Annotated in this window: 47 protein-coding genes and 5 pseudogenes; 26 read left to right on the top strand and 26 right to left on the bottom strand. The window is 60.6% G+C overall.

What is annotated here, in order from left to right:
* Window positions 1–107 (top strand): annotated as a pseudogene (locus tag GFM02_RS23325) (IS110 family transposase); the annotation flags it as partial.
* Between the two features lie 224 nt (window positions 108–331).
* Here GFM02_RS23325 and GFM02_RS23320 read toward each other — a convergent pair.
* The 4 genes and pseudogenes from GFM02_RS23320 to GFM02_RS23305 form a co-directional block, all read right to left on the bottom strand.
* Window positions 332–823 (bottom strand): annotated as a pseudogene (locus tag GFM02_RS23320) (endonuclease domain-containing protein); the annotation flags it as partial.
* Window positions 784–3126, bottom strand: coding sequence for a xanthine dehydrogenase molybdopterin binding subunit (gene xdhB / locus GFM02_RS23315; protein WP_168322923.1), 2343 nt, complete (start codon window positions 3124–3126; stop codon window positions 784–786). The gene xdhB and the pseudogene GFM02_RS23320, both read right to left, overlap by 40 nt.
* 253 nt (window positions 3127–3379) lie before the next feature.
* Window positions 3380–4846 (bottom strand): xanthine dehydrogenase small subunit, encoded by a 1467-nt coding sequence (xdhA, locus tag GFM02_RS23310; protein WP_168322922.1) that lies wholly within the window; start codon window positions 4844–4846, stop codon window positions 3380–3382.
* Window positions 4847–4873: 27 nt separating this feature from the next.
* A complete protein-coding gene (locus GFM02_RS23305) occupies window positions 4874–5650 on the bottom strand; it encodes a 3-hydroxybutyrate dehydrogenase (protein ID WP_168322921.1) in 777 nt (258 codons plus the stop codon).
* Window positions 5651–5807: 157 nt separating this feature from the next.
* On the opposite strand from GFM02_RS23305, the gene glpK reads away from it, so the two are divergent.
* The 7 genes from glpK to map all read left to right on the top strand — a co-directional run bounded on the left by glpK (window position 5808) and on the right by map (window position 12393).
* On the top strand, window positions 5808–7301 hold the full coding sequence (gene glpK / locus GFM02_RS23300) for a glycerol kinase GlpK (protein ID WP_168322920.1): 1494 nt from the start codon (window positions 5808–5810) through the stop codon (window positions 7299–7301).
* A gap of 173 nt (window positions 7302–7474) precedes the next feature.
* Window positions 7475–7849 carry a YciI family protein gene (locus GFM02_RS23295; RefSeq protein ID WP_020051182.1) on the top strand — a complete coding sequence of 125 codons (375 nt, stop codon included), beginning with the start codon at window positions 7475–7477 and terminating at the stop codon, window positions 7847–7849.
* Entirely contained in the window at window positions 7846–9105 is a 1260-nt protein-coding gene (locus GFM02_RS23290) for an RNA polymerase sigma factor (RefSeq protein ID WP_168322919.1), read from the top strand. The genes GFM02_RS23295 and GFM02_RS23290 overlap by 4 nt, the downstream gene beginning before the upstream one ends.
* A gap of 99 nt (window positions 9106–9204) precedes the next feature.
* Window positions 9205–9672 (top strand): SRPBCC family protein, encoded by a 468-nt coding sequence (locus tag GFM02_RS23285; RefSeq protein WP_168305373.1) that lies wholly within the window; start codon window positions 9205–9207, stop codon window positions 9670–9672.
* A gap of 178 nt (window positions 9673–9850) precedes the next feature.
* Complete coding sequence (locus GFM02_RS23280) at window positions 9851–10141, top strand: GIY-YIG nuclease family protein (RefSeq protein ID WP_168322918.1); 291 nt, start codon at window positions 9851–9853, stop codon at window positions 10139–10141.
* A gap of 390 nt (window positions 10142–10531) precedes the next feature.
* Window positions 10532–11593 carry an LLM class flavin-dependent oxidoreductase gene (locus GFM02_RS23275; RefSeq protein WP_168322917.1) on the top strand — a complete coding sequence of 354 codons (1062 nt, stop codon included), beginning with the start codon at window positions 10532–10534 and terminating at the stop codon, window positions 11591–11593.
* Between the two features lie 41 nt (window positions 11594–11634).
* Window positions 11635–12393 carry a type I methionyl aminopeptidase gene (gene map, locus GFM02_RS23270; RefSeq protein ID WP_168270618.1) on the top strand — a complete coding sequence of 253 codons (759 nt, stop codon included), beginning with the start codon at window positions 11635–11637 and terminating at the stop codon, window positions 12391–12393.
* A 278-nt stretch (window positions 12394–12671) separates the two neighbouring features.
* Here the strand turns inward: map and GFM02_RS23265 are convergent.
* Window positions 12672–12923 (bottom strand): annotated as a pseudogene (locus tag GFM02_RS23265) (PadR family transcriptional regulator); the annotation flags it as partial.
* An 89-nt stretch (window positions 12924–13012) separates the two neighbouring features.
* Between GFM02_RS23265 and GFM02_RS23260 the strand changes: the two are divergent.
* From GFM02_RS23260 to GFM02_RS35740, 3 genes and pseudogenes are all read left to right on the top strand, one after another.
* On the top strand, window positions 13013–14197 hold the full coding sequence (locus GFM02_RS23260; RefSeq protein ID WP_168270620.1) for a YbfB/YjiJ family MFS transporter: 1185 nt from the start codon (window positions 13013–13015) through the stop codon (window positions 14195–14197).
* 124 nt (window positions 14198–14321) lie between these two features.
* Window positions 14322–15587, top strand: a complete 1266-nt coding sequence (sbmA, locus tag GFM02_RS23255) for a peptide antibiotic transporter SbmA (protein ID WP_168270622.1) — start codon at window positions 14322–14324, stop codon at window positions 15585–15587.
* Between the two features lie 229 nt (window positions 15588–15816).
* A pseudogene (locus GFM02_RS35740) lies at window positions 15817–16113 on the top strand (IS110 family transposase); the annotation flags it as partial.
* A gap of 148 nt (window positions 16114–16261) precedes the next feature.
* On the opposite strand, the gene GFM02_RS23245 reads toward GFM02_RS35740, so the two are convergent.
* The gene (locus GFM02_RS23245) at window positions 16262–17248 is read right to left on the bottom strand and encodes a polysaccharide deacetylase (RefSeq protein ID WP_168322916.1); all 987 of its coding nucleotides are present in this window, start codon (window positions 17246–17248) and stop codon (window positions 16262–16264) included.
* Window positions 17249–17369: 121 nt separating this feature from the next.
* On the opposite strand from GFM02_RS23245, the gene GFM02_RS23240 reads away from it, so the two are divergent.
* The 4 genes and pseudogenes from GFM02_RS23240 to GFM02_RS23225 all read left to right on the top strand — a co-directional run.
* A complete protein-coding gene (locus tag GFM02_RS23240; protein ID WP_168270625.1) occupies window positions 17370–17954 on the top strand; it encodes an NnrU family protein in 585 nt (194 codons plus the stop codon).
* Window positions 17955–18262: 308 nt separating this feature from the next.
* Entirely contained in the window at window positions 18263–18946 is a 684-nt protein-coding gene (locus GFM02_RS23235; protein WP_168270628.1) for a tetratricopeptide repeat protein, read from the top strand.
* Window positions 18947–18964: 18 nt separating this feature from the next.
* Window positions 18965–20386, top strand: a complete 1422-nt coding sequence (gene der / locus GFM02_RS23230; RefSeq protein WP_168270630.1) for a ribosome biogenesis GTPase Der — start codon at window positions 18965–18967, stop codon at window positions 20384–20386.
* A gap of 57 nt (window positions 20387–20443) precedes the next feature.
* Window positions 20444–20754, top strand: a pseudogene (locus tag GFM02_RS23225) (alpha/beta hydrolase fold domain-containing protein); the annotation flags it as partial.
* Window positions 20755–20760: 6 nt separating this feature from the next.
* On the opposite strand, the gene GFM02_RS23220 reads toward GFM02_RS23225, so the two are convergent.
* A complete protein-coding gene (locus GFM02_RS23220) occupies window positions 20761–21942 on the bottom strand; it encodes a glycosyltransferase family 4 protein (RefSeq protein WP_020051170.1) in 1182 nt (393 codons plus the stop codon).
* A 244-nt stretch (window positions 21943–22186) separates the two neighbouring features.
* Entirely contained in the window at window positions 22187–23227 is a 1041-nt protein-coding gene (locus GFM02_RS23215; RefSeq protein WP_018481520.1) for a glutamine synthetase beta-grasp domain-containing protein, read from the bottom strand.
* A gap of 433 nt (window positions 23228–23660) precedes the next feature.
* On the opposite strand from GFM02_RS23215, the gene gstI reads away from it, so the two are divergent.
* Window positions 23661–23852, top strand: a complete 192-nt coding sequence (gene gstI, locus GFM02_RS23210) for a glutamine synthetase translation inhibitor GstI (protein WP_168270633.1) — start codon at window positions 23661–23663, stop codon at window positions 23850–23852.
* 235 nt (window positions 23853–24087) lie between these two features.
* On the opposite strand, the gene GFM02_RS23205 is transcribed toward gstI, so the two are convergent.
* The 7 genes from GFM02_RS23205 to GFM02_RS23175 all read right to left on the bottom strand — a co-directional run bounded on the left by GFM02_RS23205 (window position 24088) and on the right by GFM02_RS23175 (window position 31188).
* Window positions 24088–25008 (bottom strand): sugar kinase, encoded by a 921-nt coding sequence (locus tag GFM02_RS23205; RefSeq protein WP_168270635.1) that lies wholly within the window; start codon window positions 25006–25008, stop codon window positions 24088–24090.
* 218 nt (window positions 25009–25226) lie between these two features.
* The gene (locus GFM02_RS23200; protein ID WP_168270637.1) at window positions 25227–25568 is read right to left on the bottom strand and encodes a hypothetical protein; all 342 of its coding nucleotides are present in this window, start codon (window positions 25566–25568) and stop codon (window positions 25227–25229) included.
* A 164-nt stretch (window positions 25569–25732) separates the two neighbouring features.
* A complete protein-coding gene (locus GFM02_RS23195; protein WP_168270639.1) occupies window positions 25733–26719 on the bottom strand; it encodes an ABC transporter ATP-binding protein in 987 nt (328 codons plus the stop codon).
* On the bottom strand, window positions 26712–27719 hold the full coding sequence (locus tag GFM02_RS23190) for an ABC transporter ATP-binding protein (RefSeq protein WP_168270641.1): 1008 nt from the start codon (window positions 27717–27719) through the stop codon (window positions 26712–26714). The genes GFM02_RS23195 and GFM02_RS23190 overlap by 8 nt, the downstream gene beginning before the upstream one ends.
* Before the next feature lie 2 nt (window positions 27720–27721).
* Entirely contained in the window at window positions 27722–28639 is a 918-nt protein-coding gene (locus GFM02_RS23185; RefSeq protein ID WP_168322915.1) for an ABC transporter permease, read from the bottom strand.
* Window positions 28636–29559: an ABC transporter permease subunit gene (locus GFM02_RS23180; RefSeq protein ID WP_020051165.1), complete on the bottom strand. Its 924-nt coding sequence runs from the start codon at window positions 29557–29559 to the stop codon at window positions 28636–28638. Before GFM02_RS23180 ends, GFM02_RS23185 begins: the two co-directional genes overlap by 4 nt.
* 48 nt (window positions 29560–29607) lie before the next feature.
* Window positions 29608–31188: a peptide ABC transporter substrate-binding protein gene (locus tag GFM02_RS23175; protein WP_168270645.1), complete on the bottom strand. Its 1581-nt coding sequence runs from the start codon at window positions 31186–31188 to the stop codon at window positions 29608–29610.
* A gap of 287 nt (window positions 31189–31475) precedes the next feature.
* Between GFM02_RS23175 and GFM02_RS23170 the strand changes: the two genes are divergently transcribed.
* The 3 genes from GFM02_RS23170 (at window position 31476) to GFM02_RS23160 (ending at window position 33785) form a co-directional block, all read left to right on the top strand.
* A complete protein-coding gene (locus GFM02_RS23170) occupies window positions 31476–33122 on the top strand; it encodes an alpha-glucosidase family protein (RefSeq protein ID WP_168270647.1) in 1647 nt (548 codons plus the stop codon).
* A gap of 74 nt (window positions 33123–33196) precedes the next feature.
* The gene (locus GFM02_RS23165; RefSeq protein WP_168270649.1) at window positions 33197–33502 is read left to right on the top strand and encodes a type II toxin-antitoxin system RelE/ParE family toxin; all 306 of its coding nucleotides are present in this window, start codon (window positions 33197–33199) and stop codon (window positions 33500–33502) included.
* Complete coding sequence (locus GFM02_RS23160; protein WP_168270652.1) at window positions 33495–33785, top strand: addiction module antidote protein; 291 nt, start codon at window positions 33495–33497, stop codon at window positions 33783–33785. The genes GFM02_RS23165 and GFM02_RS23160 overlap by 8 nt, the downstream gene beginning before the upstream one ends.
* Before the next feature lie 28 nt (window positions 33786–33813).
* Here the strand turns inward: GFM02_RS23160 and ade are convergent, their stop codons facing one another.
* Both ade and GFM02_RS23150 read right to left on the bottom strand, forming a co-directional pair.
* Complete coding sequence (gene ade / locus GFM02_RS23155) at window positions 33814–35511, bottom strand: adenine deaminase (protein WP_168322914.1); 1698 nt, start codon at window positions 35509–35511, stop codon at window positions 33814–33816.
* 119 nt (window positions 35512–35630) lie between these two features.
* Window positions 35631–36734: a branched-chain amino acid ABC transporter substrate-binding protein gene (locus GFM02_RS23150; RefSeq protein WP_020051159.1), complete on the bottom strand. Its 1104-nt coding sequence runs from the start codon at window positions 36732–36734 to the stop codon at window positions 35631–35633.
* A 481-nt stretch (window positions 36735–37215) separates the two neighbouring features.
* Here GFM02_RS23150 and GFM02_RS23145 point away from each other — a divergent pair, with 481 nt between their 5' ends.
* Window positions 37216–38130, top strand: a complete 915-nt coding sequence (locus GFM02_RS23145) for an HD-GYP domain-containing protein (RefSeq protein WP_168322913.1) — start codon at window positions 37216–37218, stop codon at window positions 38128–38130.
* 81 nt (window positions 38131–38211) lie between these two features.
* On the opposite strand, the gene GFM02_RS23140 is transcribed toward GFM02_RS23145, so the two are convergent.
* Window positions 38212–39537 (bottom strand): aspartate aminotransferase family protein, encoded by a 1326-nt coding sequence (locus tag GFM02_RS23140; RefSeq protein ID WP_168322912.1) that lies wholly within the window; start codon window positions 39535–39537, stop codon window positions 38212–38214.
* Between the two features lie 289 nt (window positions 39538–39826).
* On the opposite strand from GFM02_RS23140, the gene GFM02_RS23135 reads away from it, so the two are divergent.
* Window positions 39827–41800, top strand: a complete 1974-nt coding sequence (locus tag GFM02_RS23135) for a PhoX family protein (protein WP_168322911.1) — start codon at window positions 39827–39829, stop codon at window positions 41798–41800.
* Window positions 41801–42032: 232 nt separating this feature from the next.
* Here GFM02_RS23135 and GFM02_RS23130 read toward each other — a convergent pair whose 3' ends face one another.
* The 5 genes from GFM02_RS23130 to GFM02_RS23110 form a co-directional block, all read right to left on the bottom strand.
* A complete protein-coding gene (locus tag GFM02_RS23130) occupies window positions 42033–42350 on the bottom strand; it encodes an ArsR/SmtB family transcription factor (RefSeq protein ID WP_168270667.1) in 318 nt (105 codons plus the stop codon).
* A gap of 116 nt (window positions 42351–42466) precedes the next feature.
* A complete protein-coding gene (locus GFM02_RS23125) occupies window positions 42467–43216 on the bottom strand; it encodes a HugZ family protein (protein WP_168322910.1) in 750 nt (249 codons plus the stop codon).
* Window positions 43217–43247: 31 nt separating this feature from the next.
* Window positions 43248–44300, bottom strand: a complete 1053-nt coding sequence (choV, locus tag GFM02_RS23120; RefSeq protein ID WP_020051154.1) for a choline ABC transporter ATP-binding protein — start codon at window positions 44298–44300, stop codon at window positions 43248–43250.
* Complete coding sequence (choW, locus tag GFM02_RS23115) at window positions 44297–45142, bottom strand: choline ABC transporter permease subunit (RefSeq protein WP_017961531.1); 846 nt, start codon at window positions 45140–45142, stop codon at window positions 44297–44299. The genes choV and choW overlap by 4 nt, the downstream gene beginning before the upstream one ends.
* A 72-nt stretch (window positions 45143–45214) precedes the next feature.
* Window positions 45215–46171 (bottom strand): choline ABC transporter substrate-binding protein, encoded by a 957-nt coding sequence (locus tag GFM02_RS23110; RefSeq protein ID WP_020051153.1) that lies wholly within the window; start codon window positions 46169–46171, stop codon window positions 45215–45217.
* 236 nt (window positions 46172–46407) lie between these two features.
* Between GFM02_RS23110 and GFM02_RS23105 the strand changes: the two genes are divergently transcribed.
* The 3 genes from GFM02_RS23105 (at window position 46408) to GFM02_RS23095 (ending at window position 49431) form a co-directional block, all read left to right on the top strand.
* Entirely contained in the window at window positions 46408–47010 is a 603-nt protein-coding gene (locus GFM02_RS23105) for a thymidine kinase (RefSeq protein WP_020051152.1), read from the top strand.
* Window positions 47011–47086: 76 nt separating this feature from the next.
* Window positions 47087–48160 carry a hypothetical protein gene (locus tag GFM02_RS23100; protein WP_168322909.1) on the top strand — a complete coding sequence of 358 codons (1074 nt, stop codon included), beginning with the start codon at window positions 47087–47089 and terminating at the stop codon, window positions 48158–48160.
* A gap of 140 nt (window positions 48161–48300) precedes the next feature.
* Complete coding sequence (locus GFM02_RS23095) at window positions 48301–49431, top strand: DUF2333 family protein (protein WP_020051150.1); 1131 nt, start codon at window positions 48301–48303, stop codon at window positions 49429–49431.
* 11 nt (window positions 49432–49442) lie between these two features.
* On the opposite strand, the gene GFM02_RS23090 is transcribed toward GFM02_RS23095, so the two are convergent.
* Both GFM02_RS23090 and GFM02_RS23085 read right to left on the bottom strand, forming a co-directional pair.
* Window positions 49443–49904 (bottom strand): PAS domain-containing protein, encoded by a 462-nt coding sequence (locus GFM02_RS23090; protein WP_017961526.1) that lies wholly within the window; start codon window positions 49902–49904, stop codon window positions 49443–49445.
* A gap of 46 nt (window positions 49905–49950) precedes the next feature.
* Entirely contained in the window at window positions 49951–50676 is a 726-nt protein-coding gene (locus GFM02_RS23085; RefSeq protein ID WP_168322908.1) for a helix-turn-helix transcriptional regulator, read from the bottom strand.
* A 477-nt stretch (window positions 50677–51153) separates the two neighbouring features.
* On the opposite strand from GFM02_RS23085, the gene GFM02_RS23080 reads away from it, so the two are divergent.
* Window positions 51154–52833, top strand: coding sequence for a hypothetical protein (locus GFM02_RS23080; protein WP_168322907.1), 1680 nt, complete (start codon window positions 51154–51156; stop codon window positions 52831–52833).
* Window positions 52834–53028: 195 nt separating this feature from the next.
* On the top strand, window positions 53029–54708 hold the full coding sequence (locus tag GFM02_RS23075) for a formate--tetrahydrofolate ligase (RefSeq protein WP_168306967.1): 1680 nt from the start codon (window positions 53029–53031) through the stop codon (window positions 54706–54708).
* 89 nt (window positions 54709–54797) lie between these two features.
* On the opposite strand, the gene GFM02_RS23070 is transcribed toward GFM02_RS23075, so the two are convergent.
* On the bottom strand, window positions 54798–55277 hold the full coding sequence (locus GFM02_RS23070) for a GNAT family N-acetyltransferase (RefSeq protein ID WP_168270678.1): 480 nt from the start codon (window positions 55275–55277) through the stop codon (window positions 54798–54800).
* Between the last annotated feature and the right edge of the window lie 208 nt (window positions 55278–55485).

Here is a 55485-nt window from a genome sequence, read left to right as displayed (position 1 = left end):
CCGGCAAACCCAAAATGGTCATCCGCATCGCGCTCGCCCGAAAACTCCTGGTCATTCTCAATGCAAAAGCACGAGATGCGCGAAGAGAATTCGAATATGCAACTTGACAACCCAGATAGTCGCTCATCCGACCCTTCGGGCCACCTTCTCCCCGCTGGGGAGAAGAGGGAGTATGCGGCGCTCTCAACGATCCCATCTGCGCTCTTACGTGTGGTGCCTGCTGGTGCGGTGGCGGACTGCTTTGACAAGGCATACACGTCCCGCTCCCTCTTCTCCCCAGCGGGGAGAAGGTGGCCCGAAGGGTCGGATGAGGGGGTATGGTTCAAGCGCATTACTGTTTCACATCCTCGGGACGAACGATCGCAGGATAGAAGCGAAGAATATCATCTCGCTGGAATATCCGCCTTTCAAGTGCGGCAAGGATCGTCTCAAGGACCGCTCTTCGTTCTTTGGTTATTTCATGGTTCCAAAAACGCAGGACGGAATATCCAGCACCATTCAGCCATACGGTTCGTGCTTCGTCAGGCATGTTTCCAGCATGATGAAACCCATCGATTTCGACAATCAGCCGTTCTTCCCGACACAGAAAATCGACGATGTAGGTCCCGAGTGGGACTTGTCGCGCAAATTTATATCCATTCAGCCGCCGGTCTCGCAGATTCCCCCAGAGCCGATATTCTTCCTCTGTTTCGTTCCTCCGCAGCTTGCGCGCCTGGCCGGTTTTGCCCGGCCGCCTTTTCGTGATGTCAGGTTCATCTTGCTGTGACATCGGGTTGTGTGTCGTTAAGCCTTGGCCTTCATCCGCTCGACCGCCATCAGCACCCGTTCCGGCGTCGCCGGGGCGTCGAGCCTCGGGCAGACCTTGTAGTTGGCCACACTTGCTACCGCCATCGACAGCGCTTCCAGCACCGAGATCGCCAGCATCAAGGGTGGTTCGCCGACGGCCTTGGAGCGGCCGATGGTGGCCTCAGTGTTCTCGGACCATTCGGCAAGGCGCACGTTGAAGATCTTCGGACGGTCGGACGCGAGCGGGATCTTGTAGGTCGAGGGAGCATGGGTGCGCAGCCGGCCCTTGTCGTCCCACCAGAGTTCTTCCGTCGTCAGCCAGCCCAGTCCCTGCACGAAGGCCCCTTCGACCTGGCCCATATCGATCGCCGGATTCAGCGAGCGACCGACATCGTGGAGGATGTCGGTGCGATCGATCAGATATTCGCCGGTCAGCGTGTCGATCGACACCTCGGTGCAGGAGGCGCCGTAGGCGAAATAATAGAAGGGCGTGCCGCGGCCGGCCTTGCGGTCCCAGTGGATTTTCGGCGTCTTGTAGAAGCCGGCGGCGGAAAGCTGGACACGGGCGAAATAGGCCTGCTTGATGAAATCGGGGAAGGGGATCTCGATCTCGCCGACGCGCACGCGGTTCGGTAGGAAGACGACATCGGCGGCCCCAACATCCCATTTCTCGGCGGCAAAGGCGACCAGCCGTTCCTTGATCTGGCGAGCGGCGTCGAAGGCTGCCATGCCGTTCAAGTCCGAGCCGGAGGAGGCGGCGGTGGCCGAGGTGTTCGGCACTTTGGCCGTCGTCGTCGCGGTGATCTTTACCCTGTCGATATCGACCTGGAAGCTGTCGGCCAGCACCTGCGCCACCTTGGTATAGAGGCCCTGGCCCATTTCGGTGCCGCCATGGTTCAGGTGGATCGAGCCGTCCTGGTAGATGTGGACGAGGGCGCCTGCCTGGTTGAAGGCGGTCATGGTGAAAGAGATGCCGAATTTCACCGGCGTCAGCGCGATGCCCTTTCTTATGTAGCGGCTGTCGCGGTTGAAGGCGATGATGGCGTTGCGCCGCGCCCGGTATTCGGCCGTTTCCTCCAGTTCCTCGACGATGCGGGCGATGATGTTGTCCTCGACCTCCTGATGGTAGGGGGTGAGCGTACGCCCGGAGCCCGGCTGACCGTAGAAATTCAGCTTGCGGACATCGAGCGGATCCTTGCCGACGGCATAGGCGATCTCCTCGATGAAGCGTTCGGCGCCGAGCATGCCCTGCGGCCCGCCGAAGCCGCGAAAGGCGGTGTTGGAGACGGTGTGCGTCTTCAGTGGCTTCGAGGTCAGGTGCACATGCGGATAAAAATAGCTGGAATCGGCATGGAAGAGGGCACGGTCGGTCACCGGTCCCGAGAGGTCGGAGGAGAAACCGCAGCGCGCTGCATAGGTGGCGTCGACCGCATGGATGCGGCCTTCGGCGTCGAAGCCGAGTTCGTAATCGACGAGGAAATCGTGGCGCTTGCCGGTGGCGCTCATATCCTCGTCGCGGTCCGGACGGAATTTGATTGCGCGGCCGAGCTTCTTGGCGGCGATCGCTGCAAGTGCTGCGAACTGATTGCCCTGCGTTTCCTTGCCACCGAAGCCGCCGCCCATACGGCGCACGTTGACTGTCACGGCGTTGGAAGGAATATCGAGCACGTGACCGACGATGTGCTGGATCTCGCTTGGATGCTGCGTCGAGGACCAGACGGTGACCTCATCATCCTCGCCGGGGATTGCCACGGCGATATGGCCTTCGAGGTAGAAATGCTCCTGTCCGCCGATGCGCATCTGACCTTTCAGACGCATGGCAGCATTCGTCATTTCCGTTTCCGGCTCGCCGCGGTGCAGCGTCATCGGGGTGATGACGAGCGGGCTGCCATTGGCGAGCGCGCCGTCGATATCGCTCCAGTGCGGCAGGTCGCGATAGTCGATCTTTGCCAGCTGCGCGGCGCGGCGGGCGGCATCACGCGTCTCGGCGATGACGGCAAAGATCGGTTGGCCATGAAACTGAACTAGAGTTTCGGCCAGCAGCGGCTCGTCATGGCTGCCGTTGGAGCTGACGTCGTTGATACCGGGCACGTCCTTGCCGGTGAAAACCCAGACGACGCCGGGATGCGCGGCGACCGCGGAAAGGTCGATGCTGAGGATTTCGGCATGCGCCCGGTCGGAGAGGCCGACGGCGCCATGCAGCAGACCTGCGGGTTCGGGAATATCGTCGATATAATCAGCGGTTCCGGTGACATGCTTATGCGCTGAATCATGCCGCAGCGAGCCGTGCATCGGGCCTGCGATGATGGCCTTGCGGTCTTCGAAGGTGGACTTGTCCATTAGCGGTGTCCTCCGCGAAGGGAGTGACGGGAGGCGGTTACTCCGCACTCCCTCATTCCTGTGCCTGTCACAGGAATCCAGCGACCGCGCGTCTGCGCGGTGAATGACTCATATGACGCGGAGGAAAGGTCTCCCGCGCCCGAAGACTCGGGCGCACTGGATTCCTGTGACAAGCACAGGAATGAGGGAGGGGAGGAGAACGCGACTGTTCCCATCAAAGCTTGCAGTCTGGGAGCAGAGGTCGATCTCTTCATCACGCCACCTCCTCAAACCGCTTCAGCTCCGCCGGCGCTCCAACCGTTTCCAGATAGAACCGCGTCAGTAGGTTCTTCGCCGTCAGTTGCCGGTATTCCGCCGTGGCGCGCCAGTCGGTCAGCGGCTGGTAATCGGCATCGAAGGCGGGTCGGGTCGCCTCGATCGTCGCTTCCGTCCATGGTTTGCCGATCAGTGCCATCTCCACCGTGCGGGCGCGTTTCGGCGTTGCCGCCATGCCGCCGAAGGCGATGCGGATGTCGGTAACGATTTCGGTCTCATCGAGCGTCAGCAGGAAGGCGCCGAGCACGGCGGTGATGTCCTCGTCGCGGCGCTTGGTGATCTTGTAGGCGGCAAAGCGGCTCATTGCTGCCGGATAGGGAACGAAGACGCTCTCGACGAATTCGCCGGGCTTTCGGTCCTGCTTGCCATAGGCGATGAAGAAATCCTCGAGCGGCATTCTGCGCTGGCCTTCCAGGGACCGCAGCGTGAGCGTCGCGCCGAGCGCGATCAGTGGCGGCGGGCTGTCGCCGATCGGCGAGCCGTTGGCGATGTTGCCGCCAATCGTGCCCATGTTGCGCACCTGCTCGCCGCCGACGCGATCGATCAACCGGCCGAGCGCCGGGATTTTCTGAGAGATTGCTTCGAAGGCCTTGGTGTAACTGACGCCGGCGCCGATGGCGACGCCGTCCTCGCCTTCCGTCACCGACTGCAATTCGCTCAAATGATTGATGAAGACAACCGGGCTCAGCCTGCGCATCTGCTTCGTCACCCAGAGGCCGACGTCCGTCGCGCCGGCGACGATAATCGCGTCGGGTTCCTGCGAAAGGACCTCGGCCAGCGCCTGCATCGAAGCCGGCACGATCAGCCGGTCTTCGCCATTCGCGATCCTGATCGTGCCACCCGCCTGCATTGCCCAAAGCCGGGCGACGATTTCCGAACGTCTCCGTTCAAGCGGGTCGAAGAGGGTGCTCGGCCGCATCAAGCTCACCTGCTCGGCGGCCTTGACGATCGGCTCATAGCCCGTGCAGCGACAGAGATTGCCTTGCAGCGCCTTTTCGATTTCCTGGCGGCTCGGCTTTTCCTTGGCGAGCCAGAGACCATAAAGCGACATGACGAAGCCTGGGGTGCAGAAGCCGCATTGCGAGCCATGACAATCGACCAATGCCTGCTGGACGGGATGCAGCGCGCCGTCCCTGCCGGCCAGATGCTCGACCGTCACCACGTGGGTGGCGTGCAGCGAGCCGATGAAACGGATGCAGGCATTGACGGATTCATAGGTGAGCTTGCCGTCCGCCAGCCGGCCGACGAGCACGGTGCAGGCGCCGCAATCGCCCTCGGCGCATCCTTCCTTGGTGCCCGTCAGCCGTCGCTTCAATCGTAAAAAATCGAGAAGCGTCTCGGTTGGCCCGACATCGGTAAGCGTGATGTCCTCGCCATTGAGGATGAAGCGGATGCTGTCGTTCATGATGTTCCCGGTTGTTTTTCCAAATGGTTAAGCCGCTGTCCATCCACCGTCAATCGAGATGTGCGTTCCGGTCACCTGCCGGGCGGCATCGCTGGCAAGGTAGAGCGACAGCGCGCCGATCTCCTCTGCCTTGACGAATTCATGCGTCGGCTGCGCCTTGAGGATGACTTCGCTCTTCACCTGCTCCTCAGTCATGCCGCGGGCCTTGGCGGTATCCGGTATCTGCTTTTCGACGAGCGGCGTCAGCACATAGCCTGGGCAGATGGCGTTCACGGTTACGCCGAACTCGGCAAGCTCGAGTGCTGCCGTCTTGGTAAGACCTAATATACCATGTTTTGCCGCGACATAGGCGGATTTGAAGGCAGAAGCGACGAGCCCGTGGGCCGAGGCAATGTTGATAATGCGGCCATGCTTCTTCGTCTTCATCAGCGGGATTGCGGCGCGCATGGTATGAAACGAACTCGACAGATTGATCGCGATGATCTGATCCCATTTCTCGATCGGGAAATCCTCGATCTTCTCGACGTGCTGGATGCCGGCATTGTTGACCAGGACATCGACGCCGCCGAAGGTCTTCGCTGCCGTTTCGATCAGGTCGGCGATCTCGGCGGGCTTCGTCATGTCGGCCGGATGATAGAGCGCCCGGCCTTTGGACAATGATTCAAGCCGGTCAACGATCGCATTGATTTCATCAGCCTTTCCGAAACCATTGATGACGACGTTGTCGCCCGTTTCGGCGAAGGCAGTGGCGATCGCAAGGCCGATGCCGCTGGTGGAACCGGTGACGACGACTGTTCTGCTCATGCTGTTCTCCCTGAAATCGCGATGCTGCGTTGCAGCGTTGACTGCGAGGTTATGCCCAAAGCCGGCGGGCTGGCAATTCCGCTTTATTCGCTTTTCTCGCCCGCATCCGTGGCCTATTGATTTGTCACGATAATCCACATGTTAAGGGAGGGATTTCATGAGCGGATATGTTCTGGCGATCGATCAGGGAACGACGTCGACGCGGGCGATCGTCTTCGATGGCGACATGCATGTCGCCGGCAAGGGCCAGAAGGAATTCACCCAGATCTATCCGCGCTCCGGCTGGGTCGAGCACGATCCCGAGGAGATCTGGGATTCGGTCGTCTCCACCGTCCACATGGCGCTGCGCGATGCCGGGATCGAGGCTAGGGATCTTGCAGCGCTCGGCATCACCAACCAGCGCGAGACCGTCGTCGTCTGGGAGCGCGAGACGGGCCGGCCGATCCAGAATGCCATCGTCTGGCAGGACCGGCGTACGGCAAGCTATTGCGACAATCTGAAACGACAGGATCTCGAGCGGCTGTTCACGAAGAAGACCGGGCTGATCCTCGATCCCTATTTTTCCGGCACCAAGCTCTCATGGATGCTGGCTAACGTGAAGGGCGCGCGGGCGCGCGCCGCCAGGGGCGATCTCTGCTTCGGCACGATCGACACCTTCCTGATCTGGCGGCTGACGGGTGGCAAGAGCTTCGTCACCGATGCCACCAACGCCTCGCGCACGCTGATGTACAACATTGCCGAAAACACGTGGGACGAGGATCTGCTTGAGATTCTGAGGGTCCCCGCCGCTATGCTGCCGGAGGTCAAGGATTGCGCCGCCGATTTCGGCACGGTCGATCCTGATATTTTCGGTGCTGCTATCCCGATCCTCGGCGTGGCCGGCGACCAGCAGGCAGCGACCATCGGCCAGGCGTGTTTTGCGCCGGGCATGATGAAATCAACCTACGGCACCGGCTGTTTCGCGTTGCTCAATACCGGCGCCGATATGGTGCGGTCCAAAAACCGGCTATTGACCACCATCGCCTACCGCCTGAACGGCGAGACGACCTATGCGCTGGAAGGTTCGATCTTCATCGCCGGCGCCGCGGTGCAATGGCTGCGGGACGGGCTCGGCATCATCGGCAGCGCCGCCGAGACCAATGCCCTTGCCGAAAGGGCCGATCCGACCCAGGAGGTTTATCTCGTGCCCGCCTTTACCGGGCTTGGTGCACCGCACTGGGATGCCAAGGCGCGCGGCGCGATCTTCGGGCTGACGCGCAACAGCGGGCCGGCGGAACTCTCCCGGGCGGCACTGGAAGCCGTCTGCTACCAGACCCGCGACCTGCTCGACGCCATGCAGAAGGACTGGAAGAACGGCGCCGAGGACACGGTGCTGCGCGTCGATGGCGGCATGGTCGCCTCCAACTGGACGATGCAGCGCCTTGCCGACCTGCTCGATGCCCCGGTCGACCGCCCGGTCATTCTCGAGACGACGGCGCTGGGGGCCGCCTGGCTCGCCGGCAGCCGGGCAGGAGTGTGGCCGGACCGGGACGGTTTTTCGGTGACGTGGAAACGCGATCGGCGGTTTGAGCCCGAGATGGACGAGAAAGTGCGGGCGGCAAAGCTCAAGGGTTGGAAGAATGCGGTCAAGCGGACGCTGAGCGAGGGGTAAGGGGGCGGATGTAGCCGCGATAAACTCCGCTCGTTTCTGCGAGATACTCGGCTATTTCTGCAGCCACGGCGTTGCCGTGTTCGAGAAGATTACGAATTTCCCATCAATAATTTTTTGATGCGGCCTGTCGGGTAAGCGGTTACTCCTTCGTCATTCAAAGAGAGGAGTGAGCAATGCTTTATGCAATCCTTTGTTACGCCCATGAGGAAACCGTCTTCGCCTGGAGCAAGGAGGAGGAGGCTGCCGTCATGGAGAAACTCTACGCCGTGCAGGAGCCGCTTGCCGCATCCGGCAGACTGGGCCCCGTCGGCCGGCTGATGCCGACCACGGCTGCGACCACGGTGCGCAAGGGCAAGGACGAGCCCTTGGTCATCGATGGGCCTTTTGCGGAAACGAAAGAGGCGCTTCTCGGCTTCTATGTGGTCGACTTTGAAACGCTCGACGAGGCGATCACCTTCTCGAAGCAGCTTTCATCCGTCAATCCAGGTTCCACCTCTTACGAAATTCGGCCTTTCTACGTCTTCAGGCCCGGAGATGCTTCATCATGACAGACATTGCCTGGATCGACCTCGCGCTTGCATCGGCCCGCCCGAAGGCGCTCGGCGCGCTGCTGCGTTATTTCCGCAATCTCGATACCGCGGAAGAGGCGTTTCAGGAAGCGTGTCTGAGGGCGATCCGGACATGGCCGGAGAAAGGGCCGCCGCGTGATCCCACAGCCTGGCTCATCTTCGTCGGCCGCAACAGCGGCATCGATGCGGTGCGCAAACGGGCGAAGATCCAGGCTCTGCCGGATGAGGACGTCATTTCCGATACCGAGGATGCCGAAAGCGATATTGCCGAGCGGCTGGATGATTCCAATTATCGCGACGATATCCTGCGGCTGCTGTTCATCTGCTGCCATCCCGATCTGCCGGCGACCCAGCAGATTGCGCTGGCGCTGCGCATCGTCTCCGGTCTTTCGGTGCCGCAGATCGCGCGTGCCTTCCTGGTTTCCGAAAGCGCCATGGAACAGCGCATCACCCGGGCCAAGGCGCGCGTCGCCAAGGCTGGGGTGCCTTTCGAAACGCCGAGCCCGCAGGAAAGAGCCGAACGGCTCTCGATCGTCAGCACGATGATCTACCTGATCTTCAACGAGGGCTACAGCCAGGCCGATCCCAGGCATGAGGCGGCTGCCTTCAGCGACGAAGCGATCCGGCTGGCGCGATTGATGCTGCATATCTTCCCATCCGAACCGGAGCTGATGGGGCTGCTTGCGCTCATGCTCCTGCAGATCTCGCGCCGGCCGGCACGCTTCAATGCCGGAGACGAGATCGTGCTGCTCGAAGATCAGGACCGGTCGCTCTGGAACCAACCGTTCATCAATGAGGCGGTCGCGCTGCTCGACAAGGCACTGCGCCATCGTCAGCCCGCTCCTTATCAGATTCAGGCAGCCATCGCCGCTGTTCACTCCCGCGCAAAACGCGCCGAGGATACAGATTGGGTGGAGATCGATCTGCTCTATCGCGCGCTGGAGCGTCTCCAGCCATCGCCTGTCATAACGCTGAACCGGGCCGTCGTCGTCTCCAAGCTCCAGGGTGCGCAGGATGCGCTCGACCTCATCGATCCGCTTGGCGAAAAACTCGGGGGCTATTTCTACTATCACGGCTTACGGGGCGGACTGCTAAAGCAGCTTGGCTTGACCAGCCAGGCGCGCGAAGCCTTCGACCGCGCCATTGCGCTCGCCCATTCGGCGGCCGAGGCAGCCCATATCCGCCGGCAGATCGACAAGATGCAGGAAGAGGCCACGCAGCCGATCGCAAAATAAAATGCGAAAAAGCCGGTGCGTTGTCGGAACGGCGAACCTCGACACGTCCTTGTAATAGCCTGACAGTAAACAGGTTTCATCAAATGGAGAGATGTCGACATGACCGCCAGCACGCAACATGAACTCGTCCTCGTTCGCGAATTCGATGCCTCGCGCGAGAAGATCTACAAGGCATGGACCGATCCCGCCTTACTGAAGCAGTGGTTCGTGCCGCGTCCCTGGGGTGTGACCGAAGCAACGCTCGACGTCCGCCCCGGCGGTTCCAGCGTCGTCGTCATGCATGACCCCGAGGGCAATCAATACCCGAACCGTGGCGTCTATCTCGAAATCGTCGAGAACGAGAAGATCGTCTTCACCGATGCCTATACCAGCGCTTGGGTGCCTTCCGAGAAACCTTTCTTCACCGGCCTCATCCTGCTCGAAGATCTCGGCAACGGTCGCACGAAATATACGGCCAAGGCGCTGCACTGGCGCGCCGAGGACAAGGAAGCACACGAGAAGATGGGTTTCCACGAAGGATGGGGCAAGGCTGCCGACCAACTGGCGGAGCTGCTGGCGAAGATGTGAGCGGCGCGGTGAGACCGCGTCGTCCTGACGCTTCAAGCAAGGTTTGAGGCGGTTCGAAAGATGATTCCGCCGGTGCTTCGAAGTCGTTGAATTCAGATTCGAATTCGCGGTTTTTGGCGTCTCTGACGAAGTAGGATTTCCCTATGCGTTCCACAGCACCATGTGTCATGCTTCTGGCATGAAGGGGTACGTCTACATCCTGGCATCCGCACGCAACGGCACGCTCTATACCGGTGTGACACGGGACCTTGCCGGCCGGCTATACGAACATCAGAACGAGCTGACGCCCGGCTTTACATCGAAATATGGCGTCAAGACGCTTGTGTGGTTTGAGGAGCATGACCTGCTGACGACTGCAATTACGCGTGAGAAGACAATCAAGAAATGGCCACGGCAGTGGAAGCTCAATCTCATTGAGATGGAGAATCCCGACTGGGAGGATATTTCATTTCACCTCTTGGGTCTGTGAAGAGGTGAGTCTCTCGTCGCGCGGACGCGCGACTGCTGGATTCCTGTGACAGGCACAGGAATGAGGGAGCAAGAGGAACGCATCCTGCCACTCATGCCCTTTATCATCAGGTTTTAGACTGGATGAAGTTGTTGTTGTTGAACTCCCGAGTGCCAAGAACTCCCTCATTCCTGTGCCTGTCACAGGAATCCAGCAGCGCCGTGTCCACGGCGCAGAGACTCTTTAACATCCAAATGATCTCCACCCATCCAACCTGGTTGACGGCGGCCATCGACCGCCTGGGACATCACGCCACTTATCGAAATTCTCGAACATTTCGTTCCAGAGTTTGTATTTGCGCTCCATCCCCGGCATCCTTATCTCAGCCGAGAATTCAACAGGATGCCGATGATGGAACTGGGGCTTTACACATTCGCCGACGTCAATCCCAACCCCTCCCGCAGTAAGGGCGCGGAAGGGGCTGAGCGGCTGAAGCATCTTATCGAGGAAATCGAGCTTGCCGATCAGGTGGGGCTCGACGTCTTCGGGCTCGGCGAACATCATCGGCCGGACTATGCAGCGTCTGCTCCGGCGGTCTTGCTGGCGGCGGCTGCCGTCAAGACCAGGAATATCCGGCTGACCAGTGCGGTCACCGTGCTCTCCTCCGATGATCCGGTGCGGGTCTTCCAGCAGTTTTCAACGCTCGATCTGATCTCCAACGGCCGGGCCGAAATCATGGCAGGGCGTGGCTCCTTCATCGAGTCCTTCCCGCTGTTCGGCTACAATCTCGAAGACTACGACCAGCTTTTCGAGGAGAAGCTCGATCTGCTGCTGGCGCTGCGCGACAGCGAGGTTGTGGAGTGGAAGGGCGAGCTTCGCGCGCCGATCAACGGGCGCGGCGTCTATCCAAGGCCGCTGCAGGATACGTTGCCGCTCTGGGTCGCGGTCGGCGGTACGCCTCAGTCGGTGGCGCGCGCCGGCGCGCTCGGCCTGCCGGTGGCGCTGGCGATCATCGGCGGCGAACCGCGCCGTTTTGCGCCGCTCTTCGATCTCTATCGCGAGGCCGCGCGCCGGGCAGGGCAGGATCAGTCAAAGTTGAAGACCAGTATCAACGTCCACGGCTTCATCGCCGACACGACGGCGGCAGCCGCCGACCAATTCTACGGGCCGCAGGCGGAGGTGATGAACCGCATCGGCCGCGAGCGCGGCTGGGGGCCGACGAACCGGGCGCATTTCGACATGTCGCGCGGGCCGAACGGCGCGCTCTTCGTCGGTGATCCCGAGGCGGTCGCCGAAAAGATCATCGCCCATCATGCACTCTTCAAAAACGACCGCTTCCTGCTGCAGATGGCGATCGGCCTGATGCCGCATGCCGAGATCATGCGCGGCATCGAGCTTTACGGCACGAAAGTCGCGCCGATCGTGAGAAAGGCATTGACTGGCAGCGGCGAAGGGGCGAAAGCCACGGCTTGAAAGGCGGCCACGACCGTCCTGCGCAAGGCCGGAACAGACGAATGGTTATCGCAAACGACGATGAACTGGTAAAGCTCAAAGAGATCGGCCGCATCTGCGCCAACGCCATCCAGGTGATGGCGGCGGCGATGGAGCCCGGCATGACGACGCTGGAGCTCGACCAGATCGGCCGCAAGGTGCTCGAGGATTCGGGCGCGCGCTCGGCGCCGGAGTTCTGCTATCAGTTTCCCGGCGCCACCTGCATCAGCATCAATGAGGAAATCGCCCACGGCATTCCCGGCCCGCGCGTCATCCGCGCCGGCGACCTCATCAATATTGACGTCTCGGCGGAAAAGGATGGCTTCTTCGCCGATACCGGCGCCTCCTTCACGATGCCGCCGGTCAAGCCGAAGATCGAGCGGCTCTGCCGCGACGGCAAGCGGGCGCTCTGGGTCGGGCTCAACCAGGTGAAATCGGGCGAGCCGCTTGCCAAGATCGGCGCAGCCGTCGGCGCCTTCGCGCAGAAGAACCGCTATACGCTGGTCGCCAATCTGGCGAGCCACGGCGTTGGCCGTTCGCTGCATGAGGAGCCGGCCGAGCTCTCGACCTGGCCGGACCCTTCCGAAAAACGGATGATGACGGAAGGTCTCGTCTTCACCGTCGAGCCGTTTCTCTCGCTCGGCGCGACATGGGCCGAAGGCGGCGATGATGCCTGGACGCTCTATGCCGATCCGAAGGCGCCGACCGTGCAATACGAACACACGGTGGTCGCGACGCGCAACGGGCCGGTGGTTCTGACCTTGCCGGATGAGCGGGCGTAGGGCTGGGACCGGTGTTATTCCGGCTGGGTGGGAGCACCCGCCTCGCCCTTCGAGGCCCCGGCGGGGCACCTCAGGGTGAGGCTCTCTTGGAGGCTTCACGCGTTGGCAGCAGAAGCCGTGCATTCTCCACACCTTTGCGGCATCTTCAAACGCACCTCACCCTGAGGTGCGAAGCCCGCAGGGCATAGCCTCGAAGGGTCCTGCCGCAACGCCGCTTCTTGCCTGCCTCCTGGCACGAGCGCTCGCCCCACCATTCGGCTCTTGTCCTCAGCCCCGCGTTCCCGGCCGCCGCCTTGCAGGATTTCGGTGGCGGCGCGTTCGAGGATGCCGGCGATGCGGGCGGCTTCGGGTTTCGACCAGGAATAGCGCATCCTGAGCGCCGAGCGCAGCAGCATGCGGGCGGCGCGGATATCGCCGCCGTCCTGCATGAAGTCGCCGTCATCGCCATCGTCGGCGCCGTGACGGTCGGTTTCGAAGACACGCTTCACATAGGCCATCTTCTCACCGATGCGCCCGAGACCGGCGAGCGTGAGCCGAGAATTTTGAAGTTTCGGGAAATTGATCGATTGATCAGAATTACTTGATTGTGGTGCCGGTGCTGCGGCGCGATAAGCGCTGCATGCTCATGCGCACCGGTCACTCCCCGCCGAATCTTGTCTCCACCGCCGCTGCCGGCGCCGTTGCCTTGGCCGCTGCCATGGGCTTCGGGCGCTTCTCCTACACGCCGATCCTGCCGGGCATGATCAGCGGCGTGCCGCTTTCGGCAGCGGATGCAGGCTTTATCGCATCGGCGAATTTCGTCGGTTATCTCGTCGGCGCCGTGCTTGCCGCCTATGGCTGGGCAGCGGGTCGGGAGCGGCTGGTGTCGCTGCTGTCGCTGCTAGCAACTGCCATCCTGCTTGCCGCCATGGCCGCCACCGATTCCGTCGCGACCTTCGCGGTCATCCGCTTTCTGGCGGGCATCGCCAGCGCTTTTGCGATGGTCTTCACCTCGTCGATCGTGCTCAGCCACGGGGCTGCCGCCGGCAACGATCATGTGCAGGCGGCGCATTTCGGCGGGCCGGGGGCTGGCATCGCCCTGTCCTCGGTCATGGTGTTTCTGATCGGCCTCGGCTTTCACGACGGGCCGGGCGGCTGGCGCGCCGACTGGATCGGCGGAGCGCTTTATTGCGCGGCAAGCCTCGTCGCCGTTTTCCTACTGCTGCCGTCGTCGCCGGCGCAATCGGCGCAGTCGGGCAAGGAGCCTGCACTGGTCTGGAACCGGCCGATGGTGCTTCTGACGCTGTCCTACGGCCTGTTCGGCTTCGGCTACGTCGTCACCGCGACCTTCCTCGTCACCATCGCACGTCTTTCTGCAACGGGACCCTTCGTCGAATTCCTGTGCTGGTTCATTGCCGGCCTGACGGCTGCGGTGGCGCTGTTTGCCTGGAAGCCGCTGGTCAAGCCGCTCGGGCTTGGCGGCGTTTATGTTGCAGCCCTTCTGGTCGAAGCCGCCGGCGTGCTAGCGACCGTAGCGCTGCCGGCTTCTGCTGCACCGCTGATCGGCGGGGCGCTGTTCGGGGCAACGTTCCTGGCGATCACCGCCTACGGTCTGCAGATTGGCCGCAAGCTTTCGCCTGAGAGCCCGCGGCGGATCCTGGCGATGATGACGGCTGCTTTTGGTGTCGGCCAGATCGTCGGGCCTGTTGTTGCCGGCTGGATCGCCGAGCGCAGCGGCAATTTTACGGTCCCGACAGTGATTGCCGCCGTGGCACTCGTCGCCTGCGCAGCGCTGGTGATGCCGGTTATCAGGAAAATCGCTTAAGCGATTACATCTCCGTAACAATCGGCTGAACCCATTGCTGCTTCCTTGGAACTGCCTTAGTTTCCGGCACAATCAGTGTTGACGACACTCCCGAGACTCACAGTTCAGGAAAGCAAAGCCCCCCGTGTTTCATTCCTTCTTCCCTCAGCCAAAAGCGTTCTTTACTTCGCTCGCAATCTGGACGCTGGCTGCGATTTTTGGCTGGTATTTCTTTGCCGCTGGTCTTGGTGCTTCCCTCGGTTTTGCACCGGTTCCTGAAGAACAGCAGCCGATCGACCTTTCGTTCTTCCTGCTGCCCGAGAATGTCTGGTTCTACAGCTATTTCCTTCTGTCGGCGGTAATCTTCTGCGGTGCATGGCATTTGAAGGCGCTGAACCACCCCTGGAAGATTTGGTCGATCTGGGGTTCGGCACTGATCATCTTCGTGACCTACTTCGGCGTCCAGATCAGCGTTGTGATCAATAACTGGCGCCGGCCGTTTGGCGACCTTCTGCAGAACGCATTGTCGAAGCAGCCGGGAATTTCCGTCGACAATTTCTACAGCCTGATGTGGGTCTTCTGCCAGATCGCGTTCCTCAGCATGTTCGTATCTATCATGACTGACTTCTTCACCAGCCATTACATCTTCCGCTGGCGAACGGCGATGAACAATTTCTACATGTCGAAGTGGGAAAAGCTTCGTCACATCGAAGGTGCCTCCCAGCGCGTTCAGGAAGATACGATGCGTTTTTCGAGCACGCTTGAAGGTCTTGGCATCAGCCTGATCAACTCGGTGATGACGCTCGTCGTATTCCTTCCGATCCTTCTGGCGCTGTCGCATTACGTGACCGAACTGCCGTTCATCGGGCCGGTGGCGAATTCGCTGTTCTGGCTGGCGCTGTTCTGGTCAGCGTTCGGGACGCTCCTGCTGGCGATCGCTGGCGTCAAGCTGCCGGGGCTGAATTTTCGCAACCAGCGCGTCGAAGCGGCATATCGCAAGGAGCTCGTCTATGGCGAGGACCATGCGGAACGGGCTGAGCCGCTGACCGTCAGAGAGCTCTTCGGCAATGTTCGCCGCAACTATTACCGCATGTATTTCCACTACATGTATTTCAATGTCGCACGCTATTTCTATATCCAGGCCGACGCGCTCTTCGTGGTCTTCATGCTGGTGCCGACGATCGTGGCGGGCACGATCACCTATGGTATCTTCCAGCAGATCTCGACCGCCTTCGGACAGGTCAGCAATTCGTTCCAATATCTCGTCAACTCCTGGACGACGATCATTGAACTGCTCTCGATCCACAAACGCCTCAAGGCCTTCGAGGCGGCAATCGACGACGAACCGCTGCCAGAGATTGATCAGCGCTACCTGGAGCGTGAGACGGGCGTCGTGCACGCTGACGGTTGATGGCTGAGGGGTAGGGGATATTCTGCGAGCAATCGGAACGTTCGCGCTCGGGGCGCCCCCTTGCATGTTCAAACTGCATCCATTGATGATGGGTGCGACCCCTGGGGGATGGCCATCCCCCAGGGGTCGGACGGGCGGGACCGTAACCCCCTTGGCTTGAACCGGGGATGAGCCTGGTCCGCCCGTCCTTCGCGTTTGTCCTGAACAGATAGTGGGGAGCAGGTCCCGTATGCAAGGCAAGGTATCGTCCGAACGCACCGCGATGGCGACAGTTTATGTCGGCATCGATGTCTGTAAAGAGTGGCTGGACATTCATCTGCATCCTCTCGGCCGCAGTTTTCGGGTGACCAACGACACGGCCGGCCTGCGCCGCCTCAAGCGGGAGCTCGATGCGCTTGGTCAGATGCCGCGCTCGGCGCTGCATATCGTCATGGAAGCGACCGGCAAGTGGCATCGCGCCGTCCAGCGCTCGTTGCATGCCGATGGCTTTTACGTGTCGGTCGTCGATCCGCTGCGCGCCCGGCTCATCCGCCCTATCGGGCACCTTCTCCCCCGCCGGGTAGAAGGGGGAATCGCAGCGTCGCAACGAATCTCTTCTCCCCAGCGGGGAGAAGGTGCCGGCAGGCGGATGAGGGGGCCGCACGGCACGTCGGTTCGTCCAGATAATTGGCTCTTCAAAGACCTGACGTCTGCAGTTTCCCACGCGCCTCGATCATCGGGATCGCTTCCGAATAGCTGACGCAGGCGACGTCAGTCCGATGGCAGACGTCGCTGACCAGTCGGTCGAGGGCGCGCCAGTAGGCGCCGCCGTTCATTTCGACGAAGTGGAAGCCGAGCTGCAGCGGGATACGGGCGCCGGCATATTGCTTGTCGAAAGCTTCCTTGAAGGCGGCATAGGCGCGATCCTCGAATTCCGCGGAATCGGCTGTATCCTCCTCACCCTTGGAATGGCGGACGAAGAGATTGTAGTCCATGCCGATAATCGGCTTGTCGTTCGGGCCTTCGGGGATCAGCGGCAGGCCGAAGCGGATGATGCCGTCTTCCTCAACAGGCATGGCGGGCCCTTTGGTGACGAGGCTCGCGTCATAGGTGAAGCCCGCCTTCGTTTCGGCGGCGATCATGTCGGCGCCCGCAGTTGCCGAGAGATAGGGGGCGCGAAAGCCCTTGATGCCATGTTCGACCAGATCCTGCCAGCCGGCCGGCTCCCGGAGACCGATGCTCTTCCAGGCATTCTCAAGCGTCGCGTGGAAGGTGGCGTACTCGGCCGACCAGTCGGCCTCGCTCCAGAGGCGGCCGTCGAAATGGCCACAGGCATGGCTCGATATGTCGTGGCCTTCGAGATGGGCGTGCCAGATATTGCCGAGGCGCTCGCGGATCTCGTCGTCGCTCTGGGCGAAGCCGACATTGGATTTTCCGCGTTTCTGGTGCGGCGCCTGGTAGGCCTTCTTCGCCGCCTCGTTCATCAGGAAAGTGCAGGAAAGGAAATAGGTGAAATGGGCGCCGTTTTTTGCCGCCATCTCGCGGCTCTTCAGCCACAGCGCGTTGTCGTGGGCGCCGTCGAAGGAAATGATGACGAGCTGTTTCGGCCGGTCGGCGGCCTCTGCAATTGCCGGAACGAGGAGCGAGACAGAAAGGCAGGTGGAGAGGAGGGAACGAGACATGGGCACCGCGACAATTTGTTCGCGGTTTCCCTCCGATAGAATTGCGGCGAAGCTGCGGTCTCGCTGGCATTTTTTCGCGCCAGCCGGTAAGCCATGACAAACGGCACGGAAGGGATCCGCAATGACATTGCTTATCGTCGGCATCATACTTTTCCTCGGGGTGCATTTGGTGCGGGTGCTGTTGCCGGATTTTCGCCGTTCGATGATCGCAAGCCTCGGCGAGAAGGGCTGGCGGGCGGCCTATTCGATTGCCAGCATCGCCACGCTGATCCTTTTGATCTACGGCTTCGGGCAGGCGCGTGATGTGACCGGCGTGCTCTACAGTCCACCGATCTGGATGGCGCATATAGCAATCACGCTGATGCTGATCGCGATGATCTGTCTCGTTGCCTCGCTGCTGCCGGCGGGGCATATCGCGACAAAGACCAAGCATCCGATGGTATTGTCGGTGAAGATCTGGGCGCTGGCGCATCTGCTCGCCAACGGCGAGACGTCGTCGGTGCTGCTGTTTGTCGCCTTTCTCGCCTGGGGCGTCATCTTGCGCATCGCCTTGAAACGGCGAGAGAGGGCGGGAGAGATCACGCTCCGACCGTTCGTCTCGGCCAAATACGATCTCTATGCCATCATCATCGGCATCGTCGTCTGGGCGCTGATCATCTGGAAGCTGCACGAATGGTTGATCGGGGTTTCGCCGCTCGTCATGTAACCTGAGCATAACCCCAAAAATCGATTCCGGTTTTTGAACAGGATTATGCGCGGATTCAGAGTGTTAGAGCGTCCTTAGCGCGTCCTGTTGGACGCGCCGCGCTTTAGAGCGGTTCAGCTTTCATGGAAGCTCAGAACCGCTCTAACTTTTTGTTTCTACGCAACTCCGGACGGAAAACCGCTTCGCACTTTTCCTGGAATTGCTCTAATCTTTCACATCCCCCTTACAACGGCGGCAAAATGGAGTAGAAGGCCCGACAATATGCGTTTTGCATGGTGTATGGGTATTTTCCGCGGCCGGAGACGAGAATGGCATTCAACGACGACAGCTTCATCCGTGAAGTCAATGAGGAATTGCGGTCTGACCAGATGAAGGGCGTCTGGCGCCGGTTCGGCCGCTATATCGTCATCGTCGCCATCCTGATCGTCGTCGGTACCGCCGGCAAGGTTCTCTACGACTATTGGGACGACAACCGCTCCTCCGGCACCGGCGACCAGTTCCTGGCGGCGATGAAGCTAGCCGACGAGAACAAGAACGACGAGGCGCTGGCCGCGCTCGACAAGCTCGAGAAGGAAGGCCACGGCGCATATCCGGTGCTGGCGCGCATGCGGGCCGCGACCGTTCAGGTGCAGAAGGGCGATACCGCCGCGGCAATCGCCGCCTTCAACGAGATCGGCAAGGACAATGCCGTTTCGGCTGCCGTGCGCGATGCCGCCAAGATGCGCGCTGGCTGGCTGCTCATCGAGAACGGCACTTACGAACAGGTTTCGGCCGCAATCGAGGAAATGGCCGTTCCGGGCAACGCCTTCCGTCATTCGGCGCGCGAGGCACTCGGCCTTGCCGCTTACAAAGCCGGCAACATGGCGCAGGCGCGGCAGTGGTTCCAGTCGATCGTCGACGATACCGACAGCCCGCGCAATGTTGCCAATCGTGCCCATATGATGCTTGATCTGATTACCGCATCCGGCAAGGCGCCCGCCGCTCAGGGCTGATCGCGTTAAGGACAAGATATGAGTTTCACGGTCGCGATCGTCGGTCGTCCGAATGTTGGCAAGTCGACACTTTTCAACCGGCTGGTAGGCAAGAAGCTGGCGCTTGTCGATGACACGCCGGGTGTTACCCGCGACCGCCGGCCGGGCGATGCGCGGCTGATGGGCCTGACCTTCACGATCATCGACACGGCTGGTCTGGAAGAGGCCGACGCGGAAAGCCTGCAGGGCCGGATGCGGGCGCAGACCGAAGCGGCGATCGACGAGGCGGATCTTTCGCTTTTCGTCGTCGACGCCAAGAGCGGATTGACGCCCGTCGATACCGACCTTGCCGAAATGCTGCGCCGGCGCGGCAAGCCGGTGGTGCTTGTCGCCAACAAATCCGAAGCGCGCGGCTCCGACAGCGGCTTCTATGACGCTTATACGCTCGGCCTCGGCGAGCCGACGCCGATTTCGGCAGAACACGGGCAGGGCATGCTCGACCTGCGCGATGCGATCGTCGCGGCGATCGGCGAGGACCGTGCCTATCCCGAGAAAGAGGATGTGGCGGTTACCGACGTCGACATTCCGCAATCATCAGACGAGGGCGACGAGGACGAAGAGCCGACCTATGACGATACGAAGCCGTTGCGCGTGGCGATCGTCGGGCGGCCGAATGCCGGCAAGTCGACGCTGATCAACCGCTTCCTCGGCGAGGACCGGCTTCTGACGGGACCGGAAGCGGGCATCACCCGCGATTCCATCTCGGTCGAATGGGACTGGCGCGGCCGCACCATCAAGATGTTCGACACGGCCGGCATGCGCCGCAAGGCACGGGTGATCGAGAAGCTGGAGAAGCTTTCGGTCGCCGACGCATTGCGCGCCATCCGCTTCGCCGAAACCGTCGTCATCGTCTTCGATGCGACGATCCCCTTCGAGAAGCAGGACCTGCAGATCGTCGACCTGGTGTTGCGCGAGGGGCGTGCCGCCGTGCTCGCCTTCAACAAGTGGGACATGATCGAGGACCGGCAGGCGGTGCTTGCGGATCTGCGCGAAAAGACCGACCGGCTGCTGCCGCAGGCGCGCGGCATCCGCGCCGTGCCGATCTCCGGCCAGACCGGCTGGGGGCTCGACAAGCTGATGCAGTCGATCATCGACACGGACAAGGTCTGGAACAAGCGCATTTCGACGGCGAGGCTCAACCGCTGGCTGGAGACGCAGCAGATCCAGCATCCGCCACCGGCCGTTTCCGGCCGCCGCATCAAGCTGAAATATATGACGCAGGTCAAGGCCCGCCCGCCGGCTTTCATGATCTCCTGCACCCGGTCGGATGCGCTGCCGGAATCCTATACGCGCTATCTGATCAACGGCTTGCGCGCGGATTTCGACATGCCGAGCGTGCCGATCCGCATCCATTTCCGCTCGCCTGACAATCCGTTCGAAGGCAAGAAGCGACGAACGTAGGGTGCAGGGGTCTCGTAGTGGGAGCACCCCCTCTGCCGGGCATCTCCCCCACAAGGGTGGTTCTGGAACGCCTATCTGCCCGACGAGGCCAAGCGCAAGGAGCCGACGGCCTCAACGCTGCAGGCGTCGCTGGAGCAGTTGAACGGGTTGCCGCCGGCGCTGGTCATCGTCGACGAGAACGACGTGCTGCGCAACGAAGGCGAGGCCTATGCCCGCAAGCTCAGCCAAGCCGGTGTCGCGTCACGTCGATGCGCTATAACGGCACGATCCACGATTTCTTGCTGCTGAACGCCATTGCCGAAACGCCTGCCGCGCGCAGCGCGATTGCGGTCGCGAACGACACGCTTCGCAGCGCGCTTCACAAGTAAAACCAATCAGTCTGCGGACGAGAGAGGCCCGGTGGTTTCACCGGGCTTTCTGCTTCTTGGAAGCGATTTGGCAAATTGCCAAGCCTTCTTCCATTTCGGCGTGATCACGCCGTTGGCAGCGCGGATATTGTTGATGAACTGCAGCGTCGCCGCTTCCCAGGAATATCGCATGGCAAGCTCACGCGCCTTGCCGCGCGAGGCGGAAAGGGCGGCAAGGCAGGCGGCCTGCAGGTTCTGGTCGAGCGCCCCGACTTCGCTAACCTCACCGATGATGTCGAGCGGGCCGGTGACCGGATAGGCTGCGACCGGCACGCCCGATGCCAATGCTTCGAGGATGGTGTTGCCGAAGGTGTCGGTGAGCGAGGGAAAGACGAAGACATCGGCCTGGGCGTAGGTTTTCGCCAGATCCTCGCCGAACTGCACGCCGGCGAAGAAGACGTCGGGGTATTGCTTTTCAAGCTCGGCGCGGGCAGGACCGTCGCCGACGACGACCTTGGAACCCGGCAGATCGAGATCGAGGAAGGCCGGCAGGTTCTTTTCCAGCGCCACGCGGCCAACGGTCATGAAGATCGGGCGCGCCAAGCCGAACGGGTTTTCCTCGAGCGCCATCGGACGGAACTGCGTGGCGTCGATGCCGCGGCTCCAAGGCATGAGGTTGCGGATGCCCTTTTCCGACAGTTCGCGGGCAAGGCTTGGCGTCGCCACCATGCAGCCGGCGCCGCCATTGTGGAACCAGCGGACGAAGGAATAGAGCCAGCTCTTCGGTATCGGCAAGCGCGCGGAGACATATTCCGGGAAGCGGGTGTGGTAGCTCGTCGAAAACGGCATGCGGTTCTTCAGGCACCAGCGGCGCGCCGTCAGCCCCAGTGGGCCTTCGGTGGCGATATGCACGTAGGAGGGATTGTGCTTTTCGATCTCGCGGGCGATGCGGCGGTAGTTGGCGATCGACAGGCGGATCTCAGGATAGGTCGGGCAGGGGATGCTGTTGAAGCGCTCCGGCGTCACCATGGAAACCTCGACGCCCATCCTCGCCAGTTCGCGATTGGTGTTCTCGATCGAGCGCACGACGCCGTTCACCTGCGGGTGCCAGGCATCGGTGACGATCACCAGCCTCTCGGGCAGGTTTCCCGCGGCTGCGGCATTGGCCCAACTCTCGCCGCTATAAGTGTTTGCCGGACGTTGCAGCATGTCACGATTTCCATCCGCGTCGCAGTGATATGCCAACGCTCAACCCCTCAGCGGGGTTCCGGAACGGCGATTCCCGCTTGCCTATTTTGAGGCATGACTATGATGGAAATATTACAGCCCATATTGCGGAGATTGCAGGGCTTTCGCCGGCCTGATCGCCCGATTATGTCAGTGGCTGGCGGCGGTTCTTCATTTGAAACAAGAAGGTCGCGGCGCCGGTCGTGGACCGGCGCCGCTTGGGAGGTCAGGCGGCAGCAGAAGCCGAGCTTGCAGTCGGAACTTCCGAGATCGTCTTCAGAACCTGCGAAGCGATCTGGTAGGGGTCGCCTTGCGAGTTCGGGCGGCGATCTTCCAGATAACCCTTATAGTCGTTCTTGATGAAGGAGTGCGGCACGCGGATCGAAGCACCACGGTCGGCAACGCCATAGGAGAACTTGTTCCACGGAGCAGTCTCGTGCTTGCCGGTCAGGCGCTTGTCGTTATCGGGACCGTAGACCGCGATGTGGTCCATCAGGTTCTTGTCGAACTGCGCCATCAGCGCTTCGAAATATTCCTTGCCGCCGACTTCGCGCAGGTACTTGGTCGAGAAGTTGCAATGCATGCCCGAGCCGTTCCAGTCGGTGTCGCCGAGCGGCTTGCAATGATACTCGATGTCGATGCCGTATTTTTCCGTCAGGCGCTGCAGCAGGTAGCGCGCCATCCAGATCTGGTCGGCAGCTTTCTTGGAGCCCTTGCCGAAAATCTGGAATTCCCACTGGCCCTTGGCCACTTCGGCATTGATGCCTTCGTGATTGATGCCGGCAGCGAGGCAGAGATCGAGGTGCTCTTCGACGATTTCGCGGGCAACGTCGCCGACGTTCGAATAGCCGACGCCGGTGTAATAAGGGCCCTGCGGAGCGGGGTAGCCCTGCTCAGGGAAACCAAGCGGACGGCCGTTCTGGTAGAAGAAATATTCCTGCTCGAAGCCGAACCATGCGTCTTCGTCGTCGAGGATGGTCGCGCGAGCATTCGATGCGTGCGGCGTGACGCCATCCGGCATCATGACTTCGCACATGACGAGCGCGCCGTTGGTGCGGGCCGGGTCCGGATAAATGGCGACGGGCTTCAGCACACAATCCGAGCTGCGGCCTTCGGCCTGCTGCGTCGAGGAGCCATCAAAGCCCCAGAGTGGAAGCTGTTCCAGCGTCGGAAATTCGTCGAATTCCTTGATCTGCGTCTTGCCACGCAGGTTCGGTACCGGTGTGTACCCATCGAGCCAAATGTACTCGAGCTTATATTTTGTCATCGTGACTCTCTCAATGCTACGAAGGTGAGCAAATCCGGAGGTGATCTCGGCGCGCAAGCGCATCCGACCGCCAGGGGATGACACTCTAAAAGCATGTAGCGTGCCAGTTTTGGCGCTACGCGAAAGAAAAATCGCGAATCGGCGTGCCGGCGGGTTTTTTAACTTTCGGAAAATCGGGCTGTTTTTAACGTTCATAGACAGTATCGCCCATGAAAACGCACTTCTCCCGTCTGGAACCGGATGAAAATTACGGCGTTAGTCTGAAATGATGAAGTGTTAAACAAATTATCGGAAGCTTTTGGTCGAGGCAGCATGCCGACCGATTACAATTGCAACATTGCCCTTATTTTATGCAATTTGCATAAACTATGTGCATTGTGCTATGTAGATGGTCCTGAAATGTTGATGCGCCGAACTGAATGGAGGCGATCTCATGCCCACCGGTTTCCATCGTGAATCCGCAACGATCTACCAGTTTCCCGTTAAGGCGACACGAAACGCCAACCGGTTCGAACGCGCCAGGCTGATGGAGCGCGAGGCCGCAGACGTCTGCGATGCTGCGCTCGACAGCTGCTGGTACCATGACGAGGCGGTTCGCGACGCCGATCGGCCGACAAAGTCCTGATTTCCCCTGGATCAGGATGTTTTTAGGCCCGATCGGCCTGAAATCCCTGATCTAGATCAAAGAAATAGAGCATGATGTCGTCCGAAAACCGCGCACACTTTTCGGCATCATGCTCTAGCAACGGGGCGAACGATGCCGACAAGGCGGAGAGCGCTCGCACATGGCGTTCAACCTGCGTCAGCATGTGCGGCCTAAAAGCATGTCTCGCTAAGCGAATCTGTAAGATCGCGCCGCTTTAGCCGCCATCCAATCCAAGCTTTTCCTTTATGACCAATGCACCATGTTCGCTGACGACGCGGGCAGCGACCTTTGCTGCGAAGCGGGCGGCGGCAGGTGCATCGCCGGCTTCAAGATATCGTGCGAGAAAAGCGCCGTTGAAGCTGTCGCCGGCGCTGGTCGTGTCGACCACCTTCTTCACCTTTTCGGCCGGAACGAAGGTTTGCTCGCCGGCAAAATTCAGCGTGACACCGTCAGCGCCGTTCTTGACGACGATATGGACGGCGCCCAGTGCGCGATAGCGGTGGATCGTCGCCTCGATGGAATCATCGCCGAAATGGGCTGCCTCGTCGTCGAAGCTCGGCATGACGAGCACGGAGGAGCGGGCGCCTTCGCTGATCGTCGTGTGCATCACGTCGTAGCTCGACCAGAGCCGCGGGCGGATGTTCGGATCGAAGACGACGAGCTTGCCGGCGGCCTTGGCGCGACGGACCTCGGCAAGCAAAGTCTCAGCATCCTCATGCGGCAGGATGGCAAGGGTGATGCCGGAGAAATAGACGACCTCAGCGCTTTCCACCGCCTCGCGCAGGCGGTCCGGATCGGCGGCCAGGCTGCGGGCCGCCGAACTGTCGCGCCAGTAGCTGAAGGAGCGTTCGCCATTTTTCAGGTTGATCATATAGAGGCCGGGCGTCCTGCCCCTGATGCGGCGGATGAGGCTGGTGCCGATGCCCGCCTTGTCGATGAAGCCGACCATTTCGTCCGACATGGCGTCGTCGCCCAGGGCGGTGTAGTAGTCGACCGACCAGTCGGCGGCAAGGCAGGCGCGTGCATACCAGGCGGTGTTGAAGGTATCGCCGGCAAAGCCCTTGCGCAGCAGGCCGTCGCCTGCCTGCGAGAGTTCCACCATGCATTCGCCGATCGATAGAAACCGTCTGCTCACCTTGTCCTCCCGGCATTTGAGGGCCGCGTCCAACGAGACGCGCTATCACTTTGAATTGGCGCATAATCCTTTCCGAAAATCGATCCCGATTTCCGGAAAGGATTATGCGCCGGTCTTCATTCGCTGATACGCGGAGCTAGGCTGAGTGACAAGCGTCGATATCACGAGAGAGATGAAAGCCCGCCTTCACGGACGATGCGAGGGCGGCTTCCCAATTCTTATTCGTGGATGGTGTAGCTGCCCATCGCGCAAAGGTCCTGCGCATCTTCAGTGGTTGCGAGGTTGGAATCTTCCTCGAATTCGAAGCGCATGTCGTATTTGCAGACGGTGCGGCCGTCGGCGATGGTGATATTCATGGTTTCGCCCGGATCGAGAACGTTGTCGCCGAAGACGTCTTCTTCCCAGTCGTCGACGCCGGTCGGCGAACTATAGAAGTGCGTCAGGACGGAGTTTGTTCCGTTGATGAGCTTGAAGGTCAGATCTTCGGCATGCGATGAAACCGCGGAGACGGCAATCATGGCCGCGGTTAGTGCGATTACACCTGATATTTTCGATTTCATATATGCGTTCCCCTGGCTTACGATTAGGCCGAAATGGGATAGCACGCGCTCATAAAATCTTTCTTATTGGGGACTTTGGAACCAAAAATAGTCTGCTTCCATCCGAGAATGAATGGGGCATGGGGCATTTAAGGCGAAGGCCGCTTGCGCGGCCTTCGTTCCGTTTATGGCCTGTCCATATGATAACAGGCGGCCGACTGGCCGGGGCGAACGTGCTCGGTCGGCGGCATTTCGGTGCGACAGATGTCGGTCGCCTTCCAGCAGCGCGGCGAGAAGACGCAGCCTTTCGGCGGGTTGAGCGGCGAGGGTGGGTCACCCTGCAGGCGGATGCGGGTGCGCAGGCGCGCAAGCTTTGGATCCGGGATCGGGGCGGCGGAAAAAAGCGCCTGCGTATAAGGGTGTGCCGGATGATCGAAGACAGTGGCGCAGTCACCTGCTTCCACCACCCTGCCGAGATAGAGCACCAGCACATCGTCTGAGATCAGACGCACGACGGAGAGATCGTGGCTGATGAAGATCAACGTCAGGCCGAATTCCTTGCGCAGCTTGCGCAGAAGCGTGATGACCTGGCCCTGGATCGAGACGTCGAGGGCCGAAACCGGCTCGTCGCAGATGATGAGCTTCGGCTTGGTGACGACCGCGCGGGCGATGCCGATGCGTTGCGCCTGGCCGCCGGAGAATTCGTGCGGATAGCGGTTGATCATCTCGGGCACCAAGCCGACGGCGGTCATGATCTCGCGAACGCGCTCCGTGCGTTCGGCCCTGGTAAGCTTCGGCTCGAAGACGGTGAGCGGCTCGGCAATGATGTCGCCGACCGTCATGCGCGGGTCGAGCGAGGCGATCGGATCCTGGAAGATGATCTGCATGTCGCGGCGGGCGGCGCGCATTTCCTCGTCTGACAGGTCGAGCAGGTTGCGGCCCTGCCAGAGGATACGGCCCTTCTGCGATTTCAACAGCCGCAGGATGGAACGGCCGAGCGTCGACTTGCCGCAGCCGGATTCGCCGACGATGCCAAGCGTGCGGCCTTCGCTGAGGTCGAAGCTGACATTGTTGACGGCGGTGAGGAAGATCGGCGGCTTGAAGAGGCCCTTTGCTGGCAGTTCGAATTGGGTCGTCAGGTTCTCGACCCTCAGAAGCGATCGGTCAGCCATGGTTCAGCAACTCCTCACGACGCGGGAAGGGGTGGTAACAGGCGGCGCAATGTCGCGGCGCCAGCGTTTCAAGCGGCGGCGGGCGGTCGATGCAATCGTCCTGGACCTGCGAACAGCGCGGCGAAAAATTGCAGCCTTTCGGCAGGTGCTGCAGGTTCGGCGGACGCCCGGGAATGACGACAAGGTCGTCGACATCCTGGTCCGGCCGCGGGATCGAGGCATGCAGCGCCGCGGTATAGGGATGAGCCGGATTGTCGAAGAGCTCATCGACGGGCGCCTCCTCGACGATGCGGCCGGCATACATGACGGCGACGCGGTCGGCGAGGCCGGCAACGACGCCGAGATCGTGTGTGATCATGATCAGCGCCGTGTTCATCTCCGCCGTCAGATCGTTGAAAAGATCGAGGATCTGCGCCTGGATGGTGACGTCGAGCGCCGTCGTCGGTTCGTCGGCGATCAACAGCTTCGGCCGGGTGAGTAGCGCCATGGCGATGACGATGCGCTGACGCATGCCGCCGGAGAGCTCATGCGGATAGAGATGAAAGCGCCGTGTCGGATCGGGGATGCCGACGCGTTTCAGCATGTCGAGCGCTGCGGCGGATGCGGCGCGTGCCGTCAGCCCGCCGTGCACCTCGAGCTGTTCCGTCAACTGCCGGGAAATCTTCAGCGATGGATTGAGGGCTGTCATCGGATCCTGGAAGACCATGGCCATGTCCTTGCCGCGGATCTGGTCGAGTTCGCGCGGTTTCAGCGCCAGCACGTCCTTGCCCTCGAGCAGCGCCTGTCCCGTCGTTTTGCCGTTCTTGGCGAGCAGCCCCATGATGCCGAGAAAGGTCTGGCTCTTGCCGGAACCGGACTCGCCGACGATAGCGATGCGCTCTCCGGGCTTGACCGTCAGGTTCATGTTCGAGACCGCCTTCACCTCTCCATCCGGCGTCTTGAAGGTGATCGAGTAGTCTTTGAGTTCGAGAAGCGTGTCTTTTTGTGTCTGCTGGGACATTCTTAGCGATCCTTCGGGTCGAACGCGTCGCGCAGGCCGTCACCGATGAAGAGCAGGCTGAGCAACAGGGCCACGAGGAAGCTTGCCGGGAAGACCAGCAGCCACGGCATGCTTTCCATGGCATCGGTTCCCTCGGCGATCAACGTACCGAGCGAGGTCAGCGGTTCCTGCACGCCGAAGCCGAGATAAGAAAGGAAGCTTTCGGTGGCGATGATTTCAGGCACCGTCAACGCTGCGAAGATCACCACGGGTCCGACGAGGTTCGGGATGATGTGTTTGATGATGATCTTGAACGGCCGCTGCCCGGATGCGCGGGCCGCTTCGATGAATTCGCGATGCTTGATCGACAGCGTCTGGCCACGCACGATGCGGGCCATGGTCAGCCATTCCAGCGCGCCGATGGCGGCAAACAGCAGATAGACGTTACGGCCGAAGATCACCATCAGCAGGATGACGAAGAGGATATAGGGAAGCGCATACATGATATCGACGAAGCGCATCATGATCGCATCCAGCCTGCCGCCGATGTAGCCCGAGACCGCGCCGTAGAGCACGCCGATGAAGACGGAGACGATGGTCGCCGTCAGCGCCACGGCGAGCGAGACGCGGGTGCCGTAAAGGACGCGGGCGAGAAGGTCGCGGCCGTTCGGGTCGGTGCCGAAATAGTGGCCGGTTTCGATCGAGGGCGGTATGCGGAAGGCCGCCCAATCCGGATCCTCGTAGTTGAAGGGAATGAACCAGGGGCCGAGGAAGGCGGCGAGGATCAGAACCGTCAGAACGACGATCGACAGGACGGCTGCCTTGTTGCGCCCGAGGCGGCGCAACGCATCCTTGGTGAGCGAGCGGCTTTCGGGCGCAAGGCCCTCCGCCTCCAGAAGCTCCTGGGCAAGCAGCTCGCGTTTTGCGGGGTTGAGGATCATCGGTTTCTCACTTTCGGATCGAGCCACGCATAGGCGATATCGACGAGAAGATTCAGGAACACGATGAGCACCATGTAGAAAATGACCGTGCCGAGAACCATGCCGTAATCGCGGTTCAGCGCTGCGTTGACGAAATAGCGGCCGATGCCGGGCAATCCGAAGATGCTTTCGACAACCAGCGAGCCGGTGAGAAGGTAGCTTGCGGCAGGTCCCAGATAGGAGACGACAGGCATCATGGCGGGCTTCAGCGCATGGCGCATGACCGTCAGGCGGGGGCCGATGCCTTTGGCCTTGGCGGTGCGGATGAAGTTCTGGTTCATTACCTCGATCATTGAGCCGCGCGTGATGCGCGAGATACGGCCGGCATGCGGCAGGGCCAGAACGACGATCGGCAGGATGAGGTATTTGATCGAGCCATCACCCCAGCCGCCAACCGGGAACCATGCGAGATGGATACCGAAGACGAGCTGCAGGATGGGTGCAATCAGGAAGTTCGGCAGCACGACGCCAATCAGGATGAGCGCGCCCAGAATATAATCCGGCGCCTTGTTCTGATAGAGCGCCCCAAGACAGCCGACGGCCACGCCGACAATGATGGCAATCAGGAAGGCAGCCGTACCGATGGTGAAGGTGTAGGGCAGACCGATCATGATCTGCTGGGCGACGGTGAAATCCTCACTGGCGAAGGAGGGGCCGAGATCGCCCCGGAGCAGGTCGCCGACGTAGATCAGGTACTGCTGGATGAGCGGCTTGTCGAGATTGTAGTGGATGGCAAGGTTCTTCAAGATCACCGGCGGCAATGGCCTTTCGCCATCGAAAGGGCCGCCGGGGGCAAGGCGCAAAACAAAAAAGCAGGCTGTGACGGCGATCCACAAAACGGGGATCGTCGATAGCAGGCGACGGAGGGCGTATTTGATCATGATCGTGGGCCGGTCCTTCCCGCAATGCGCGGGAAGGACCGTTTTCCCTTACTCTTTCATCGACAGCCAGCGGGTGCGGTGGATGTCCTGGATATTGTCGACGAAGCCGTCGATCTTCGGCGAAACGACATTCTTCGAGACGTAGTAGTAGATCGGCAGGGCGGCGGATTCATCCAGCGCCAGCTGTTCGGCTTTCTTGAAGATCGCGGCACGTTTGGCGAGATCGGTCTCGGCGTTGCCTTCCTTGATCATCTTGTCGTATTCGGGATTGGACCAGCGACCGTAGTTCATCTGCACGCCTGTCACCAAGAGGTTCAGGAAGTTGTCCGGGTCGTTATAGTCGGCAAGCCAGCCGGCGCGGCCGATTTCGACCTGGCCGCGCTGCATCTGGTCGTAATGCACCTTGGTTTCGGCGTTAACGAGCTCGACATCGACGCCGAGCGGCTTCCACATGGAAGCGATGGCGACGGCGATGCGCTTGTGGTTGTCGTTGGTGTTGTAGCTGAGCACGGCGTGCAGCGGCTTATCCGGGCCGAAGCCGGCTTCGGTCAGAAGCTTCTTGGCTTCTGCGACCTTCTCGCTATAGGGCAGATCCTTCCAGCTGACATAGGCCGGCTCGCCGTAGTTCGCCGTGCCCGGCGGCACCCAGGAATAGGCCGGCAGTTCGCCGGTGCCGAGGATCTGCGGGCCGATGACTTCGCGGTTGATCGCCATGGAGAGAGCCTGGCGGACACGCTTGTCGCTGAAGGGCGGCCTCTGCGAGTTGACGACGTAATAGTAGAGGCCGGAGAAGGGGGCGACATGCGCCTGGCCCGGCAGGTTCTTCTTCATCCACTCGTATTGGTCGGTCGGGAAGTCGGTGAGGATATCGAATTCGCCGGCGCGGTAGCGTTTCAGCGCGGCTTCCTGGTCTTCGAGCACGAAGAATTTCGCGCCATCGATCTTCAGGTCCTTGGTGTCGTACCACTGGTCGTTCTTGACGGTGGTGACATGCGAGCCCGGAACCCATTCGACCGGCTTGTAGGGGCCGTTGGTGACGATGTTGCCGATCTTGACCCAATCCTGACCCTTCGCCTCGACGACATGCTTCGGCAGCGGATAGGCGGTGTAATGCATCAGGGCATTGATGAAATAGGGAGTGGAGTTTTCAAGTGTAATCTCCAGCGTCTTGTCGTCGATCGCCTTGACGCCGAGCTGGTTGAGATCGGTGATCTCACCCTTGTTGATCTTTTCGGCGTTCTTGATGGTGAACTGCAGATAGGCATAATCGGCGGCATTCTTCGGGTCGACGAGGCGCTGGAAGGCGAAGACGAAATCTCCTGCCGTTACCGGCTGGCCATCGGACCACTTGATGCCGTCGCGAAGCTTGAAGGTGTAGACCTTGCCATCAGGCGAAATCGTCCAGCTTTCAGCCTGGCCGGGGATCGGATTATCCTTGGCGTCTTCGGTGACGAGGCCTTCGAAAATGTCGCCGGCGATACGGTTCTCCCAGTCGCCGGAAAGTTTCTGCGGATCGAGCGACTGCGGGTCGCCACCATTGTGAATGTTGAGCGTGGCCGCATGGGCCGAAAACGCCAGCAATGTGCCAAGCATTGCAGAGGCGAGAAATTTTTTCGTGAAATGGTTCATGGTGGGTCCACCTTTCTAGGCTTTTCGCCTTTATTAGATCATTTGTTCCCGGTGTTTGACCTCTTACGTGCAGGTCAGCGCGCACATTATCGCAAAGGCTTTGCGTTGCAACCCCAAATCCGGAGGATGGAAACGGGTTGTGGACAAGCCTATATACGTCTCCCCCTTGTCGGATCGCGACGACGCATCGCGGCGTTTCGCAACGCCTTCATAACCGCTTCACATGGTTGTCTTTTGTTTCGTCCGCTTTAGTGTGGCGAGCGCAAACGAGGCAGGAGATGTAGCCGATGGCATTGCAGGCAGGCGGGAGTGCGGACTGGTGGCGCGGCGCGGTGATTTATCAGGTCTATCCGCGCTCGTTTCAGGACACTAACAGCGACGGTCTCGGCGATCTCAGGGGAATCACCCGCCGGCTGCCGCATATTGCCAGCCTCGGCGTCGACGCGATCTGGCTCTCGCCCTTCTTCAAGTCGCCGATGGCCGACATGGGCTACGACGTTTCCGATTATTGCGACGTCGATCCGATCTTCGGCACGCTCGCCGATTTCGACGAGATGATGGCCGAAGCTCACAGGCTCGGCATCAAGGTCGTCATCGACCAGGTGATCTCGCATACCTCCGACCGGCATCCCTGGTTCATCGAGAGCCGGTCGAGCCGGACCAATCCTAAGGCGGACTGGTATGTCTGGGCCGACCCGAAGCCTGACGGCACGGCGCCGAACAACTGGCTGTCGATCTTCGGCGGGCCGGGTTGGGAATGGGATGGCGTGCGCCGGCAATATTACCAGCACAATTTCCTGACCTCGCAGCCGGACCTCAAGTTCCACAGCAAGGCCGTGCAGGATGCGGTCCTCGATACGGTGAAGTTCTGGCTCGACCGCGGCGTCGACGGCTTCCGCCTGGACACGGTCAACTATTATTTCTGCGACAAGCTGCTCAGAAGCAATCCGCCGCACGAGCCCGACGAGGATGACGCAGGCCTCGATGCGCCCGATACCAATCCCTACGGCATGCAGAACCATCTTTATGACAAGACGCAGCCGGAAAATGTCGATTTCCTCAAACGCTTCCGGATGCTGCTCGATCAGTACGAGGATCGCACGACTGTTGGCGAGGTCGGCGATGGAGCGCGTTCGCTGAAGACGGTTGGCGCCTATACGAGCGGCGGCGACAAGCTGCACATGTGCTACACATTCGATCTGCTCGGGCCGGATTTCACCGCCGAGCATATCCGCGGCTGCGTCGAAGCCTTCCAGAAGGCGGTCACGGACGGCTGGGTGTGCTGGGCTTTTTCCAACCACGATGTCATGCGCCATGTCAGCCGGTTTGCGCTGACGGAGGAAGAGCGCCCTGTCATCGCCAAGCTGGCGATCTCGGTGCTTGCAGCGCTGCGCGGTTCGATCTGCCTCTATCAGGGCGAGGAACTCGGCCTGCCCGAAGCGGAACTCGCCTTCGAGGATCTGCGCGATCCCTACGGCATCCGCTTCTGGCCGGCCTTCAAGGGCCGCGATGGATGCCGCACGCCGATGCCCTGGGAAGCCGGCAAGGCGCATGCGGGCTTCACCTCCGCGGAAAAGAGCTGGCTGCCGGTGCCTTACGAGCAGGCCGCGCTTTCGGTGGATACGCAGGAGGCGAGCGAAAGCTCGGTGCTGCATCACTACCGCAGGACGCTCGCATTCCGGAAGAGCCAGCCGGCGCTGATCGACGGCGACATGACCTTCATCGGCACCAATCAGGATCTGCTCGCCTTCACTCGCGAAAAGAACGGAGAAAAACTGCTCTTCGTTTTCAACCTGACGCGCAAACCGGCGGAATTCCGCCTGCCTGATGGCATGGTGCTCGGGGAGCCGCTTGAGATGCCGGGCTTCGAGGTTGTGGCTGGCACGGGGCTCGTGAAGCTTGCGGCGCTGGATGGGTTTTGTGCGCGGGTTTGATACCTCGCGAGACCGGTTTCCGGTTGTGGAAATGGCGAATTTGACAGGGCTGTATTTTTTAACTTACAATTGATATGTTCATCTTGAAGCAGACAGCTACTTTTCGAAAGTGGCACAAAAAGTTGAAGGATGGAAAGGCCAAGGCGACGATTGCCTTGCGTCTTCAGCGTCTCGCGACCGGGCATGCCGGCGACGTCTCACCGATCGGCGAGGGGCTGAGCGAACTGCGCATTCACTATGGGCCTGGCTATCGGGTCTATTATTGTAAACGCGGAGAAACTATCATCGTGCTTCTCTGCGGCGGCGACAAAAGCACGCAGGAAACCGATATACGAACGGCAAAAAGAATCGCCTCGGAATGGAGCGACGATAATGGCTGAACAGATTTTCGACTTTGATCCGGCTGAGATGCTTGATTCCGACGAGGCCATCGAAGCCTTTATCATCGAGGCATTGCAGACGGGAGACGCGAAATTCATCGCGTCCGCTCTTGGTGTCGTCGCGCGTGCCAAGGGCATGAGTAAGATCTCCAGGGAAACAGGCCTTGCTCGCGAGCATCTTTATAAGGCACTGAGCGAAAACGGAAATCCCACCCTGGAGACCACGCTGGCGGTCATGAAGGCAATCGGGCTTGAGCTGACGACCAAGCATCACGCGGTCTGAGAGCGTCTGCCGCCGGCGATTGATCACATCACCCGATGAGCGCGAACTTGTCCACATCCACCATACCGCGGTCGGATATTTTCAGGTGCGGGATGACCGGCAGTGGCAGGAAGGCGAGCTGGAGGAAGGGTTCTTCCAGCGTGGCGCCCAGCGCCAAGGCGGCTTTGCGCAGCTGGTGGAGCGTATCGCGGACCGTCTCATAGGGCTCGAGGCTCATCAGACCGGCGATGGGCAGGGCGATTTCGCCGGTGACCTTGCAGTCTTCGACGACGACGAAGCCGCCCTTGATCTCGCCGAGGCGGTTTGCGGCACGTGCCATGTCGTCCTCGCTGACACCGACCACGCAGATATTGTGGCTGTCATGGCCGACGGTCGAGGCGATCGCACCCTTCTTCAGGCCGAAGCCCTGGACGAAGCCGTTGGCATGGTTGCCGTTCTTGCCATGGCGTTCGATGACGGCGACCTTGATGATATCGCTGGCAAGATCGACCGTCGTCTCGTTGCCCCTGACGGGCAGGCGATAGCGGCGATGTTCGGTGATGATCTTGCCCGGTATGACGCCGATGACAGGCGTTTCGCCTTCGGCGACCGGGACGCCGAAATGGGCGGCGTTGACGGGCCGGGCCTTGACGCTGTCGAGGCCGATTGGGGCAACCGGTCTGCGCGAGGAAAAGAGCGCATCGGTGACGCGGCGGCCGGCCGAGAAAACCATGTCTGCGCGGCAGTTTTCCAGACTGTCGAGCACCACCAGATCGGCGCGCCAGCCCGGCGCGACCAGACCACGGTCTTTGAGGCCGAAGGCGCGGGCGGCCGAGATCGAGGCGGCGCGATAGATCGCCAGGGGCTCGACGCCGCTTGCGATCGCCGTGCGGATCATGTGATCGAGATGGCCCTGTTCGGCGATGTCGAGCGGATTGCGGTCGTCGGTGCAGAGCGCGAGAAAGGGCGACAACCGCTCGGTGATGATGGGGATCAGCGCCGCGAGATCCTTGGAGACCGAACCCTCGCGTACGAGGATATGCATGCCCTTGCGGATCTTTTCCAAGGCTTCGCCGGCGGTCGTGCATTCGTGCTCGGTGCGGATGCCGGCTGAAAGGTAGCCGTTGAGGTCGTTGCCGGAGAGCAGCGGCGCGTGACCGTCGATATGGCTGCCCTGGAAGGCGTCGAGCTTGGCCATGCAGACGGGATCCTTATGGATGACGCCGGGGAAATTCATGAATTCGGCAAGTCCGATCACCTTCGGATGGTGGCGGAAAGGCAGGAGGCGCTCGATCGGCAGATCGGCACCGGAGGTTTCGAGATGCGTCGCCGGAACACAGGAGGAGAGCTGGACGCGGATGTCCATGATCGTCTCCAGCGCGGATTCGAGAAAGAATTCGATGCCGGCGGTTCCGAGCACATTGGCGATCTCGTGCGGATCGCAGATGGCGGTGGTGACACCATAGGGCAGAACGCAGCGATCGAATTCATGCGGTGTGACGAGCGAAGATTCGATGTGCAGATGCGTGTCGATGAAGCCGGGAACGACGATCCTGCCCGATATATCGATCTCGGTTTCGCCCTGATAATTGCCTGAGGTGCCGACGATGCGATCGGCGCCGATGGCGATGTCCGACTGGACGAGTTCGCCGGTGACGAGATCGAAGAAGCAGCCGCCCTTCAGTACGATATCGGCCGGCACGCGGCCGACGCCCTGGTCGATGAGACGTTCGAGTCTGCTGGTCATGGCATTGCTCACATTACAACCGATTCCGAAACTTATAGCCGATCTACCGCGACAAGCGAGTGCCGCAAAACGAAACCGGGCGCCACAGGGGCGCCCGGTCGGTGACGGTCAGCGATGGTTTACTCGGCGGCGACGATCTTGCCGGCTTCCCACTTGTAGAGCGAGAAGCTCTGCGAGGTCAGGTCGCCGGTTTCGCCGTAGGTGACCTTGCCGATGGCGGTGGGGATTTCTTCGCCGCCCTTCAGCGCGGTCGCGACGGCTTCCGCATCCTCGGCACTGCCGGCCTTCTCGATGCCGGCTTTCAGCACTTCGACGGCGGCATAGGCGTTCAGCGTGAAGGCTTCGGCGGGGATGTTCTTGGCGGCGAGCGCGTCGGCTGCGGCTTTGGAATCCGGGCTCTTGGTGGCGTCCGAGGCGTTGGTGAAGATCGTGCCTCCTGCCGCATCCGTGCTGATTGCCCAGAATTCGGTGTTGGAGAGTCCGTCGCCGCCGATGATCGTCGCGTTGGCGGCGAGGTCATGCAGCTGGCGGGCCAGCAGGCCGCCTTCCGGATGGTAGCCGCCGAAATAGACCACGTCGACCTTCTCGGACTTGATGCGGGTGGTGAGCGCACTGAAATCCTTGTCACCAGGCGTGATCGCGTCGTTGATGACTTCTGTGATGCCGCCGGCGTTCAGCGTCGCCTTGAAGGCGTCGGCGAGGCCCTTGCCGTAGGCGCCCTTGTCGTTGACGATGGCGACGCGCTTGTCCTTGAAATTCTTCAGCACATATTTGGCGGCGACTTCGGCCTGCTGATCGTCGCGGCCACAGGTGCGCAGCACGTTGGTCAGACCGCGCTTGGTCAGGTCGGGGGCCGTCGCGGTCGGGGTGACCATCAGTACGCCATTTTCAGCAAGCACGTCCGAAACGGGAATGGCGACGCCCGATGTCACCGGACCGACGACGAAGCGGATGCCGTCGCCGACGACCTTGTTAGCGGCGGAAACGCCCTGTTTCGGTTCGCCGGCATCATCGGCCAGTTCGAGGACGACCTTCTCGCCGAGAATTCCGCCCTTCTTGTTGATCTCGTCGACGGCGGTCTGCGCACCGTTCTTCACCTGGTCGCCATAGGCGGCGACGGGGCCGGTCAGCGGCGCGATCAGGCCGATGGTGATATCTGCATGGGCAAGCGGCGCAAAGGCGAGCGACGCGATGAGGGTCGCCGTCAATGTCTTGAGGGTCATTGTCTGTCTCCTTGGATGGGGTCATTCGACCCGCGATGAGGTGCCGCGCCGGATTTTCCGGACCGTTCAACGGCCCCGGGCCGTGCCAAGGACGATCGATATCGGCGCGATCGATGCGCCCTCCGGCCATATTTGGCTCGAATGGGTGCAACGGCAAGATTTCTAAGAATTTTGCTGAGATTTCGCAAGTTGATAACAAAATGAAACGAAAATCGAGCCGATCCAGCGCGAAATAATCCAAAATCGTCGATCGTGGCGCCGTCTGCAGATCTCCGGAGGGTGCTGTACCCGCATCTGCGCGGTGCCGATGAGCCGGCCGAATTTCGCGAAACTCTTCGTCTTTCTGAATAGTCGAATTCGGTTTCGAGATTAACACTTGATTCTACCAATTAGAGTAGAATTATTGTTCGTGCATATATTGCTGCGATGCAAAAGAACGGTCGATAATAAACAGAGAGATATTTCAGGAACAGAGATCTGGATGCTCAAGCGTATCGAAGCCAGACAGGTGCGCAACGGAATGTTTGTGGAGGCGATCGAGGGTGCATGGCAGGACCCTCTTCTGTCCAAGCGAAGATTTCTGCTGCGCCGTGAAGCCGACGCGCTGAAAATTCGCAAGAGCGGCATTGAAGGTGTTATCATCAACACCAGCAGAGGCCTAGACATTGACGGTCTGCCAGGCGGCAATATCGAGGTCGACACGAAGGCGGCACGCGAGACCATCCAGAAATCCGTGCAGGTCCTGGAAAGCGTTTTCGGCCGGCTCCAGCATGGGGATGGCATCAGCTTCGATCAGGTGGCGCCGGTGATTTCCTCGGTCTCCAAGTCGATGGATGACAATCCCACTGTCTTTCTGAGCGTTACGCGTCTGAAATCCAAGGACGAAGTGACGTTTCTGCATTCGCTTTCGGTGAGTGCGCTGATGATCCTTTTCGGCCGTCATCTCGGACTTGACGAGACGACCGTGCAGGTGCTCGGCACGGCAGGATTGCTGCACGACGTCGGCAAGCTCGAAATTCCGCTCAAGATACTCAACAAGGAAGGGCGCCTGGACGAGGACGAGATCAAGATGATCCGCGATCATCCGGAAAAGGGGCACGCAATCCTGTCACGCCAGGAAGGCATGCCGGAGATCGTTCTCGACGTCTGCCTCAACCATCATGAGCGTATCGACGGCAAGGGCTACCCCCGCAGGCTTTCCGAAGCGCAGGTCAGCTTCCATGCGCGTCTTGCTGCGATTTGCGACGTCTATGACGCCATGACCTCCGTGCGGCCGTACAAGGCGCCATGGAGCGCGAGCCAAGCCCTGAAATGGATGCTTGGCAATGAGGGGCAATTCGATCGCCGGCTCCTGAAGAAATTCGCCCTCTGCCTTTCCGTCGCCGCCGTGACCTGAGGCCCGTCGATTTCCCAACAAAAGGCCTGCGTGGACTTAGCCCCGCCGCAGGCCGTGATGCCGGAAGCCTTCAGAGCTTTCTCAGATGTTGTTCTGCAGGATGGTCCGCAGCTTGCCGAAGAGCTCGTCGATATGGTGCTTCTCGATGATCAGCGGCGGGGAGAGTGCGATGATATCGCCGGTGGTGCGGATCAGCAGGCCGCTTTCATAGGCTTTCAGGAAAGCGGTGAAGGCGCGCTTGGTGGGCTCGCCGGCGATGGGGTCGAGTTCGATCGCGCCAATCAGGCCGGTGTTCCTGATGTCTATGACATTGGGGCAATCCTTCAGCGAATGCAGCGCGTCGGCCCAATAGTCGGAAAGCTCGGCGGCGCGTGTCAGCAGCCCCTCTTCCTTGTAGGTGTCGAGCGTCGCGAGTGCTGCGGCGGAGGCAATCGGGTTGCCGGAATAGGTGTAGCCGTGGAAGAACTCGATCATGTGTTCCGGGCCGTTCATGAAGGCATCATGAATCTCGGAAGTGACGAAGACGGCTCCCATCGGAATGACGCCGTTGGTCAGTCCCTTGGCGGCGGTGATCATGTCGGGCTTGACGTCGTAATATTGCGCGGCAAAGGGGGCGCCGAGGCGACCGAAGCCGGTGATGACCTCGTCGAAGATCAGAAGGATGCCGTGTTTGGTGCAGATCTCGCGCAGCTTCTGCAGGTAGCCCTTCGGTGGGATCAAGACGCCGGTGGAGCCCGCCACCGGCTCGACGATGACGGCGGCGACGGTCGAGGCGTCATGCAGGGTGACGATACGCTCGAGCTCGGTGGCGATGTCGCCGCCATGCTCGGGCTCGCCGCGGGTAAAGCTGTTCTTGCCGGGCTGGTGGGTGTGGGGCATGTGGTCGACGCCGGTCAGAAGCGTGCCGAACATCTTGCGGTTGGTGACGATGCCGCCGACGGAGATGCCGCCGAAATTGACGCCGTGATAGCCACGCTCGCGGCCGATCAGGCGAAAGCGTGATCCATTGCCCTTCACGCGGTGATAGGCGAGCGCCACCTTGAGCGCGGTCTCGACGGATTCGGAACCGGAGTTGGTATAGAGAACGTGGTTCAGGCCTTCCGGGGCAATGTCGACCAGGCGGTTCGCCAGTTCGAAGGCCTTGGGGTGGCCGAGCTGGAAGGCCGGCGCGTAATCGAGTTCGCCGGCCTGCTCGCGGATCGCCTCGGTGATCTTCGGGCGGCAGTGGCCGGCATTGACGCACCAAAGGCCAGCCGTGCCGTCCAGCACCTGACGGCCGTCATGGGTCGTATAGTACATGTCCTTGGCGCCGACGAACAAACGCGGCTCCTTCTTGAACTGGCGATTTGCCGTAAACGGCATCCAGAAGGCGCGAAGATCGTTCGGTGCATTGAGGCGATTGGACATGCTGTTCTCCTGGCCGCCGACGGCCCTTTTCCGGGGCTTCACGCCCATATTTTTACTGCCGGTCAAATTATCAGGGCTTCCCAAGGCGTCAACGGGAAAAGTCCCCAGAGCCCCTCCTGACGGGAGGCTCAACTTGCATCGCTCGATCCGGAATATCCAGGGTCAGGCACTGCAGGCCGCCCGTCATCAATCCTTCGCCTCGGCTTGTTACAAAAACCGATGGCTCGCAGGGCGTAATTGCATTTCATCAATTCACTGAAATCAAAAGATATTTCGATCGGAGATACTGATGTCTGACCGCCAGAAGACAAGGGCGCGCCCCACGCGGCGCCATGCATTCGCGCCAAGTTACGGCGCCATTCTCGAAGAGGGCGTTCGCCGCCGCAGCGTGCTCAAGGGCTTTCTCGCAGCGATGGGCGCTGCGGCACTTTCGCCGGCGCTCGGAACCGCGCATGCCGAGGCTGCCGGCTCCAGCCTGACATTTCCGGAACTCAGGCGCGTGCGCGATACCGCCGACCACTGGCCGGAGGGCTATGAGCGCCAGATCCTGGCGCGCTGGGGTGATGCACTGTTTGCCGACAGCCCGGAATTCGATATCGCGACGCTTGATGGTAAGGCGGCCGAGCGACAGTTCGGCTACAACAACGACTTCACGCAGTTTCTGCCGCTGCCCTGGGGCGAGAAGAGTTCCAACCATGGGCTGATGGTGGTCAGCCATGAATATGCAACGCCTTTCCTGATGTTTCCCGGCCTGACGGACGAAAACTATCGCGAGAAGCTGACGGATAACCAGATCCGCGCCATCATGGCTGCCCTCGGTGTCTCGATCTTCGAAGTGAAGAAGACGGACGGCAAATGGGCGATCGTCAAGGACGGCAAATACAATCGCCGCGTCCACATGAGCACCGAAATCGACATCTCCGGTCCCGCCGCCGGCGACGACCGTCTGAAGACCAAGGCCGATCCGACCGGCACCGTCGTCTTCGGCACGATCTCGAATTGCAACGGCGGCATCACGCCCTGGGGCACGATGCTTTCAGGCGAGGAAGGCGCGATGGATGTCTTCGCCGGCGATTACAAGAAATTGCCGAACCAGGGGCTGGTCGAGCGCCAGGGCTGGGACGAGGACGAGAACGATATCTATTCCGTCAGCCGAATCGAGCCGCGCTTCAAGTTCGAGGAAGAGCCGAACGAATGGATGCGTTTCGACTGGGTGGTCGAGATCGACCCGCTCGATCCCTCTGCAAAGCCGGTCAAGCGCACCTCGCTCGGCCGCATGACGCATGAGGGCGCTCAGTGTTGCGTCGCCCCTGACGGCCGCGTGGTGGTCTTCATGGGCGACGACGACGACTTCGAATATATCTACCGCTTCGTCACCCGCGATCCCTGGAACCCGAACGACCGCGCCGCCAACAAGGACCTGCTCGACCACGGCACGCTTGATGTCGCCAAGTTCGAAAGCGACGGCACGATGCGCTGGATCCCGCTCATTGCCGGCGAGGGGCCGTTGAGCGCGGAAGCCGGCTTCAAAAGCCAGGCCGACGTCGTGCTGGCGACGCGCACCGCCGCCGATCTCGTCGGCGCCACGCCGATGGACGGACCGGAAGGCTTCATCCCGCATCTCGGCACCGGCAAGCTTTATGTCGCCATGACGGAGAACGAAGATCGGCTGCCAAAGGGGGAGGGCGATGACGAGACGGAGATGGTCAACATTGCCAATCCGCGCGGCCCCAATCCGCATGGCCACCTGCTGGAACTCGCAGCACCTGGTGGTCCTGAAAAGCCGGATTATGCCGCCGAGAGCTTCAAGTGGGACGTCTTCATTCTCTGCGGCGACCCTGCCAAGGCCGAGGATCAGGCGATGTTCCATCCGGCGACGACCTCCTCCGGCTGGTTCACAGACCCTGACAATCTCGCGGTCGATCCGGCCGGACGCCTCTGGGTCACTACCGATGGCCCGCCACCGGAAGGCATTGCCGATTCCGTCTATGTGATGGATACCGAGGGCCCGGGCCGGGCACTGCCGAAGCTGTTCTATATTGCGCCCGTCGGTTCGGAAACCTGTTCGCCGACGTTCACTGCGGATGGCAGCAGCGTCTTCCTCTCGGTTCAGCATCCGGGCGAATTGCGGATGGCCGACAACGAGGATGCGACTTCGATGGAGGATGCCGGCACCAGCTGGCCCGACTTCAAGCCCGGCATGCCCGCCCGCCCGGCGTTGGTGGTGCTGACCCGCTCCGATAACGGTGTGGTCGGCAGTTAAAGCGATACCGCCAAAACTGCGCGGCGGTTTTACGTCTGGAATGCACCAAAACAAAAGATCGATAGCGGGACGGGCGCTCCGGCGCGATCGGCCATCATTCTAAAAGTACGACCGGCAAATCGCAAATTTGCCGGTCGTGTCATAAGGTTCACGTGCTGAAATATCGGTGCCGAGCCTCCGGGAACATACCCTTGCAGCATGGCATCGGCCGACACTCATGTCAGCGCTATCATCAGGCGGCGGATCTATTCCGGTTCTGCACGAGGTAGATGTCTTCGAGCGTTGCCAGAATTTTGATGACCGGCTCGGAGGTGCTCGAATAATAAATGGTTTGTGCGTCCCGGCGGGTCTTGACCAGCTTTTGAGCGCGCAGTTTCGACAGGTGCTGCGAGAGAGCCGACTGGCTGAGCCCGACCTGCGTCGCAAGCACGCCGACGGCCACTTCGCCCTTCACGAGGCTACACAGGATCAGCAATCTCTTCGGATTGGCCATGGCCGACAATAAAGCTGCCGCCACGGTCGTGTGATCGGCCAAATCAGAGGTTTCCATATGTTATCTTCCTAATGCGAAACGTACATCAAGCGTGTTGGCGCAGGGCGCCAGCCGGGATTTTGACTGACACCAAAAGCCTACCAACTAGGCTCGAAGATTGTATATACCTAAATTTAAGGTATCGAGTATGCTATTTTAGTCATGTTTGAACAAATGTGATCGGCATCCACCGCGAGGGTTTCGAACTCGTATCGCAGCAGCAAGTCGCCGGAAATCATGTCAAAACCTGAGGAATCGATACCACAAATGCGCCAGGGACCCGATTCTGGCGCCTTTAGCCTGATAACGAGGGCTTCGGCGACATCGGGATGGCGTTCTACTAAATCTCGCACTGTCTCTGCCGCCTTAGCGGCGATCGCCTCATTCGCCGCTGACTGGATTACGAGATCATTCCCATCCAGCTGGTAGGCGCGGCCGAAGCCGCCATTGAGGCTGGCCTGTTCCGGCTTGAGACGGAAGAACAGGAAATCAGGAAAGTCGATATAATGCGTCGCCTTGGTATGGCGGGCGAGAAAACGCGTGCGGATACGCTCGTAGAATGGGTTGCTGCGCTCGACGGGTTCTGCCAGGCATTGGGTCGTCAGACGGGGATAGGCGAGGGGATCGCCCTTGCCGGGCTCGCCAGTCAGGAGGGAGGCGCGCGGGTCTCTGGCGAGCGCCCTGGTATGGGCCGACAGCCGAGAAACCAGGATGACGGGGCTGCCGTCGATATCGGTGGCGACGAGCACGCGGCTGGCGAAGGGGAAACCGGTCTCGGGGGTGAGAACGGCAATCGCCGCGTGCCGTGCGGAGCGCAGAAGCACGCGGGCGAGCTTGCGGGCATCGTCGTCGGTTTCGCGTAAGGGCGAGGGCTGATCTTTCATATCCGCTTTGTGACAAAGCGGATGGAAAACATCAAGCTTCCTCCTTGCGGCGATGGCGGGTGAGGCCGGCAACGATATCCTGAGCCGAGATGGTGCCGACGATCGCGCCGTTCTCGACGATGCCGATACTGCCCGGCTGGCGGGCAAGGGCATCGAGAATATCGATGAGCGGGGTCGCGGCGCGGGCCGTGGCGCTGACGCTCATGCCGGCGGCAGTCTGGCCGAGGCCTGGCTGCATAACGTCGGCTGCCGTCAGCATGTTGATCGGATTGAGGTTCTGCACGAAATCAGCGACATACTGGTCGGCGGGGTTCTTGACGATATCGTGCGGCGTCCCGCACTGGATGATGCGGCCGCTCTCCATGATGGCAATGCGATTGCCGATGCGGAAGGCCTCGTCGAGATCGTGGCTGACGAAGAGGATGGTCTTTTTCAGCCGCCGCTGGAACTCCAGGAGTTCATCCTGCAGGCGGGTGCGGATCAATGGGTCGAGCGCCGAGAACGGCTCGTCCATGAGCAGGATCGGGGCGCCGGTGGCAAAGGCGCGGGCGAGCCCGACACGCTGCTGCATGCCGCCGGAAAGCTCGTTGACCTTGCGATCGGCCCATTTCGTCAGGTTGACGAGTTCAAGCTGTTCGCCGACGCGGAGCTTGCGTTCGGCTTCCGGCATGCCGGCGAGCTCGAGACCGAAGCCGACATTGTCGGCGACTGTGCGCCAGGGCAGGAGGGCGAATTGCTGGAACACCATGGAGACGGTGTGGGTGCGCAGCTCGCGTAGCGCCTTGGCATTGCATCTATAGGGGTTGACGGGGCCGGTGGCCGCCGAGACCGCGACATCGCCACGCACCACGGGAGCGAGCCCGTTGACGGCGCGCAGCAGCGTCGACTTGCCGGAGCCGGAAAGACCCATCAGCACCAGGATCTCGCCTTCCTCGATCGTCAGCGAGGCGTTGGCCACGCCGAGCACCAGACCGGTGGCGGCGCCGATCTCGTCGCGTGTTTTGCCCTGGTCGACCATGGCAAGCGCGGTTTCCGGCCGATCGCCAAAGACGATGCTGACATTGTTAAAGCTTACCGCGGTCATGCAGCGCCTCCTTCACCCGCGGTGCGGAACATCCGGTCGAGAATGATTGCCAGGATGACGATGCAGAAGCCCGCCTCGAAGCCCTTGGCGATATTGACAGTGTTCAGCGCACGGACGACGGGCACGCCAAGCCCTGGAGCGCCGACAAGGGCGGCGATGACGACCATCGACAGCGACAGCATGATGGTCTGAGTGAGACCCGCCATGATCTGCGGCGTGGCGAAGGGAAGCTCGATCTTGCGCAGCACCTGTATCGGCGTCGCGCCGAAAGCCACGGCGGCTTCGACGAGGGACGGCGGCGTTGAGATGATGCCGAGACGCGTCAGCCGGATCGGGGCAGGAATTGCGAAGATGACGGTCGCGATCAGCCCTGGCACCATGCCGAGGCCGAATAGGATGAGCGCCGGGATCAGATAGACGAAAGTCGGTATGGTCTGCATGAGATCGAGCACCGGGCGCATGGCAGCGTAGACCCAAGGGCGGCGGGCGGCGGCAATGCCGAGCGGAATACCGATCACCATACAGACGAAGGTGGCGGCGAGCACGAGGGCGAGCGTCTCCGTCGTTTCCTTCCAATAGTCCTGGTTCACGATCAGCAGCAGCCCGAGACAGGTGAAGACGGCAACCGCGATCGACCGGCGCAGCCAAAAGGCGATGGCGGTGATGGCAGCGATGACGATCAGCGGATGAGGCTTCTGCAGCACGAAGAGCAGGCCGTCAATGGCGCTCGACAGCAGGAAGGCGATCTGGTTGAAGAACCATTCGCCGTTCGAGGTCAGCCAATCCACAAAGGATTTGGCCCAGGGGCCAACGGGAATCTTAAATTCGGTGATCCAATTCAAGGGCGCGCCTATCCAGAAAAACAACAATCGGACAAAAATGAAACGGGGCGGCGAGCCGCCCCGTTCATATCATCAGAGGCCGAGGCCGGTCTTGGCGGCCGCGAGGGCTTCGCCGCTGCCGTCGCGAGTCTTGACGCCCGCAAGCCAGGGCTCGAGCGCTGCGGGGTTCGCCTTCAGCCATTCAGAAGCCGCAGCTTCCGGCTCCTTGCCGTCGTTGAGGATCTTGCCCATGATCTGGTTTTCCATGTCGAGGGAGAACTTCAGGTTCTTCAACATCATGCCGACATTCGGGCATTCTTCGAGATAACCGGCACGGACATTGGTGAAGACCTTGGCGCCGCCGAAGTCAGGACCAAAGACGTTGTCGCCGCCTGTGAGGTAGGTCAGCTTGAAGTTGGTGTTCATCGGATGGGGTGCCCAGCCGAGGAAGACAACGGGTTTGCCCGATTTGTCGGCACGGGCGACCTGGGCGAGCATGCCCTGTTCGGATGACTCGACGACTTCCATATCCTTCAGGCCGAACTCGTCCTTCTCGATCATGTCCATGACGAGGCGGTTGCCGTCATTGCCGGGCTCGATGCCGTAGATCTTGCCGTCGAGATCGTCCTTGTGAGCGGCGATATCCTTGAAGTCCTTGATGCCGAGTTCAGCACCCTTGGCGTTGGTTGCGAGCGTGTACTTGGCGCCGACGAGGTTTGGGCCGAAGGATTCGACCGACTTGTCGTCGAGATAGGGACGGACGTCCTTCTCCTGCGTCTCCATCCAGTTGCCGAGGAAGACATCGATGTCCTTGTTCTTCAGCGAGGTATAGGTGACCGGCACCGAGAGAACCTTGACGTCGGTCTGATAGCCGATGCTCTTCAGGACGACGGATGCGGTGGCGGTGGTGGCGGTGATATCCGTCCAGCCGACGTCCGAGAAACGAACGGTGGAGCAGCTGTCGGGATCGGCAGCGAAGGCGGCGGTCGCAACGGAGAGGGCGGCGACGGCAGTTGCGGTAACGAGTTTGAACGTGCTTGTTGTTTTCATTTTAGACTCCCAGTCTTTAAGTTCCCAAGCCAACCATCATTAACCGAGTTTGACAAGCGACCTCAGTGCGTTTGCGCCGTATCGACCCATGCGATTGCGACGTCCGCGGTTTTTTTGGCAGTGCCTTGTTTTCGGGGCGTTTCGCGGTTTTCGAGCCGGATTCCTGTGATTATCGCTCACCCAGGGCTTTTCTTTGCCATTCCGAGCTTTCAATAAGCCGATCAAGGAGAAATCGGATGGCAAAACTCTATTTCAACTACTCGACGATGAACGCCGGCAAGTCGACGATGCTGCTGCAGGCCTCCTATAATTACCAGGAGCGCGGCATGCGCACGGTGCAGCTGATCGCCGCCTTCGACGAGCGCGCGGGCCGAGGCGTCATCGGCTCGCGGATCGGCTTGGAGGCGAGCGCCATTCCCTTCGAGCCGCAGGAGGATCTGTTCCGGTTGGTCGCGACGCTGAGCGGCGAAGGAGCGCCGATTTCCTGCATCTTCGTCGACGAGGCGCATTTTATGACGCCTGTCCATGTCTGGCAGCTTGCCCGCATCGTCGACAGGCTCGGCATCCCTGTGATGGTCTACGGGCTAAGAACCGATTTCCAGGGCAAGCTGTTTCCGGCCTCGCAGGAACTGCTGGCGATCGCCGACGAAATGCGCGAGGTGCGCACGATCTGCCATTGCGGACGCAAGGCGACGATGGTTGTGCGGCTCGACGCGGAAGGAAAAGTATTGCACGAAGGCGCCCAGATCGATGTCGGCGGCAACGAGAAATATGTCTCGCTCTGCCGCAGGCACTGGGACGACGCGATGAACGGTACCTGGATCGCCGAGCCCGTCTGAAGCCGGCGACGCTGCCTGTTTTCTTTGGCGTCGCAAGCGGCTAGCTTGCGGGCAGGAGATTCCCTGGAGAGGCTTGGTGCGCAAACCCCCGCCATTCGACAGCCAGTATGAAGCCGCAGGCAGCCTTGCCGAAAGGATTGTGGCCGAGGGAGCCTATTGCGTGGCCGCGATCGGCGCCTTCAGCGGCGACGAAACACGATCGGCCGACGAGGTCTTCCTCGAGCAGAATACCCGCTTCCAGGCCCATATCGCCGATGCTGCGGCGCTCGACGCCCAACTGGCCGAGCTGGTCTTTTGCCTCGATCGGTTGACGGCCGAGGTTTCGGCCGATCTCGACAGTTTCCGGGGGTTGACGCTGCGTGAGAAGATGGCCGGCTGGGTGTCGCGCCAACGGATGTGGCGCATGTATACCGAACGTGTGCGCGAAGCGCCCGTCATCGAGCGGCTGCTCGACCTTTTGACGAAATCGGATGCGCTCGCGGGACTGATTGCCGGCCAGCGCGCCGCGCTCACCGAACGGCACAAGGCCGCCGAACTCGGCCTTGTCGATATCGTCGAGCAGCGGCGCCGGCTGGTTGTTTCCATCGATATCGCCCGCCTCAAGATGAAGGAGCTCAATGCCAAGGCGCTGACGACGCAGGGCCGTATCGGCGTCTATGGCAACAGGGCGCATTGGGAGCAGATGGAGGCGGAGCGGCGGGCGCTGAAGGCGGAGGTCGAGCGGATTTCCGCCGGAGAGCACGAGATGCGCGACGACAGCCAGAGGCGTGAGCGCTTCATCGGCCTGTTCCAGGCCTTTGTCGATTCGCTGAACGGCCGGATCGCCGCCTGCAACGCGCTGCTGCGCAAGCTGCTGATCGACGTGGAAGAGCGGCTGATCATCTACCAGGCGCAGGTCGATACCGATCGGCCAGGCATGAAGGTGAGGATCAAGCCGGAACTCTTTCCCGATATCGCCGCACCGATCAGGCTGTTTGAGAAGGGCATGCTGGTCGCCCAGGATCTGGAGCGGCGCAAGAGCCGCGCCGATATCGAGCTCGCCAGAAGGTTTCCGACCTATGCCGAATCGCCGCCGGAAACATCGGGAGCGCCTCTGATCGACACGGCGCGCAGGTCTTTCCGTTTCAGCCTGCCTTTCCCGCGCTCCTGACCAGCAGGGCACCCCTCTTGCGCAATGCTTTCATTCCGAAAAATCGAAGGGCTCGTGTTGTGCTCGGCCCATCGAGCGCATATGTGGGATGCAGCGGGCGGCAATGTCCCGATGTTCGCCTCGCCTGACAGGAGACGACGATGCTTGACCGGATAGCCGGTTTTTTCAGGCTGATCGGCCAGACGATCGGCCGCTGGGCCCGCCTGTTTTCCGCCTGGGCCTTTTGGCCCTTTCTTGCCGCGCACGGCTGGTATCAGCGCCGGAGCTGGATGATCCGGCTGCCGGTGATCGCAGCCGTGGTTCTGCTTGTCGGGCTCTACGGCTATTTCTTCTGGCAGACGCAGGTCTGGACGAATTTCAACCCCGCCTTCGTGGACCAGTACCGGCTTTCGGAGCGCAAGGTCGCGGCCGGACAGGACGTGCCGGCGGCCGACGGTACCGCTGCGACGGCACCGAAGACCTGCCAGCGCTCGGCGATCGTCGACGTCGCGGCTGATCTGACCGATTTCAATGTCAACCAGAACGCATGGATCTCCTCCATGCTGCTCTACAAGATGGGCTTTTTCGGCGTCGACTGGGATCATACGCCCTTCCTCGACAACAAGGCCTCTTTCCAGCGCGGTATCAACCAGGCGGTGCGGCGGACTTCGGCGGAGCTTGTCGATACGCTCGGGCGTGTGCGCGGCACGTCGGGCATTAACAACGACCTGCAGAGCGCGCGCGGCAATCTGCAGTTCGACGAAAACAGCTGGTATTTCGGCCTCAACCCCTTCGGGCCGAAGACACCGACGCCCTCCTATTACCGCTCGGCGATCGAAAAGCTGCGCAAGTTCAACACCGATCTCGCCCTCTGCAACGTCGTTTTCGACGGCCGCGCCGACAATCTGATGCAGTTCATCGACCGCATCGCCAACGATCTCGGCGGCACCTCCGATATGCTCGCCGAGCGCTCGGAAAACCACAACCGCGGCTGGTTCGATACCCGCGCCGACGACCGGTTCTGGTTCGCCTATGGCCAGCTCTATGCTTACTACGCCATCCTTGCCGCCGCGCAGGCGGATTTCTCGCAGGTGGTGCAGGAACGTAATCTCGGTGCGATCTGGGGCGGAACGACGCGGCAGTTCCAGGCCGCACTGCGCATCCAGCCGGCGATCATCTCGAACGGGCGCGAGGATGGCTGGATCATGCCGAGCCATCTCGCCACCATGGGCTTCTATATTCTGAGGGTGCGCTCGAACCTCGTCGAGATCCGCTCGGTGCTCGACCGCTAAAACGTCCGGAGTCAGCGGGGTATCGTGTTGTCCTCGAAGCCGACGACGCGCAGTTTCTCGACGAATTCATAGGTGATGCCGACGATGCCGCCGCCGCTTTCATCGTTTCGGAAGCGGCCGACGCTGCGCACCAGCTTGTAGCCGCCAAGCCGGTTGTCGACGCGATAAACGAAATGGAAGCCGACGCCGTGACGGCTCGCCTCCTCGAAAGTTTGGGCGATCAGGCTGCGGTCCTCCTCGTGGATGCGCGACATCAGCTCTGTCAGGTTGACAGGGCCGTCGCTGTAGGAGAGGCCGAAGATTGCGTGGACATCCTCGCTTGCAAAGAAATGTCCTGTCTCTATGTCGATGCGCCAGAAGCCGAAAAGACGATAGGCAGCAAGCATCTGGACGACTTCCGCATCGGTGATGCCGATGTGGGCGCGTGATTGTTCTGTCTTGTCAATAACGGGCTGTTCGAAGTGAAGAGGCACGATTCCCCCAGATCACGGGACGACGTGCCGACTCTCTTCTGATTCCTCAGTTGATCAGCTTCAATCGAATTGCCTTAGCTACCAACTGGGTCCGGTTGACGCAATCGAGTTTTTTGATCGCGTTCGTCATATAGGCGTTCACAGTATGGTCCGAGAGCGTCAGGATCTGACCGATTTCGATCGAGGTCTTGCCTTGGGCAGTCCAGCGCACAACTTCTAGTTCACGAGTCGACAGCGCGTTATGCGCGCATTCCTCGTTGCGTTTGACTGCATTGTATGCATCCAGTGCATGGAGAACGATCATTGCCAGCTCGTTGATTTCGCTCTGGCCGAGTGCGGCGCGCTCGCCGCAGAACCAGAAGACCAGGCGCTGGCCGTCGGCTGCAATGGTCGGCATGGCAACGCCTGCCGGTATGGCATGGCGCAGCATCAGGGCACGCAGTTCAGCAGAGAAGGCCTGACCATTGGAGGCGTCGTTGAGGTGCCAGGCCGGCGGTACGGCAGACTTCCTCAGTCTTACGCCGAAAGGGCAGTCGCGCATCATGTGGGCACGGTCGAAATCCCTGACATAGGCGGTCGGAAGCGAGCTCTCGATCAGCAGGGGTTTCAAGAGAAGGTCTTCCGGGGAGGGGGCGTGCATCAATATTGCATGCGATAATCCGAAGGCTGTGGAGACCCTGCCAAGCGCCTGCGCAAACAGGCTGCGCGTTCGTGCGGTCGAAAGTTCTGCCGAAAGCAATGACTGTCTTTCAGAGGTAGTCATGTAAGACATTTGTACGCCCCCGGCAGCCTCATGTTACCGCTATCAAACACAGAAAATCGGCGGGATGCTAGCCCCAATTGACCTAACGCAAGCCGATTCATTCGAATTGTGAAAAATTAGCCACTGTAGTGCGCGCGTCGGTTGAGTTTCGACTTGCAAAAATAGCGTTGCGGTATCGTTGAGTTCTTTCATGGCGGCACAGCAATGGCCTCGCGCAGCCGGCAAGGAGAGAATCACTTGGGAGAGTTTCGGGGGAGGACTCGGCTCTCTCCGGCACGGGCGCAAAGGCGGTGGACTGGTTTACCTGCAGCGCTTTACGCTGGAGCAGGTGAACTGCGTGAACGTGGCCGCAGCGGGTCGCTGTTTCAGCCTGATTGCTGTGAGAGAACAGAGATAAGAAGGATGGCAGCAGGCGGCGAAATCCGACTTGCTGGCAGTCAGTCCAATTGCTAAGCGTATGCTCAGTACAACTGAGGCAATTTAATCGTGCGCTTTGCAATTTCCTTTTTGGTGAAGTGTCTATTTTCCAGATTATTACTTGTTTTTCTCCTTTTGACCTTGCCGATCGGAGCGGCAACCTCGCAAGCTGCCGGGGAGAAGAAGGCGGCACAGCCGCCGATGAATTTCATCCTCGTGCGTAGTCTCCTCTGCCGGGAAAACTGTCCGGAATGGATATCGGCGGAGGGCCGAATAACGTCCGATACGCCCGCGCGGCTTAGAAAAATACTCAAGAAGATCGGTGGCCGTAAATTGCCTGTCGTTTTCCGTTCGGAAGGCGGCGACGTCGATGCCGCCTATGCTATGGGCCGGATGATCCGCAAGGCCGGGCTGGAAACGGCGGTCGGCGGCACGCGGCTGAAGGGATGCCCCGTTGGGGACACGCGCTGCGAAGCCGCTATTGCAAAGGACGGTCCCTCGGGCGGCTACACTTATTCGGCTGGTGCATACTGTTTTTCCGCGTGTCCGCTGGCGTTGGCGGGCGGTGTGTCGCGTGTCTCGTCGCAATGGGCCTTTATCGGCGTCCACCAGATCACGACCGTCTATAACAAGGTGCGTGTTTCCTATCGCATCGAATACAAGATCGTGAACGGCAAGAAAAAGGAGATCTCCCGCAAGGAGGTTGGACGCAAGGTGGCGGGGCAGAGCAGTTCCACCAAACTTGGAAAGAAGGCTACCGCTGCTTTGACGGCCTATTTGAAGGAAATGGGCGTCAGCGAAGATGTGATCGGTCTGATGATGAGCGCCACGCCTGACAACATCAATATCGTACCGGCTATGGAGGCACTTCGAACAGGTCTCATCACGGACATGTTGTCCTACAATGAGTGGCCCGGCATGCCGCTCTGCGCCCCAGATGCAGTGGCCGAGGCTGTCTGTCACAGCCATCCGGTAGCCGAAGCCCCTGTGATGGCCAAGGCGCCTTTATCTCAGGCGCCCGTGCAGGATGCGGCCACAGAGACAAGCGAGAAACTACCGAAAACCCAGCCGATGGACTTCCTCCTGATGTCCAATGGCAACTGCCGGGAAGAGTGCACGCAATGGATTTCTGCGGATGGAGACATCACGCCGGATACGCCGGCTCGGCTGAAGGCGATGTTGACGACGCTCGGCGAAAGAAAGCTGCCTATCGTCCTTCAGTCTAATGGCGGGGACATGGATGCGGCATTCGTGATGGGGCGTATGATCCGTGCTGCAGGTCTGGAGACCTCGATTGGCAGAACGCAGTTACCGAATTGTCCAAAGCTGGATCCGCGTTGCAAAGCCAGCATCGCCAAAAGCGGACCGACCGAGGGAGAAGTCTTTGCCGGCCGTGCGTATTGCCTTTCAAGCTGTACTCTTGTCCTGATGAGCGGAACGCCGCGGATTGTCGGATATTCCTCGATCGGCCTCGTCAGGCCCACGACGGCTGAATATACGAGATTCTTCGCTTATTTCGACGAGATGGGCGTGAGCGCCGAGACATACGAGACGATGATGTTCGCGACATCAATTGAGCGAGGGACTATACTTCGTTCCCAGGCGCTCAAGTTTGGCATCGTCAATGGTATCATCCCTTATGATGAAAAGCCCGGCTTGCATGTCTGTGGGCCGGAGGCGAAGGAAAGCCTTCGATGCCCGAGAAAAGCTGAGGCAGAGACCGTTCCTGTTGCGGCTTCGGTCAATTGATCTCAGGACGCCAAAGAGCGTAGCTCGGCGTTTTTGCGCTGGGCTGCTGCTTGTTTAAGCTCCAAAGGCGCCTCGTGTTGCCCGTTTAGCGGCCGCAAGGCGTGGCGCTATTCACACCCCGCCGATATTTCGCTATCTCGATGAAGAGAAAAGCAACGACTCCGCTCCCGCGGAGCTCGGATGGGGGAAACATCCATGCCATCAATCAAATCCGATATCGAAATCGCGCGCGCCGCGGCCAAGAAGCCGATCTTCGAAATCGGGGCGAAGCTCGGCATTCCGGTCGAGCAGCTCGCTCCCTATGGTCACGACAAGGCGAAGGTCAGCGCCGAGTTCATCGCCGCGCAGGCGGGCAAGAAGGACGGCAAGCTGATCCTCGTCACGGCGATCAATCCCACACCGGCGGGCGAGGGCAAGACGACCACCACCGTCGGGCTTGGCGACGGGCTGAACAGGATCGGCAAGAAGGCCATTGTCTGCATCCGCGAGGCCTCGCTCGGTCCCTGCTTCGGCGTCAAGGGCGGGGCGGCCGGCGGCGGTTATGCGCAGGTCGTGCCGATGGAAGACATCAACCTGCATTTCACCGGCGATTTCCATGCGATCACATCGGCGCACAATCTACTGGCGGCGATGGTCGACAACCACATTTACTGGGGCAACGAAGAGAATATCGACATCCGCCGCATCACCTGGCGGCGGGTCATGGACATGAACGACCGGGCGCTCAGAAGCATGGTCTCATCGCTCGGCGGCGTCGCCAACGGTTTCCCGCGCCAGGGCGGGTTCGACATCACCGTCGCCTCCGAGGTGATGGCGATCCTCTGCCTCGCCACCGACCTCAAGGATCTGGAGCAGCGCCTCGGCGACATCATCATCGGCTATCGTTTCGACAGGACACCAGTGCATGCGCGCGACCTGAAGGCCGACGGCGCCATGGCGGTGCTGTTGAAAGATGCGATGCAGCCGAACCTGGTGCAGACGCTGGAGAACAATCCGGCCTTCGTGCATGGCGGGCCTTTCGCCAATATCGCCCATGGCTGCAATTCGGTGACGGCGACGAAGACGGCGCTGAAGCTCGGCGACTATGTGGTGACGGAAGCAGGGTTCGGCGCCGATCTCGGAGCGGAAAAATTCTTCGACATCAAGTGCCGCAAGGCGGGGCTGAAGCCGGATGCGGCGGTGATCGTCGCGACCGTCCGGGCGCTGAAGATGAATGGCGGGGTGAAGAAGGAAGATCTCGGCACGGAGGATGTCGCGGCGCTGAAGAAGGGCTGTGCCAATCTTGGCCGGCACGTCGCCAATGTGCGCCGTTTCGGCGTGCCCGTCGTCGTGGCGATCAACCATTTCGTCTCGGATACCGACGCCGAGATCGCGGCGGCCAAGGAATTCGTCTCGAGACTCGGCGCCGAGGCGATCCTCTGCCGTCACTGGGCGCTGGGTTCGGCCGGCATCGAGGAATTGGCGCACAAGGTGGTGGAACTGGCAGAATCCGGGCAGGCGAAATTCCAGCCGCTTTACGGCGACGATCTTTCGCTGTTCGAGAAGATCGAGATCGTCGCCTCGAAAATCTATCACGCCGGCGAGGTGACGGCCGACAAGGCGGTGCGCGACCAGCTACAGACATGGGAGGAGCAGGGTTACGGCAAGCTGCCGATCTGCATGGCGAAGACGCAATATTCCTTCTCCACCGATCCGAACCTGCGCGGCGCGCCGGAAGGCCACATCGTCACCGTGCGAGAGGTGCGGCTTTCGGCGGGAGCGGGCTTTGTCGTCGCCATCACCGGCGAGATCATGACAATGCCCGGCCTGCCGAAGTCGCCGTCGGCGGAACGGATTTTCCTGAACGATCAGGGTTATATCGAAGGGTTGTTCTGATCTTCAGAGCGCTGCCGAGGTGGGGAGTGTTTGGAGCTTAATCTAGTACGCGGAGCAAATTGTCGGCAGGTCGCAAGAGCCGTAATGAATTATCCCGTTTTGATTGTCTTACTCATGTTGACGCCGGTGACGCGAAAGCCGGTTCCCTCGTAGACATGTTTTGCGCGCTTATTATCCTCGGCAACACGCAACCTTATCTGCTCGAACCCCGTCCGCGCCAGTTCGGTTTCCAACGCATACAATGCCTGTTTACCGAACCCTTTTCCCTGATGTGCAGCGAAGATATAGAAATCTTTGATGAATGCAGAGCGGCTTGCCAAATCCGGTCGGTACCAAAGATAACCCACGACGCTCTCAGCTTCCGGCGTTTGGTTTACGACACAGAATATAAGCTCGCCGGGAGTATTGATGCCATGTGGCAGGTCGTTCGCGATTTCCTGTTTGGCCCGTGCCAAGGCCCGAGGGCCTGAAAGACCGTAGTTGGCCGAAATCTCGGTCGCATAATCAGTGATGAAATAATCGAGGTAAGCCGGATATTCGCTATCACGCATGGGTCTGAATGAGATCATCGTATTTCCTGGTTGTGAGCCTAAGTCCCAGCTGCATGCTAGGTAAAAAGAGATTTCCCAATCGAGATAATTGCTAGCAGTGTCAAATCTCAGGAAGCGCGGCGGCGAGATCGGCGAGCGACGGAATCTTTTGATTCCGTTGATCTAGACCCAAGCAATTGCCGAGCCATGTGAAGAAGGAGATCCGGAGTTTGCGAGTCATGATGGG

Origin of the sequence: Rhizobium leguminosarum bv. viciae, assembly GCF_012276115.1 — a bacterium.
In the GTDB taxonomy this organism is placed as follows: Bacteria; Pseudomonadota; Alphaproteobacteria; order Rhizobiales; family Rhizobiaceae; genus Rhizobium; species Rhizobium leguminosarum_T.
Note: the sequence above shows the minus strand (reverse complement) of the source record. Positions and strands in the feature narration are given on the sequence as shown.

Excerpts from the sequence above, each read along its gene's own strand:
- choV (WP_020051154.1), bottom strand. The coding sequence starts at position 44,300 with ATGACCGCGGTAAGCTTTAACAATGTCAGCATCGTCTTTGGCGATCGG.
- GFM02_RS23095 (WP_020051150.1), top strand. The coding sequence starts at position 48,301 with ATGCTTGACCGGATAGCCGGTTTTTTCAGGCTGATCGGCCAGACGATC.
- GFM02_RS23165 (WP_168270649.1), top strand. The coding sequence starts at position 33,197 with ATGTTCATCTTGAAGCAGACAGCTACTTTTCGAAAGTGGCACAAAAAG.
- GFM02_RS23130 (WP_168270667.1), bottom strand. The coding sequence starts at position 42,350 with ATGGAAACCTCTGATTTGGCCGATCACACGACCGTGGCGGCAGCTTTA.
- GFM02_RS23240 (WP_168270625.1), top strand. The coding sequence starts at position 17,370 with ATGACATTGCTTATCGTCGGCATCATACTTTTCCTCGGGGTGCATTTG.
- der (WP_168270630.1), top strand. The coding sequence starts at position 18,965 with ATGAGTTTCACGGTCGCGATCGTCGGTCGTCCGAATGTTGGCAAGTCG.
- GFM02_RS23145 (WP_168322913.1), top strand. The coding sequence starts at position 37,216 with ATGCTCAAGCGTATCGAAGCCAGACAGGTGCGCAACGGAATGTTTGTG.
- GFM02_RS23170 (WP_168270647.1), top strand. The coding sequence starts at position 31,476 with ATGGCATTGCAGGCAGGCGGGAGTGCGGACTGGTGGCGCGGCGCGGTG.
- GFM02_RS23295 (WP_020051182.1), top strand. The coding sequence starts at position 7,475 with ATGCTTTATGCAATCCTTTGTTACGCCCATGAGGAAACCGTCTTCGCC.
- GFM02_RS23160 (WP_168270652.1), top strand. The coding sequence starts at position 33,495 with ATGGCTGAACAGATTTTCGACTTTGATCCGGCTGAGATGCTTGATTCC.
- GFM02_RS23150 (WP_020051159.1), bottom strand. The coding sequence starts at position 36,734 with ATGACCCTCAAGACATTGACGGCGACCCTCATCGCGTCGCTCGCCTTT.
- GFM02_RS23185 (WP_168322915.1), bottom strand. The coding sequence starts at position 28,639 with ATGATCCTCAACCCCGCAAAACGCGAGCTGCTTGCCCAGGAGCTTCTG.
- GFM02_RS23215 (WP_018481520.1), bottom strand. The coding sequence starts at position 23,227 with ATGACAAAATATAAGCTCGAGTACATTTGGCTCGATGGGTACACACCG.
- GFM02_RS23275 (WP_168322917.1), top strand. The coding sequence starts at position 10,532 with ATGGAACTGGGGCTTTACACATTCGCCGACGTCAATCCCAACCCCTCC.
- GFM02_RS23305 (WP_168322921.1), bottom strand. The coding sequence starts at position 5,650 with ATGAGCAGAACAGTCGTCGTCACCGGTTCCACCAGCGGCATCGGCCTT.
- GFM02_RS23140 (WP_168322912.1), bottom strand. The coding sequence starts at position 39,537 with ATGTCCAATCGCCTCAATGCACCGAACGATCTTCGCGCCTTCTGGATG.
- GFM02_RS23280 (WP_168322918.1), top strand. The coding sequence starts at position 9,851 with ATGAAGGGGTACGTCTACATCCTGGCATCCGCACGCAACGGCACGCTC.
- GFM02_RS23110 (WP_020051153.1), bottom strand. The coding sequence starts at position 46,171 with ATGAAAACAACAAGCACGTTCAAACTCGTTACCGCAACTGCCGTCGCC.
- GFM02_RS23105 (WP_020051152.1), top strand. The coding sequence starts at position 46,408 with ATGGCAAAACTCTATTTCAACTACTCGACGATGAACGCCGGCAAGTCG.
- GFM02_RS23245 (WP_168322916.1), bottom strand. The coding sequence starts at position 17,248 with ATGTCTCGTTCCCTCCTCTCCACCTGCCTTTCTGTCTCGCTCCTCGTT.
- GFM02_RS23190 (WP_168270641.1), bottom strand. The coding sequence starts at position 27,719 with ATGTCCCAGCAGACACAAAAAGACACGCTTCTCGAACTCAAAGACTAC.
- GFM02_RS23285 (WP_168305373.1), top strand. The coding sequence starts at position 9,205 with ATGACCGCCAGCACGCAACATGAACTCGTCCTCGTTCGCGAATTCGAT.
- GFM02_RS23125 (WP_168322910.1), bottom strand. The coding sequence starts at position 43,216 with ATGAAAGATCAGCCCTCGCCCTTACGCGAAACCGACGACGATGCCCGC.
- GFM02_RS23070 (WP_168270678.1), bottom strand. The coding sequence starts at position 55,277 with ATGATCTCATTCAGACCCATGCGTGATAGCGAATATCCGGCTTACCTC.
- GFM02_RS23175 (WP_168270645.1), bottom strand. The coding sequence starts at position 31,188 with ATGAACCATTTCACGAAAAAATTTCTCGCCTCTGCAATGCTTGGCACA.
- GFM02_RS23235 (WP_168270628.1), top strand. The coding sequence starts at position 18,263 with ATGGCATTCAACGACGACAGCTTCATCCGTGAAGTCAATGAGGAATTG.
- GFM02_RS23220 (WP_020051170.1), bottom strand. The coding sequence starts at position 21,942 with ATGCTGCAACGTCCGGCAAACACTTATAGCGGCGAGAGTTGGGCCAAT.
- xdhB (WP_168322923.1), bottom strand. The coding sequence starts at position 3,126 with ATGGACAAGTCCACCTTCGAAGACCGCAAGGCCATCATCGCAGGCCCG.
- gstI (WP_168270633.1), top strand. The coding sequence starts at position 23,661 with ATGCCCACCGGTTTCCATCGTGAATCCGCAACGATCTACCAGTTTCCC.
- glpK (WP_168322920.1), top strand. The coding sequence starts at position 5,808 with ATGAGCGGATATGTTCTGGCGATCGATCAGGGAACGACGTCGACGCGG.
- map (WP_168270618.1), top strand. The coding sequence starts at position 11,635 with ATGGTTATCGCAAACGACGATGAACTGGTAAAGCTCAAAGAGATCGGC.
- GFM02_RS23290 (WP_168322919.1), top strand. The coding sequence starts at position 7,846 with ATGACAGACATTGCCTGGATCGACCTCGCGCTTGCATCGGCCCGCCCG.
- GFM02_RS23135 (WP_168322911.1), top strand. The coding sequence starts at position 39,827 with ATGTCTGACCGCCAGAAGACAAGGGCGCGCCCCACGCGGCGCCATGCA.
- ade (WP_168322914.1), bottom strand. The coding sequence starts at position 35,511 with ATGACCAGCAGACTCGAACGTCTCATCGACCAGGGCGTCGGCCGCGTG.
- GFM02_RS23200 (WP_168270637.1), bottom strand. The coding sequence starts at position 25,568 with ATGAAATCGAAAATATCAGGTGTAATCGCACTAACCGCGGCCATGATT.
- GFM02_RS23180 (WP_020051165.1), bottom strand. The coding sequence starts at position 29,559 with ATGATCAAATACGCCCTCCGTCGCCTGCTATCGACGATCCCCGTTTTG.
- GFM02_RS23075 (WP_168306967.1), top strand. The coding sequence starts at position 53,029 with ATGCCATCAATCAAATCCGATATCGAAATCGCGCGCGCCGCGGCCAAG.
- xdhA (WP_168322922.1), bottom strand. The coding sequence starts at position 4,846 with ATGAACGACAGCATCCGCTTCATCCTCAATGGCGAGGACATCACGCTT.
- GFM02_RS23260 (WP_168270620.1), top strand. The coding sequence starts at position 13,013 with ATGCTCATGCGCACCGGTCACTCCCCGCCGAATCTTGTCTCCACCGCC.
- GFM02_RS23085 (WP_168322908.1), bottom strand. The coding sequence starts at position 50,676 with ATGTCTTACATGACTACCTCTGAAAGACAGTCATTGCTTTCGGCAGAA.
- GFM02_RS23195 (WP_168270639.1), bottom strand. The coding sequence starts at position 26,719 with ATGGCTGACCGATCGCTTCTGAGGGTCGAGAACCTGACGACCCAATTC.